This window comes from Allorhodopirellula solitaria (genome assembly GCF_007859855.1).
GTDB classification, from domain to species: Bacteria; Planctomycetota; Planctomycetia; order Pirellulales; family Pirellulaceae; genus Rhodopirellula; species Rhodopirellula solitaria.
Genome location: NZ_SJPK01000001.1, coordinates 173015 through 230685, shown reverse-complemented (window position 1 = coordinate 230685; position 57671 = coordinate 173015). Strand labels below are relative to the sequence as shown.

Below are 57671 nucleotides of genomic sequence, written 5' to 3'. Positions count from 1 at the left end.
GGGCTTGCTCGTGGCCATCGTCGCGGTGGTCTGGGACGGCAACCCCTACCTCGGGCTCGTCGTTGGCGTGTCGCTGTTCTTCAACACACTCATCGCGGTATCGATCGGCGGCACCGTGCCATTGGTGCTCAAACGATTCGGGTTCGATCCCGCCGTCGCCAGCGGACCGCTGCTGACTACGGTCACCGACATGTGCGGATTCTTCCTCGTCTTGGGGACTGCGACCGCGATGCTCGAGCATCTGATCTAATCACGAACCGGCGATAATCGCCGGTTCGTAGCCCCGTCGCTACGCGTCCTCACTCGAACGCGTGCGTCGCCGCTCGTACTGCCTCAGCTCCACTGGCTGGCAACGTCGTCAGCCAACAGTGCCATGAGGTCATCGTCGTCGGAATCATCCTCGTCGGAGGATGCCACTTCCACGGAGGGAGCGACTTCCGACGCACCGGACACATCCGCCTGACTCTCGTCCTTGGCTTCACCGGCCAGTTCCGTGATCACCTGATCGGTGAACCTGTCTGCCTCCTCCGTCTCCGGTGTGGCGGCATCGACAGCCTGCGGAACAACTGGCTCGTTCGCCGATTGAGTCGACTGATTCAGCTGGTTGATGACTTGCAAGGCGTCGACTGCGGTGATGAATCCATCGCCGTTGACGTCAGGGTAGAAGCTACCGTTATCGCTGGCAGCCTGCTCTCCCGCAGCCTCCAGGCGTGTCATGGCGTTGATGACAATCAGTGCGTCAATCGCCGTGACGAGATTGTCGTCGTTGACATCCGTCGGCAGCGACGCGTTATGTAGCGGTTCAGGCGATCCGGTGATCGTGATCGTTTCCGAATCGTACTGAATGTTCTCGATCGGGACAGGCGAATCGTTCTGATCGATCAACGTGCTCTGGAATGGGAACCGGTCTGCAGGAGAACCCGTCACGGTCGTCGTGCCAGCGCGTTGGCCGCGGAAGTAGATCGTTGCCAACGTCGTTCCCGAGCCGCCCAAGTCTTGTTGGTTGGATCCGAACTCGTCAATCAATCCGGCGCGATCGTTGATCCCAACGGCAGCATCGAGCAGGAACTGCGGATCGAATTCAACGTCGAAGTCAAACGTGTTCGGGTCACCACCGTTGTCGACGGGGATCGTCGAGAGGAAGTCTCGGTTGTAAAGCACATCCAAGAAACCAGCAAAGACGGCTTCGGTCGGGGGCCGGCCCGATCCGAGATCAACCGCATCGATCCGGAGACCGAAGCGTTGCCCGACGGGCACCGAGGAAATCGGATTGCCGGCTTCGTCGACGAAGGTGAAGTCGTAATTGACTTGAGGGTCATCGACGGCGCCCACGGTCATGGAGACTTCTGCGACGCTACTGACAGTGCCGAATTGTGGGCTCTCGACGGTCAGGATGTAAGTGAAACTATCAAAGCCGCTCGCTCCGATACCCGGTGTGTAGGCCAGGTAGTCATTGGATAGGTCTCCATCGCTGCCGACGTCCACGCGGACAACCGAGCCGTTGCCGGGAGCTTGTTTAATCGTCAATGCCGTGACTGTGTCACCGGGACTGATCAAATCATTGGCGAGAACATCCAATCGAGCGACGCTGCCCGGAGCAATCGTCTGTCCTTGCGAGTCGATGCCGACGGGGAAGGAATCATCCAGGGCGACGGGGAAGTTGTCCCCGGCGGGTGAGATTTCAATCTGCGTCGAATCAAACTTGATCTCGTCGTAGTTGAGGACCACCGGGCCAGCGTCCGTGATCAGCGTCGTTTCACTGACGTCGGCATCAGCCGGGTCGGTCTTGAACGTCGCCAATCCAGCGCCGGTTGCCTTCATGGTGATCGTAAAGAGCTCGGCAAAGCCCGTGAACGACGCGCGGTCGCTGGTGCTGCCAATCGTTGCCAGGTCACTCGGCGACTGAACCGAGCCGACTTCATCGACGATTCCCGGGGTGAGCGTGTTGCCGAGTTGGAAGGTAGGTGTTTCGAATTGGGGGCCAAACGTGATTTCGAATGGGAAGCTGCCCGTTTGGCTCGCCACTGGCGTCACCAGTTCCGAAGTGTACAGCAGGTCCGTGAAGGCCGACTGCAAACCTTGGATCGCGACCGAATCGGGTTGCGAAATATCATCGACGGAGACACGGAGGTGGAATTCCTGTCCGGCTTGCAAACTCAGCAGCGGCGTGTCGTTGTTCGCATCGAGCAACTCGATCTTGAACTCGGCCTTGTCGTTGTCAAAGGATTGGGGGGTGAGCACGACCGTGACACGGGCCATCTCGGAGACCTGGCCCGACGCATCGCTGATCGTGTAAGAGAACTGTTCGGTGCCCGTGAACCCATCGGCAGGCGTGTAACGCACGCCGCGGCCTGCCGAATCGATCGTCAGCTGGCCGCCTTGGGTTCCCTGGGAGACCTGCGTGATCGTCAATCCACCGCCCACTGAGGCGATGTCGTTGTCGAGCACATTCAGAGGAACGTTCTTCTCGCTGCTCGAAATCTCAAAGGTGTCGTCCACGGCGATCGGGTTCGCGGTGGCGAATTGAACAGTGACCTGCACTGTCGCGGTGCCCGTGTTCCCAAAGCTATCGGTGACTTCGTATTCGAACGAGTCCGAACCGGTGAAGTTCGACGGGGGCGAGTAGAGTACGACTTGTTCGCCAGGATCACCCGGCCGGATGGTGACGATTGCACCGGCGGCACTGCGGGCGTCTACATTCGAAATCGTCAACGGATTGCTGGCCAAGTTCGCGTCGTTGCGAAGCACATCAATCGCGAAGGCATTGGCATTTTGGGGGACGGTGACGATATCGTTCGTTGCCAAGCCGCCGTTGTTGCCAGCGCCGAGAATGCGGATCGCATGATCTTCGACTTCGCCCGTATCGGCGGGGCCGCCGACTCCGAGTCCCGCCGTGTGGCTGTATCGGAACCGGCTGAACGTGTCGAGCACGCCGTCATCCGTCCCGTCGGCATTGATGTCGAACGAGGTCGGCAGCGTGATGTCAATGTTGTGCGTTCCTGTTCCGAGGACCGCATCGCTGCGGATCTGTTCTCCAGAATCCAGGAAGTCACCATCGGCGTTGAAATCGATCCAAGCTTGCAGGTAGCCGGGGCTGCTGTTGGTATTGGTCACCGTCACTTCGATCGTGCCGGTGCCACCGACACGCAGTGCACTGGTCACGACCACGCCATCTTCATCGTCGATTTGGTCGAACGTCGGGTCGACGAGGTCGTCGCCGGTGGCGCTCGCATTGGGTTGGCCGTCAACCTCTCGGTCGACCTGGGTACCGAGCGTCAGGCCGTCGGTCACCCCATGGCTCGGCCCGCCCGCGTCGACGGTGGTCATGTAGGAGTCCGGTGCATCTCCGTAATCACGCGATGGCAGGCCGCCGAAGTCGAAGTGGCTGCCCAGCGGAGCTCCGGTAAAGTTGACGATATATTCGTGCTCAGCATTGTTGGGCACGGTCGGTTCGTAGCCGGGTTCGGCGACTTCGCGAATCGCAAAGGGGCGACCGAGAATGGGCAGGTCGAGTTTGTAGTATCCGTTTTCATCGGTGATGTCGAAAGGCTCGCCGAGGTCGGGGCGGTTGTCCCCGTCCAAGTCGGCATAGATATAGCCACCCGCGATTCCGGGCTCGCCCGCGTCCAGGACGCCGTCACCATTGAGATCCGCAAATTTCCTACCCGTGACGTCAGGGTTGACTTGCGCGAATCCGAATGTCGGTCCCACTCCGCCACCAGTACCAACGGTGACCGACTGGGAAACAGGCGTTGTCGCCGCATAGTTGCTCGGCGACTCGATCTGCAGCGTTTGCACGCCAGGCGTCGCACCGGTGATGACATAGTCACCATCGCTGTCGACACTGGTCGATGGCTCGTTGAAATCTTGCGCCCCGTCGCCGTCGTAGTCGAGAAAGACCGTCGATCCAGGCACCAGGGGCTGCTGCGTTCCGCTGTTAGTCAGCACGCCGTTGAGACCCACGGTGACCAATTCCGTGCTCGTCGCCTCAGCGGGCCCCATGGCGATCGCCGTGTACGTGCCCGGAGCAGCAAAAATGGAGTAAGTTCCATCGGCGTCGCTAACGCCACTGGGTTCGGAAGCGTCGAGCTGGCCGTTCTGGTTGACGTCCAAATAGACGCGGGCGCCCGCCAGTCCCGGATCTCCCGAGCCGCTCCCATCACCGTTGAGATCAAAGAAAACCTCGCCGGTCAACGTGCCCGCCGTGCCGCCATTGTCGCTGGTGTTGCCTTTCCCTGTCGCCAGGGTCAACGACATGCTTTCGGCACTGAACAGGGTTCCAAACGTGATCACGCCCGCTGGGTCGACCGAGTCGGTGCGGTAACGAACCAGGACGTCATCGGCGGTTCCCAGGATACCGTCGGGGCCGACGCCGAGACCATTTTGTGCGTTGAGCGTTCCGCCCCCGTCAATCAGCGAGGGAACGGCGTTGGTGCCATCGGTGTGATACAAACCAAAGGTGTGGGCGAGTTCGTGTGAAGTCGTCGAGCCGAGTTCCAAGCCCAAGATATCTGCTTGGCTGATCGAAGCTCCCGTCGGGACCGTGGCCACGAAGTCGACCTCGTTGTCGACCCAAATCAATGCGGTCTCGGAGGGATCGAAGTTGCCGACGTCAATCGACTGAGCAATCCCCAGGGGTGGCACGACAAATTCAGGGAAAGAAGCCACCGAACCGAAAACGACCCGCGTGACGAGAGGATTGTTACCGGGATCGGGATGGTCGATACTGTTGAGAATCGTGATGCCGTATTGGCCGGGGACTCCGGTGGCGCTGTAGTCACCATTGGCACCGTAGTTGCCGAGGTCGGCGAATTGGTTCTCGACCGTTTGCGTGATCTGCCGGGCAATTTGCGTGTATTCCGCTGGTGAGGCCACTTCAACCCCGGCCAACGTCAGCGTTTGGCTGATATCGGGAACGCGGAACCGGCCACCGACCGGAAGGCCTGGCTCGGCAAAGTTCTGGTTGAATTCATCACGAGCAAAACTGCCACCGTCGAAGTCCAAGAAGACAATTTGCTGTCCGCCGATTGGCAAACTCTCAGTGACCGGGCGATACGTCCGCAGCCCCAAGGTGTAATTGGTGAAACCCGTGGTAGCCGACACCGAAATGGTATAGCGACCGTCACGCGGTACGACCTGGGCCGCATAGGCATTGCCTAGCGTCTGCAGAGGGGAATCGATCGGGTAGAGATCCGGCAGCGGCTGGTCCGGCGGCGGGGCATCCTGGGCAAACCAAATATTGCTACTCGCCTGGCTCGGATCGCTCAGACTGGGCAAGGAGACGTCGAACGAGGTGGCGGCACCGATGGTGGCGATATCAAGAATGTCGCCCGCTTTTAAATCGACGCTGTAGTAATCGATGTCGGTGACGAATCGACCTCCAACCTGTTGGAAACTAACGGCGCCACTGATGTCGATCGTGTCGCGTTGACCGCTGAGGTTGCCCAAGGGAACAAATTCGGCGTCGAGATACGTGTCGTTGAGCCCCCGGATTTGAGCCGATTCCTGCTCGTTGTACTTGAACGACGAAACCTGCCCGACGTTGCGGGGCCCGTCGTAATCTTCGGCACCTGGAATGGGGCCGAGAGGGTTCGCGGCGAGCAACTGCCGACTTTCCAGACCTTCCATTGTCAAGCGGCGGGATGCTTTACGCCGATTTTTCAATTTTTCGCGGCGACGAGAACGCCGGCTGCGGGCGGAGTCGGTGGCGTCCGAAGACTGCGAGGAAGACGACCAATCCGACGACGGTTGGGAAGGCTGGCGATGAATCATCGAGGGTCTCTGGCGGAGGGGGTCCGTGGGACCAGAACAGGAAAAGTTGTGTTAGCAGCGACGACGCAAATCAATGCGAAATTCTTGCAAATATACACGCGCTGACGAGCGAGTCTAATTCGACACATCGGACTGTCAACGAAATGCAATCCTTACGACGCGATTGTGATCGACAAAGTTCCCAGCTTTGGTAACCGCGCCGGACTTAATCGCTACATCCGGAACCCAAAACACTGGTATTTCGCGTCTCGGGCCCGTTGAAGTTTTCGGTCGCTGCCAGCGCTCAAACTGAGCCGTGGTGAAAATTTACCGACTGTACCGGTTATCGGGATTGAACACGGTCGATGTGTCTGATTGTGCCGCATCGGACGATAAGTCTAGTCGGAGCCTCCTTTGGATGCCTGCTTTTCATTGAATCGCCCACGAGAGTCACGATGCCCAATCACACTGCCGTCTGCCCCTCTTCCTCATCGACCCGCGAGCAAATTGTGGGAATCTGGCGACTGGGCCAGCGTTTCGCACAGGGTTGTGGTTCCGAACTGTCGCTTGCGCAGCCCGCCGACAGCCGGGGCAATCCCCGGTTTGACTATGTGCTGAAGTCCGTCAGGCAGCCCGCCCCCGAGGCCAGTGTGGGTTTACCGGCCCCCCAAGATACTCGCGAGGCCCAGCGGCGAATCATGCAGTCGATCGAGGTGGCGGGCGTCACTCACCCGAATCTGATCGCAGTGCTCGATGCCTCGGATGCGTCTCATGCGCCATATCTCGTGATGCCCCGGCTCGACACGGTCACGATGGACGAGCGAATTCGTCAAATCGAACACTTTGCCCTCCCCGTGGCTCTCTGGTGGACCCGCCAGGTCGCTCAAGCACTCGAGAAACTTCATTCGGCTGGTTGGGTTCACGGCAATGTCACGCCCGGCAATGTACTCGTTGACGCCAAGGGGCATGCGACACTGATCGATCTCGGCTTCTCCGCTCGCATCCACACACCTCTGCACCGGACCTTTCGGGGCACACCCAATTACGCTTCCCCCGAGCTAGCGACTGGCGGCACGGCCGCCCTGCCCGCGATGGACACGTTCGCCCTCGGCCGCTTGCTCTGGGGCAACCTCGCCGCCACCGCACCGGTGGCCCCAGCAGTGATTGAACCGGTCGCCGAACTGATCGAGCGGATGGTAGCCGACGACCCTCAGCAGCGCCCCGCGATCGGGGAAGTCGTCCAGCGGCTGCTGGCCCTGGAAATCGATACGCTTGGCGAACACATCGGCCCGGTACTGCCCGCTCGCGCCATCGCGGCCTAAGCAGAAACACCGTCGGTGGGGCTGCGTTGGGCTGTCCAAAGTCTGGGATGGAATCGATGATTGCTTGCGCCAGTTTTCTTCCGCTCTGTGGATGCCCCGGGCTACTCGCGGTCACTGCGCCAAATCGAAAGGCATAACGCTGTCATCACCGACATGCTCGCCAGCGTGCCGAGGAGCCCCAGGATGCTCAGCCGGCGAAGTCCTGTCATCGATGCGTTGGCAAAGAGCACAGGGGGGACTTCGTAGGCCAACATCAGCGATGACCCCAGGAAGACCGCGCTAGCCATCAACCCGACGACCAAGCGATTGACTGCGGGCGTGATTCGCTTGGGGTCAAGACGCAATTGCAGCTGTCCCAACCGGGCTTGGTTGAGAACCGCGAGCACCTGTTCGGGCGCCTCTTCCAGGAACGCTTCATTCTCCAGGTAGATACGGCGTGCCTGTCGCAAGCGACGGCGGGGTGAGAGTCGTCGCCACATCACCCGCCGCATGTATTGCTGGACGATTTCGAGGGAATCGAAACCGACTCCGAGCTCGCGCATCGTGCCCTCGAGCGAAATCAGCATTTTGATCAGCAACGCCGACTGGTTCGGCAGGGTGATGCCGTGCCGGTGCAGTATCTCGGTCAGTTGATTCAAGGAACCGCCGAGATCGAAGCGATCGAGCGACTGGCGTCCGAACGTGTCGACAAAATCGGCAACATCGATCTCCAGCGATGCTTGGTCCAGGTCCACCCGCGGGTTACCCACCCGGCGAATCAATCGCGTCAACCGCCGGCAATCGCCCGCGTGGATCGCGAAGAGCATCTCCTCGATCGATTCTCGCAGCGTTTCATCAATCCGCCCCGTCATCCCGAAGTCAAGGATTCCCAGCCGCCCGTCGGCCAGCCAAAACAGATTCCCGGGGTGGGGATCGGCGTGGAAGAAGCCGTCGTCAAACACCATCTTCAAATAGATCTTTGCCAAGCGCTTGCCAAACCCTGGCGGCAGATTCGCCTTGCTGAGCTGGCGTGGCTGCGGCTCCAGTGGCCCCTGACCGGCGCCGCTGTTCCGTCCGCTGGCCGCGTCGGTCGCATCGCCCGCAAACAAGCTGGCGAGGGTGACGCCCTCGAGCTCTTCCATCACCAACACGCGGCGACTGCACAGCCAATCGACGACGCTCGGTACGACCACTTGCGAGCGGTTGTCGGCGAGCATCTCGGCGAACTGTTTTAAATTTCCACGCTCTCGGTTGAAGTCGAGTTCATGCAGAATCATGGGGCGCAGTTGGCGGACCATGTCCGTTGGTCCCCACACAGCAAGCGTGTCGACTCGCGTGGCGAGCTGAGCGAGCCCATCGAGGACCTCCAGGTCCTGTCGCATCAGCCGATCGATCCCAGCCCGCTGGACCTTGGCGACGACGCGGCGCCCATCGGGCAGCACGGCGCGGTGGACCTGGCCGATCGAAGCGGTGGCGAGCGGCTCGAAATCAAACGACGCGAACTGCTCTTCAAAGTCGTCGCCCAATTCGCTGCGGAGTGTCGCGCGAACCTGCTCCGCACTGTCCGGCTCGACCCGGCCGCGCAGCCCCTTGAGCTCCTCAGCCAATTCGATGCCGACCAGGTCCGCTCGTGAAGCGAGCACCTGGCCCACCTTGATGAACGTGGGGCCGAGCTCTGTGATTGCCATCCGGATTCGCTCCGGCCGGGTGTACTGCGTCAAGGGCACGCCCGAACCATCGGTGATCCAGTTGCGAAACGGCAACCGGGGCGAACGGCTGAGCCAATCGGCTAAGCCGTAGCGGCGCAGCACCGCGAGAATCTCACGTCCGCGACGCAGATTGCGATATAGGCTCGGTATCGACGTCAGCTTCATGACGAGAATCGAAAAGGCCTGCCCGGCGGCAGGGGCCGCAGCTCGGCAGGACATGGCGGGGGCGAGCGATCAACGTACGATCGTGATCTCAGAATCGTACGATTGTGATCTCAAAATCGACGTTCATCAACAGACGCCGTGACCCACGCTCGCATCCTCGACGCGAAACTGCACGCTGGATCACCGACGCAACTTCCCCAAACTAATCACCCGCTGCCCAGCGGGCGCGCGATCGAGCGTGAAAAGTTCAGCCGCGACGCCCTGGCCGCGGGATTCTCGTGGACTGTTGCGAAGATGCCGGTTCTAACGCATCAGCGGATAAGCCGATGATTGCCCGGTGCTGCCCGGCATGTAGCCAGCAGGCTGGATGCCACTCGCGTTCGGAGATGATTCCCCGGACGCTGCCGACTTCTCCGTCGCTGGGGCGCTCTTTGTCGCGGCGGCCGTCTTGTACTCAGGCGAATCCGCCGTACCGCCGGGGAAGCTCTCGGTGGGGGCGGCATCGTTCACCGGAGTGCTCTTTGCTGGAGGCAGTCCCAATGCTGCGACGGCCGTGGCGTTGGCCGCAGGCGCCGATTCCGGCGGGGCGGACATTCCTGCCTTGGATGCCGGTTCGGCCGGTGGGGCCGCAGGCGTCGCTGCCGCCACTGTCTCGGTTGCTGGAAGAGGCATATCGCTCGGCAAGGCGAATCCACCGGTCTTGGGGGGTGCTGCTTGCGCGGTGGCTGCTGCGTCGGGGGTGGCCGAACCATTCAGAGGCGGCATCGAGAAGCTCGATCCAGCGGAACTGGAAGTCGCTGGCACATTCGGCGATGAGCTGGCGAGGGCCGCCTGGGGATCGGCAACAGGCTCCTTGCCGAGCTGATAACCCGAGGGCAGCCCCTGTGCAGCTGGCGGCTTCGTCGGTGAGGCAGCGGGCACGCCGCTGTAGCCATTGGCGCTCGCCGCCAAGTCGCTTGCCGTTGGATTGGCAGACGACGGGCCGCTCGCGGCAGGCTTGCTCGTGCGTCCTGGCAACGCGTAGGCTGGCGGGGCGGCGTTTTCGTTGGCCGCGAGGCTGGTTGATACCGTCGGCGGTACCGAACCGGTTGGGAACCCAGTCGGCACGTCGCGTGGAGCAGCCGTCGACTTTTTGCCTGCCAAGGCGTAGGGGTTGGCGGCCCCGGTCTCTGGTGTTTCCGATCCGGTCGGTGGCTTGGCGGTGGACGTGCCCGCGGCAACCGATGCAATGGCCTCCGGCGTGGCGTGCGCTGACGGCGGCGACGGATACGTGGTCGTCGGGCCTGAGCCGGCGAGGACCTCAGCGGAAGGCTCACTGCGACTGAACAGGTTCCAGCTCGACTTGCCCGTGCGGCAGCCAGTCGCTGGCAGCGTCGCGATCACACAAGCTGCCAACGCAGCTCGGGCAGCGCGGCGGCACCGGAGAACAGAGTGAGAGACGGTGGTTTCGGCGATTTCCGTTCGCTTCATCGTCGCATCCTTAAGAAGGGAGCGGGGTACTACTGATATCTGGGACGTCCTATCCATTCCGATCGACCGTTCCAATCACAAATATCGAGCCAATTTCGCAAAGTTTGACCCGTGGTAGGTATTCGCGACTGCCGACGTCAATGCCAGCTTGTCGCCGCTCGCACGGAAATCCAAGGAAATGAGGGCGAAATCGATCCTCGGATCGAGCGTTCGATTCTTCCGAACCTGCTCCGTCTGAGCCGCTGCGACGGACTCGGTGACGAACGACTCCTGGGCCGCTGGCGGCTCCCATTTGTCCACTTCGATCGGTTGACCCACTCGCCAGGTGTCATCCACTCGCCAGGTGCTCGTCGCTTTGACTCGGTGATGCCAGACGCACCAACTCGATCTCGTCGAGCTGGAGGACAGCCGTCTCGAGGTAAACGCCGACATGCCCACGCTGAAAATGCTGGTCAGCCAACGACAGGACAACACGGCCATTGATGCTGAGTTCGATGTAGCTGCCGAACGTGATCAGTTTGAACTCCGCTTGTCCCGGCGTGTCGTCCTGCCAAAAGGCGGCCTGCAAGCTCTCGAATTCCATCATCTGATCACCGGTGGCATCGGGATTGGTTCCCCACGCCCGTAGCTGAGCGACTCCCTTGTGCAGGTCGAGCGAGAGGTAGTAGCCATCACGGGTGTCCGGATCAATCCGGAAAACGAGCCCGCACTTGCCCCGGCCCTGCATGTCTAATTTAGCTTGGAAGCAGAAATTCTCCAGTTCGCCATCGAACACGAAGGCCTGAAAGCCGCTTTGGCAGGCGAGTTCTAAGTGCCCCTGATCGAGTCGGCAAACCTGTTCGCTCCGGCCGACATCCTCGATCAGCGGATTGACGCAGCGTACATCGATCGACTCACGACGGTAATCGCTGATCCCCTCAAAGGTGACCGCACGGATCAAGCCTGATTCGTTTTGGACCAACCGTTTGGGCGGCGGCATTAGGTTTTCTTGGGTCCGGTCGATACTGTGCATGGAATAGAAGTTCCACAATAGCCAGCCCTTCTCATCATGGCAGACACGGCCGGCGTAGTTGCCCTGGGCGAGCAATACGTTGTCGTGATAGCTCTGCCAATGTTCCCGCAGGGCGTCGGCGTGCCAGTACCGGATTTTGGCGTCTTCACGAATGCTGCCGATCAGGTAATGATCCTCGCCCAAACGGATCAGGTTGGGGACTTCGATGTCGTCGTACATGCGTGGGTGGTGCAGCGGTTTTTGGGCGACGAAGCGGTGCGGTGCGACCTCTTTCATCAATGCCACGCATCCGCGGCGAACGACGGGCCCATGGTTGGCCCGCGCCGACGCCAGCAGCCAGCCGTCTTGGCCGTCGTGGAAATAGAAGGGATCGCGGAAACTGATCCAACGCCGTCCTTCCTCGAGCGAAGCTTCGTAGTAGGTCGGATCCGGTTCGAGCGGAAAACAGCTCTCGCGGTCGAATGCCGCGTCGGCTGCCGGCATGCTCTGTTGCTGGCTGATCTGCCGGGCCCGCTTGACGCCTTCGGGGTCGTGCGGCCCCCGGTTATCCTCCCAGTGGACGGGCACCTTTCTCCAGTGAAAAAGGTCGTCGCTGAGCGCCAACCCAATCCGCTGGTAGTCGCCTTGGTCGCGGCGCGACAGCCCCGTGTAGAACATCCGCCATCGTCCCTCTTGGTGTGGGTCTGGCGAAACGTGCATCGTCCACAGCATCAGATCGTCCCAGCTACCGGGATTTCCGATGAACAAGGCGTTGTTCACCCGCCGCCAGTTCAACGCGTCGGTGCTCACCGCGTGAGCGATGAAATCGTGATTGGGCAGCACCAAGTGAAACAGGTGATATAGCCCATCGTGATACAGCACATCGACGTCACCGATGGTTTTCCGGCTGCCAGTGATCTCGGAAAACATGCGTCATCCAATCCATTTGAGAGTGAAAATATCCGCCGCCAATGGCGGCCACGAAGAAACGCTCGACTCGACTGGACTTCGCCGCCACGAGAACGCTAGAGTGAGCAGGTTCCCATGATACACCGATTTTTTGTATATCCACTCAGGAAGGACACGCCGCGTGTTTGTTGCCGCTTCGACTTTATGTTGGCCCGATATGGAACTCCAGGCTGCAATTGAGTTGCTCCAGGACCTCGATTTCACCGCCGTTGAAATCGCCATCCAAGAATCCGTCGGGCCAGCCAAACCGGGTGACCTGCTGCACGACGAAACCCGCGCCGTCCAAGTCCTGCGGGCCAGCCACCGGATGGACATCAGCGGCTATCGCTTGGAACTGGCCACCACGGGTGAGGAACACTACGAGCAGTTTCACGCGATGTGCCGGATCGCCAAGGCAACGAAAGTCGTCAACATTTCCGTTCCATCGGCCGAAAAAGGCACGCCCTTTAATGAAGAGGTCGAGCACCTCAAGCGGCTTGTCGCGATCGCCGAAGGCGAAGGGGTGCGGTTGAGCGTGCGGTGCATGCTCGGTTGCCTCAGCGAAGATCCCGATACGCTGCTCGTCCTCTGCAACAATATCGATGGCCTGGGCGTTGCTCTGGACCCCAGCGTCGCGCTGGTCGCGTCGGCGGGTAACCCGGCCGTCGCCAAAGCCATGGCCGCCGGCAAGGGCTTCGACCAATTGCTGAAATTCGTCACCAACGTGCAGCTCCGTGACACCAGCAAGGACGAATTCCAAGTCAGCGTGGGACAAGGGGAGATCGACTATGGCAAGATCGTCACCCAGCTCGAACGGGAAAAGTACAACCGAGCGCTGACGGTCGACATGTCACCCATGCCAGAACACGACCATCGTGTGGAACTGCGCAAACTACGCCGCCTCCTGGAGTCCCTGATCTAAGGTATCCACCGTGACTGGCACCCCAAAAGTAGCCGGACCGCTCCGCCGGTCCGAGCTAAAAAACACAGCAAGACCGCCCCGCCGGTCCGAGCGAGAGAACCCAGCCAGACCACCCGGCCAATCTGAGCAGGCAATCCCTCCAATACCGCAACTTGCATCGCAGCGGGATAGCGTCGCCCACAGCTCCGAGGCGATGGCCCGTCGTCTATCGGCGCGTTTATCACAATTGCAGACCAGCCCATCGCAGCAGCCGTTGCAGTGGAACATGACGCCGCAACTGGCCTATGGCCGGCATCGGGGCCCCGCTCGCATGAAATCGCGGCAAGCCGCTGTGGCGGTCGGGATTTACGAAGATCCCGAACAGGGCTGGATTGTGCCGCTCACCCGGCGGCCCCACGCGCTGCGGCACCATGGCGGCCAAATCTGCTTTCCCGGCGGCCGTATCGAGCCCGGCGAAACGCCCGTTCAGGCCGCCCTGCGAGAGTTCGAGGAGGAACTGGGGATCCCCGCCGATGTGATCGAGATATGTGGCGAGTTGCCCCGCCAGTTCGTCTACGCCAGCGACAACTTGGTGACCCCCGTTGTCTGTGTGCTGCGCAAACCCACTGTGCCCTGGCGACCCGACCCGGGCGAAGTCGACGAAGTGATCCATCTGCCTTTTCAGGTCCCATGCCAACAAGCCCCTGTGAACTCGATTTGGCACCAGCGGGCCGTCCAAGCGGCGGCGGAACCGCAAACCGACGTGGCCCAGTTTCGCTTTCGAGCACCCGCGTTCATTTACCAATCGATGCGAATTTGGGGCGCCACGGCAGTGATCTTGGACCAGTTGGCCCAGTGTTTGCTGCCTGTTCCAGCTAGCTCCTCCGAGCGAACGAATCTGCCAAGTTGGCCGATTCGCTGTTTTGACACAGCCGAGGCCACTGGTATACGAACCCCTTCCCGGTAAATTGTGTCTATCCTACTCAACTCTCCTTTTTAGCAGGAATCACTCATGGCCTCCGATGCGGTAAAAGAATTCACTGACGACAACTTCGACGCGGAAGTCCTTAACAACGATGCCGCCGTGCTCGTCGACTTCTGGGCACCTTGGTGCGGCCCCTGCCGGCAAATCGCCCCCATGATCGAAGAACTCGCTAGCGAGAATCCGAGCGTCTCGATCGGCAAGATCAATATCGACGAGAACCCAGGCGTGGCGCAGAAGTTCGGTATCAACAGCATCCCGACTCTGCTGCTCTTCAAGGATGGCGAGATCTCCGAAAGCTTCGTCGGTGTTCGCCCCAAAGCAGCACTGCAGGAAGCCATCTCAGCGGTCTGAATTGATTTTTCTGCTGGGAGCCCTCAAGTTCCCCAGCGAAATAGTCGAAGGAACGGGTAGCAACGAAATTGACGCATCAGGAAGAAAAAAACAGGCTTGCCTGGCCTTCCTAACCGGAGCAATTTCTGCGAAGTTAATCAGGACCTCCAACGTTCTCCACGAGAACGTTTTACCGCAGAGAAATTTGCTGGTGGACAGAGGTGATTGACAGGGCGACGTGGCCAAGTGGCTAAGGCGAAGGATTGCAAATCCTTTATTCGTCGGTTCGAATCCGACCGTCGCCTCTTTTTTGCTGTTGTCTCGGATTGACCAAACAATCCAGTCGACACACAATGAAATCTCGCTGACCGCAAGAACCCTCCAGGCTCTTGCCCAGCAAAACGAGGCGACGATCCGTCGCCCGCCGCCCTTGTAGCTCAGTTGGTAGAGCAACGGACTCTTAATCCGTGGGTCCTAGGTTCGAGCCCTAGCGGGGGCACTCCACCAAAAGCCGTGCTTCGCTTGCGAAACACGGCTTTTTTTGTGGCTGAATCGCTCTGGATGCTCGGAATTGGCACCGATAACGCGGCGGGTATCTCGTTCGGGGCATCGCTCGATTGGTAACCCGCTGCGTCAGCGAGGAAGAAGCAGTGCTTTGCGTCGCGCGCGGATGATCCTCGCTCACGCGTCGGGTTACCAAGCCTACTCCGCAGGCTCGGGTATCGCTGTCCTTTTCTCATTGGGGTCGGCAGGGCTAACGCGACCGGTATCTCGTTCGCCGCATCGCTCGATTGGTAACCCGCTGCGTCAGCGAGGAAGAAGCAGCTTTTGCGTGGCGAGCGGATGGTCCTCGCTCACGCGTCGGGTTACCAAGCCTACTCCGCAGGCTCGGGTATCGCTGTCCTTTTCTCATTGGAGTCGGCAGGGCTAACGCGACCGGTATCTCGTTCGCCGCATCGCTCGATTGGTAACCCGCTGCGTCAGCGAGGAAGAAGCAGCTTTTGCGTGGCGAGCGGATGGTCCTCGCTCACGCGGCGGGTTGCCAAACCTGCTCCGCAGTCTCGAGTGCCGCTGCGTTCTTCTCTTATACATGCGCTTCGTTCTGACACGTATACTCTACGAGTCGTCCAGTTCGACCCGGGCCAATCTTCTTACCAACACCGAAACAAGATGTTTCATGACGAGCAATTTCTCTCAGACAGCGGCCTATATCTGGTCACTTGCCGATCTGCTTCGCGGTGATTTCAAGCAATCCCAGTACGGCCGCGTCATCCTCCCGTTCACGCTCCTGCGGCGACTGGAGTGCGTGCTGCAGAGAAGCAAACCCAAGGTGCTGGAGCAGGTCGAGAAGCTGGAGGCGATGACGGGCCTGGAATCCGAAGCCCGCGACAAGTTCCTACGAAAAGCGGCCAAGCAGTCGTTCTACAATACCTCCGCAATGGATCTGTCGAAAATGGGCAGTGCGGACATCAAGTCGAACCTGCTCTCGTACATCGACAGTTTCTCCCCTGACGCCCGCGAGATCTTCGAGCACTTCAAGTTCGCCGAGTTCGTCGGCCAACTCCAGGACGCCAATTTGCTGTACAAGGTCGTGCAGAAAGTCGCCCTGACCGACCTCAGCCCCGCTGCGATCAGCAACCACGACATGGGGCTAGTCTTCGAGGAACTCATCCGGCGATTTGCCGAATCCAGCAACGAAACCGCTGGGGAGCACTTTACGCCGCGTGACATCGTCCGCTTGACCACCTCGCTGGTCTTCATGGAAGACGACGACGCCCTGACCGACTCCGGCATCATTCGCACCATCTACGACCCCACAGCGGGAACGGGGGGGTTTCTGTCCAGCGGGATGGAATACGTCCACGAATTGAACCCGGCAGCCGTGATGCGTGCCTTTGGCCAGGAATTGAACCCCGAAAGCTACGCCATCTGCAAAGGCGACATGCTGATCAAGGGCCAGGACGTCAGCCGTATCAAGCTGGGCAATACGCTCAATGACGACCAGCTGTATGCGGAGAATTTTGATTACATGCTATCCAATCCGCCATTCGGCGTGGATTGGAAGAAGGTCGAGGGCACCGTCAAAGACGAGCACACGCTGAAGGGGTTTGACGGGCGATTCGGGCCGGGGCTGCCCCGAGTCAGCGATGGGTCGCTACTGTTCCTGATGCACCTGATCAGCAAGATGCGGGACTACGATGGGAACCCGACCCGTAAGCGAGGAACACAAAACAACGGCGGCCGGATCGGCATCATCCTCAACGGGTCGCCCTTGTTCACCGGCGGAGCAGGCAGCGGTGAAAGCGAGATCCGGCGGTATATCCTGGAGAGCGATCTGCTCGAAGCCATCGTCGCGCTCCCCACGGACATGTTTTACAACACCGGCATCGCAACCTACATCTGGATTCTGTCCAACAAGAAAGAGCAGCAACGCAGGGGCAAGGTCCAACTGATCAACGCTGTCCATCTCTATCAAAAGATGCGCAAGAGCCTCGGCAGTAAGCGGCAGGAAATCGGCGAGGATGACGTCCGGTTGATCACGCGAGCCTTTGGCGGCTTTGAAGCGATCGAGAGCTACCGTCTCGACAAGGAACCCGACGAGAATGGTAACCCGAAGCGTCAGCGAGGATCGAAAAAGAAAGCCGCGAAGAAAACCTTCGGCAGCAAGATCTTTGCCAGCCACGAGTTTGGCTATCGCCGGATCACGATCGAGCGACCACTGCGGCTATCGGTCCAGTTCTCCGACGAGCGAATCGAAACACTTCGTTTCCAGCCCGGCAAACTCAACGCGGCCATGCAGAAGGTCTACGAACAGTTCCCTGAATCCTTCTCCGATTCTGGCTCCCCTCGCCCCGTTTCGGGGAGAGGGGCTGGGGGTGAGGGGCTGTCCGGCAAGTCATACGGCAACCTGACGGAAGTCGAAACGGAGGTTCGAGCGATGGTCAAAGCTGACTTCGCCGACCTAAAAGAGAAGCAGATCAAAGACTTGCTAGCCGTCAAAACTTGGACCAACCAAAAACAGCTGCTCGACATCGCCACCCATCTGCAGGCGGCTATCGGAACCGAGCAGCACGACGACTTCAATGAGTTCGAGACCACGCTGAAAGAAGCGATCAAGACCGCCGAAGTCACGCTCGATGCGAAGCAGAAGAAACAAATCATCGCGGCCGTCAGCTGGACCAACCCCGACGCCGAGCCGGTCATCAAGAAGGTACTTGGAAACCCGACGCGTAAGCGAGGGTCTACACCCGAAACCAGCCTCGCTCACGCGTCGGGTTACCAAGCCAATCCAACCTACGGCACGTTCGAGTACGGAGGCCAAATCGTTCAGCTCCAGCCCGACAGCGATTTGCGAGACAGCGAAGACGTCCCCCTCACCGCTGAGACCGCTCGCGGAGCCAATGTCGACGCTGTCAATGAAACGTACTTTCTCGGGGAGGTTGCCCCGCACGTCCCCGACGCCTGGATCGACGCGGGCAAGTGCGACTCGAAGGACGGGCAAGTCGGCATCGTCGGGTACGAGATCCCCTTCAACCGTCACTTCTACGAGTACGAACCACCACGGCCATTGCAGGAGATCGACGCCGAGTTGGATGAACTGAGTGGAGAGATCATGCAGATGTTGCAAGAGGTACACTCGTGAACGCCGTTTTGCAGCAGCACTACGCCAACATGATTTCGTCGAGTGTCGAGTGGGCCGAGATGACGCCAGGCCACTGGGAGATTCAACATCTTGGACGACTCTTTCGCGAGAGTTCGCGAAGAGCCTCAACACGCACTGAGCTTGGCTATCCAATTCTCAGTGTATCCATCCATGATGGGATTTCCGACAAGGAGATGAATGAAGAAGAACTGGATCGCAAAATCACGCGAAGCGATGATCGTTCTCTCTACAAAGTCGTTGAGGAAAACGATCTCGCGTACAACATGATGCGTGCATGGCAAGGTGGTTTTGGAGCAGCACAGGTCAACGGCTTGATCAGCCCTGCATACGTTGTCTGCAAGCCGAGAACGTCGCTTCCATCTCGGTTTTTCGAGCTGCTATTGCGAACGCCGACTGCAGTCACTGAACTGAAACGCTTCTCGCGCGGAATCACAGACTTTCGATTGCGACTTTACTGGGATGACTTCAAGAAAATTGAAGTCGCCGTTCCACCGGAATGTGAACAAAAACAGATACTTGCGTTTCTGGACTACGAGACGGCGAAGATTGATGCGTTGATTGAGAAGCAGCAGCAGCTCATCGCGTTGCTCGGGGAGAAACGTCAGGCCGTCATCAGTCATGCGGTCACCAAAGGCTTGAACCCCGACGCCCCCATGCGAGATTCCGGGGTCGAGTGGCTGGGGGAAGTGCCGGAGCATTGGGAGGTGTGCCGACTAAAACACAATGTCCGTGATGGCGGAATACAGATGGGGCCGTTTGGAACATCGCTGGTTAATGTTTTGCGCGAACCCGCAGCTTACTGTGTGTATGGACAAGCGAACACGATATCGGGCAATTTCATAAATGTATCGCGTTGGTTGCCAGCGGCGATCTTCCGTGGGCTAGCACACTACAAGCTTGTGCCGGACGACATCGTTTTGACACGAAAAGGGAGCTTAGGAAATTGTCGAGTTGTTCCGAAGGATGTGCCGGAAGGAATCATAGACTCAGATACAATTCGCATCAGAACTCATTCCGGGAAGCTCGACCCGAAGTTTCTCGCGAAGCTCATGCACGATGCACACTACGTTTCGGTGCAGATCGACTTGAATCGGCGCGGCGCGATTCTGCCGGGACTAAATTCTGCTGTTGTTGGAAACTTGCTGCTGGCGGTTCCACCGTTGAAGGAACAGACAGCGATCTTGCTTGACCTGGCAAAAAGAACCACAGGGATCGATGACGTTATCAATAGCGTATGCGATCAATTGGCACTTCTGAATGAACGCCGTACCGCCCTCATCTCCGCAGCTGTCACCGGCAAGATCGACGTGCGAGATTGGCAGCCGCCTTCAACCGACCCGATACAAGCAACTAAACCGGAGGTCGCATGAACGCTAATGGTAACCCGACGCGTCAGCGAGGATCTACCGACATCGATCCCATGCCCGCCTCGCTCACGCGTCGGGTTACCATGAAGGCCGCCTCGCTCACGCGTCGGGTTACCATGAAGCCCGCCTCGCTTACGCGTCGAGGTACCAGGGGAAATGGTTGATGGATAGTCCGATTGCGTTCTTTATCACCGTAGCAACCTACGGGACTTGGCTTCCAGGGGATCAACGTGGTTGGGTCGAATATCACAAAGGTTGGCAATTGCCGGATCCTGTGCGGGAACTTGAAGCCGCAGCGAAAATGACGGAAGACGCAAAAATCCTCCATGATGACCAACGTCAAATTGTCGAGTCTCAGGTCCGCGAAACGTGCGTCCATCGCAAGTGGGTTTGTCACGCCGTCAATTGTCGGACAAACCACATGCATGCGGTCATCGGTGCGTTTGAGACTCCACCGAAGAAAGTGAGAGGCGATTTGAAAGCGTGGTGTACGCGTCGTCTGAAAGAGAACTCGATGCCACAAGCCACGGAGAATTGGTGGGCTGATCGTGGTAGCATTCGCTGGGTGTTTGACAACGAAGGGCTCAGCCAAGTCGTCTGCTACACACTCGATGGACAAGACTGGGAGCCCGACGCGTAAGCGAGGAACAGACTCGTCTGGGAATCCTTGCTCACGCTGCGGGTTAAGCAGGTATGGCCAATTTATTCTGCGGAACATCTGATGGTAACCCGACGCGTGAGCGAGGAACTCGGCGTGAATCCTCGCTGACGCGTCGGGTTACCAGAAAGCATTGCGATTCATTCTGCGGAAATAATTTTTGCCGTCCTGCTTACATGGGAATCCTTGCTCACGCTGCGGGTTACCATGGACGCGACATGACCCGGACGAAACCATGAGCACGATCGGCGCAGAAAAAAACCCCGTACTCACTATGCCTTGCGGCGTGCCCCAAGTGGAACTTGAGCCTTCGAGAGCGACAGGGTCAACCTGAGTATCGGTCATCGGACGATCAACGTCAAGTGAATTGCAAAACCCGGCGAAAGATTAGCCATTGGCTGTCAGCCGCCCCACGCACCACCCTAACCAACCGAAGAGCGGAATGAACGCTGACGCCAAAGAAGCCGCTTTCCAGCAGGACATCATTGACCAGATGGTGTCGGGCGGTTGGAAACTCGGAGACCCGGCAAAGTACGATCGCAAGCTGGCTCTCTACATCGAGGATTGCCTGGAGTACGTCAAGTCGACCCAGTCCAAGGCCTGGGAGAAGTACGAGCAATTGTACCCCAGCGGTGCCGAGCAGGCCTTCATCGACAAGCTCGCTGCTCAGCTCTCCAAAGCCGATCCGCATGCCAGCGATAAATCGCTTCGCACCTACGGCACCCTCGGTGTGCTGAGGCACGAACTGCGTGACAAATCGGCTTCGTTCAAGATGTGCCAGTTCAAACCGGAGCACGGACTGAACCCCGATACGCTCGCCATGTACGAGGGCAATATTCTGAGAGTCGTTCCCGAGCTGGTTTACAGCCCGTGGACAGCTAGCAATGGTAACCCGATGCGTAAGCGAGGGATAGAACCAGCCGACGGGGTATCCACCGACGAGCCCCTCGCTCACGCGTCGGGTTGCGATGATGACGGTCACGAGTCCCTCGCTCATGCGTCGGGTTACCATGATGACGGTCACAAGTCCCTCGCTCACGCGTCGGGTTACCATGATGACGCTAAACAAGCCAAAAAGTGGCGAATCGATTTGACGCTGTTCGTCAACGGCATTCCCGTGGCCACGATGGAGCTGAAGAGTGAGTTCAAGCAGGCGATCGAGAATGCCAAGAAACAGTACCGCAAAACCCGACTTCCCAAAGATCCGGAAACGAACAAGCCCGAACCGCTGCTGACATTCAAACGCGGTGCGTTGGTCCACTTTGCCGTCAGCCAGTACGAAGCCGCCATGACGACGCGGCTGCAGGGTGACGCAACCACGTTCCTGCCATTCAACAAGGGGACCAAGGAGGGTGGCTCAGGCAATGACACGCCCGAGGACGTTGACGCGTACGCCACCGGCTATTTGTGGAACGAAGTGCTGGCACCGGAAAACCTGCTACAGATCATTGGCAGGTTCATCCACCTGGAAATCGACACCGAGGAAGCATGGGACGGTCGGAAGTCGAAGAAAGAAAAGCTGATCTTCCCTCGCTATCACCAGTGGGATCTTGTCCGCCGCCTGATCCGCTCCAGCCACGACGAAGGTCCCGGTCACAAGTACTTGGTCCAGCACAGTGCCGGCAGCGGCAAGTCCAACAGCATCGCGTGGACGGCGCACCAGTTGTCGTCACTTTACGATGACGCTGGCGAGAAGGTTTTCCACAGCGTGATCGTCGTCACCGATCGCACGGTACTAGACGATCAGCTGCAGGATACGATCTATCAGTTTGAACATGCCGACGGCGTTGTCGGTCGGATCAACCGACAAGAGGGACAAGGCAGCAAGTCTGAGAAGCTGGCAGCTGCTCTGGAGAGTAGTCAGCCCATCGTGATCGTGACGATTCAGACATTCCCTCACGTGCTCAAGGCGATCGAGAACAGCGTCAGCCTGAAAGAGCGGAACTACGCCATCATCGCCGACGAAGCCCACAGCTCGCAGTCTGGCCGCACGGCGGGCAAGCTGAAGGAAGTGCTGATGACCGAGGCGTCGGATGAAGACGTCGAGATCACCTGCGAAGATGCCGTGATCGCCAGTGTGGAAGCTCGCAAGGGTTCGGCCAACCTCAGCTACTACGCATTCACGGCGACCCCCAAGAGCAAGACGCTGGAGTTATTCGGTCGCCTTCCCAAACCAGACGAACCGCCGTCGAAGCGAAACAAGCCCAAGGCGTTCCACGTCTACAGCATGCGACAGGCGATCGAGGAGGGCTATATCCTGGACGTGCTGAAGAACTACACCAGTTACAAGGTCGCCTATAACCTGGCGCAGAAAGTTGCCAAGCCCGACTACGAGGTCGACGCCAAGAAAGCCAAAGTTCGACTCGGCCAATGGGTCCGCCTGCACGATCATAACATCGCGCAGAAGGTCAAGGCGATCGTCGAGCACTACCGGCAAACCGTGATGGGGCTGCTCAACGGGCACGCCAAAGCGATGGTCGTCACGGGCTCACGAAAGGAAGCGGTGAGGTACAAGGTCGAGTTCGATAAGTACATCAAAAAGAAGAAGTACAGCCACTTGGCGGCACTGGTCGCGTTCTCAGGCGAAGTCGAGTTCCACACTGATGATCCCAACGCGGCAGGACTGCTCGGCGAGAAGTTCACCGAGGGCAGCATGAACCCGGACTTGAAGGGGCGCGATCTCCGCAAGGCATTCGATACTGGCGAGTACCACGTGATGATCGTCGCCAAGAAGTTCCAAACCGGTTTCGATCAACCCAAACTCTGTGCCATGTACGTCGACAAGAAACTCGGCGGACTGGAGTGCGTGCAAACCCTATCGCGTCTCAACCGCACCTTCCCCGGTAAACAAGACACGTACGTTCTCGACTTCTACAACGAACCCGCCGATGTCCTCGCAGCGTTTCAAGAGTACTACGAAACCGCCTCGCTGCTCGATGTCTCTGATCCCAATCTGATCTGGGATTTATACAACAAACTACGAGCAACGGGCATTTTCCTTTGGACCGAGGTCTGCCAATTCAGCGAGGTCTACTTCGTCAAGAGCAAGAGCAATGCCGCGATCAGTAACGTGTGCCGCCCGGCAGTGGATCGGTGGCAGTCGAGATCCCAGGCAGCGAGAGCCGATTTTGAGAAACACCGGAAACTGTTTGGGCACGCCAAGAAACTCGGCGACCCCACTTTCATCGCGAACGCTGAAACCGAAATGAAGGAGGCCAAGAAGAGGCTCGACGAGCTAGGGATCTTCCGCGCCGATCTCATCTCGTTCACTCGATACTACGAGTTCATGTCGCAAATCGTCGACTACGACAGCACCGACTTGGAAAAGCTGAACCTGTACGCCCGCCACCTCGCCCCCCTCCTTCGCGAAGAGGCCCCTAGCGACGAGCCCATCGACCTAACCTCCGTCGACATGACCCACTATCGCCTCTCAAAGATCAAGCAGCAGGACCTGCAACTGGTCAAAGAGGGTGCCGAGGGCCTGCAGGTTGGCACCGACATCGGGTCGGGCAAGTCGAAGTCGAAGGAAGAACTTTGGCTCTCTGAGATCATTGCTCGGCTGAACGAATTGTTCATCACCGACGGTCTCACGGATCAAGACATCATCAACTACGCATACACCATCCGCGACAAAGTCCGAGAGAACGACCGAGTCATGGATCAGATCGCCAACAACTCGCCCGAACAAGCATTGCTGGGCGATTTCGCCGAAGCACTCGACGACGCGGTGATGAGCAGCAGCGAGGCGCACCAGAACCAGATGACCCAGTACCTCAACAATCCGGAGCTAGCCGCGAAGTTCCAGCGAGTGATTTTCGATTTGTTGTTGGCCAAGGGAGCCTGAGCGAGCGGAGAGGCGTGGCAGGTTGCCCGCTGGATCTCCAAGTCGCGAAACTCCAAACATGTGCTAGCGCAAGGCAGAATCGATCTGTGGCTACTGGGCGGCAACGTAGCTGGGTGGCATTCGCTCCCAGATTGGCAATGAGTAAAACTGGCACACGCTTCGGTGGTCGTGAGGAGCGGTGAGAGCAACTGCTGCAATGACCGGACCGGTGACAACAGCCCCTCCACTGGGTGCTTGATATGACTCAGCAAAAGGCCAGCGATTCCCGGCGGCGTTAAAAACGCCGTGTTTTGCGGGGTCGGCATTTGCTAGCACTTCGCCATGATTGTGGCGAGTCGTGGACTGCCAAAATTTTGCTGGTTTTCTATCATGAGAGGGTCCACAATCCTTCGGCATTGAGCACCCTCATCATGACAGACCAAAGGGTGTGACCGGCGTTCCGCCGGTCAACACGCGAGTGCCGGCGGTCTGTAGGGTGCGACAAGAGATCGGTTGGTGTGTGTGCGGTCTATGATCTTTGCTTTGCGTTCGTCATGGAATTGGTTCCAGTAATCGCTTTGATATGCGGCTCGAACATGCAGCATGCTTCGAGCACCCTCAAGAGACCAACGCATCCCACTGCGTTCCATTCGATCTTTCACTAAGTGCCGACACGCGCCTTCAATCACGCCAGAGCAAATGGGGTAGCCCATTGCGAGGTACTCATCGTACTTCATTCTCGCAGCGTGCTTTTCAAGATACCCCGTGATTCGTGCGCAATCCTCTGCGGATTCTCCGGCGAGCGTGTGGAGCGAACCCATGCGACGCAAGCCTCGGATGACGCCCTTGACGTCGCCAGCAAGTAACCGTGCCAGACGATCGTAGGTGAAAGCCTCTTTCATCTCACTGCTCTGGTGAAACAACGCTGCGGCTGCCCAAACGTAAACCGCTACGTGCAAAAAATCGAGTATCTCGACGGTTTGTTCATCACAAAAGTGCATCGCTGAGGTGTCCCACAATGCCTCCTGCCCATCCATCAAGACAATCAACTTCTGATCTTTGGCTCGACGTGATTGCACTTCGCTGCTGAGCCAGCCCCTTGGACACTGTCCAAGAATCATCGAGGCCAAGAAGATCACGGTAATGTTCGTTGAGACTGTTCATCCCACCAGTTTACAAAAACCAGCTAAAATCGGCTATCTGCCACTAAATTCCGAGAAGAACCAAGGATACTGACGCCCGCTTCGCCAAGGTGAAGGCGTGGAAAGAAGAACTCGATGAGTTTATCGCCATGGTGAAGCAGTGCAGCGAACAAGGTCCGCCGCCTACCGACGAAGCATGCCCGAAGCGTGATGTTGACGCCCGCTACGATCCCGATCTGGACGACGGTGTGATGATCAACAGCGCCGCCCTGTGGCCGCTGCTCGATCCGCAATGGAAAGATCCCAAGAAGTGGTGGAAGCAACTCGCCCTGGCCAATCCCAAAGGCAACAAGGATTACGACTGGTCGCATTTGGCGATGCGATATTGGCCGACGCGCGTCGACGAGAAATGCCAAGAGGATCCATCCCTGGGCGTCGCACACGGTTGCTTCTGGAAATACCACCCGGCCCGAGCCTGGGCATGGGAACTGCGTCTGCAAGATGAAATCGCCCCCGACTTCCGCATCGAAGAGACTCCCTACCGTGGCGACGGAGGCGACACCGAACATCGCGCCGCCTACCTCCGGGACGAACCACTCGAAGCCATCGCGGCGATCGAGAAAGAAATTCACCGCCGCCGCAAAGACACCGAAGGAAAAATTCTCCGCGAACTGACGATCCTCGAACCCGGTCTCTGGTCCGTCGAGGCTGAAGCCTGCTGGGACATGGAAACCCGCATCATCAAGAAACAAGAATTCGGCTTCCGCCTGATCGCCCCCGACGAAGAAGCCGCCCGCGCTGCGCTGCTGAAAGGAACTCCTCAAAAAGCCACGGGCCGCAACAAGCTGCTCCAAAACCGCGGCGGCGACTCGGGCTACTTGGTCGGATGGCAGGAGGCGGTCGAGGAAGCATGACGGATACACTCACAACCGCGCGACGTCACGGCCCCGTCTCCAAAGCTCTGGAGTCGGAGTTGCGCGCATTGATAGTCCAACATGACATTGTTATTTGGTTGGACGCCGGCAGCATCTACACCGACTTTGTCGACTCGCTCACGCAGATGCAGGCCGATGGCAAGTTGCCGTATGTAGTGCATGCTTTCCGAGGCAGCCATTTGCAATTGCTGTTTGACCTGCGAATGGTCAGCAGCTCGCCCAGTCGCCATCCGATGGTCATTCACATGCCGGGATTCAACCAGGAATCGGTGAAGCAGACTCCGATCTTGGAACTGTGTCTGGCCGGCCGCCGTTTTGAAAAGCGCTATTCGACCTTGGTGACGGAAACTGCAACGGGAAAAGTAACGCCTGAACAAATCAAAGCGTTCTTGACTGAAGGCGAGAAATCGCTGGTCGCCGCCGACGAGTGGTTTTGTGACATGTTGCGATCGGGGGGCAATTCGGTCGCTGGCCAATTGCATGCTTTGTCGGCGGAAGCGTTGCTGGATGATCTGCTGAGCGCGAACCCGATGCCGGATTCCGTCGCCGACCGAGTGGATGACGGTGCGGATTTAAAACCGATCTGGAATCGCTTGGGAGCGACCTTAGGACTGCCCGGCGACTGGCGAACTGATCTGCTTCGCGAAAGCCAACGCGACGAGTCCCAGATCGGGCCTAAGGACATCGCTTTCGTTGCCGCTGCGTGGGCAATGGCAGTCGAGTACGTCGATGACTTGGATCGTGATCCCGTGGATCCAAGATTGAATGATGCGTCTACGTTAGCTACGCCACTGAAACAAGCGTGCCGTTCGCTAGCCTGCTACTTACGCACAAATCATGTGAAGTTCTATCTGCGAACGTCAAACGATGCGGAGAACTTCCTAGAAGTCGAGAAGATAGCTGCCCGCGCGGAGGACTTGGGTAAAGTCGATACGTTTGAGTTTGAAGAGCAAAAGATTTTTGAGGGCACGTTGGAAGCCATCAAGGAAGAGAAATGGGAGGTGGCTCGAACTTGGGCGGATCGTCGGCTGAGCGGCGAATCGTTTTGGTTGCAGGAAGACCCACAACGGGAAAGCTCGTGGCGATTGCTGCTGTCGGCAGCGGTTCTAGGGGAGTCGATCGAGAAGGCGGGAGCGACCCTTGGCGAGCTCCATAGCCTGACCGAGGCGATGGACATCTACATTGCCAAGGGTGCAGCCGTTGATCGCGCCCATCGTCAAATGGAACAACAGCGACGGAGCTTGCTATTCCCCAGCTTGCCGCGTTACTACGATGTTCGTCAACCGCTCGACGCGATGCGTTTGCTGTGGCGTGACTGGGCGGACGCGTGGGCGATTGAGTTCAATCAGTTCTGCCAATCCCACGGGTTCTTGCCGAAACCTGAGTTTCGTCAACGCGATTTCTTTGACGATGTGGTAGTGCCGTTGTGCAAGGACGGTGATGCCGTGGCGGTCTTTGCTGTTGATGCGTTTCGCTTTGAAATGGCGACGGAATTGATGGACGAGTTTGAGTCGGCCAAGGCAACGACGGTCCACTTGAATGGCCGGCTGGCGGAGCTACCTACGGTGACGTCGGTGGGCATGAATGCACTTGCCCCGGTGAATCAGAAGGGAAAGATGAAACCGGACGTGAAGAACGGTTCGGTGCGCAGTTTCCATTCCGGTCAGTTTCAAGTGAAGGATCCGGCCAGCCGAAAACGGGCGATGCACGAAAAGGTCGGCGGCCGGACGTGTCCGATGTTGACGTTGCAAGAGATCAGTGGATTGGATGGCAAGCAGCTTCGTCGAAAGATCGCAGGTGCGAAGCTGATCTATGTGCACAGCCAAGAGATTGACGATGCTGGTGAAAAGGATCTGGGGCCAGTTGTTTTCGACTACGCGATGCAAAGTATCCGTGCGGCTTGGCAATTGTTGCGTGAGGCGGGCGTCAAGCAGTTCGTGTTGACCGCCGATCATGGGTTCCTGCTTCGCGACGGATTGTCGGAAGTTCAATCGCACGGACGAAAAGTCGATCCGAGACGCCGACATGTGCTGCGTCCACCTTCGGCGGACCACGACGGCGAAGTTCGCGTGCCGCTTTCGGACCTTGGTTACGAAAGCTGTGACCAACATTTATTCTTTCCATTGGGGACGGCGGCGTTTGATATTGGCAATAAGTCGCTGAACTATTTGCATGGTGGGAACTCGTTGCAGGAGCGATTGATCCCGGTTGTCACGATCAGCCACCGCGCTGCCGTCGGTGGACAGAATGAACGATACGGGTTCACGGATGTAAAGCGGGAAGAAGCGGTGGCTGAAATGCACTGCGTCACGGCGACCCTGACTCACATGAGCGAGCAAGCTTCGTTGGGATTTTCGGAGGGTTTGAAATTGACCGCTGCACTACGACCACTGGAAGCCGATGATGTGTCGCTGGAATTGGTCCAAGTGCGAGGTGGAGGTGCGAAACTGAAGAGTGGCACGATCGAGGCCACGGTGGGGACGCCCTTCGAGGTGTTCTTTCGTTTGAAAGGTAAATCGGACGGTCGCGTGCGTGTCGAGCTTTACCACCCTGCCGCCGACGCCGATGTCTCGCCGCTGCCGCTCCCCGATCGGTTTACTGTGACGGTGGTTGGCGGTGCGGGGGCAAAGGCCGAACCAGAGAGCGAAAAAACGCCGCCTAAATCTGTTGTTGATGAAATCGAGGATGGATCCTGGCTTCACGAATTAGAGAACGACCAGGTTCGCCAGTTCTTCAATCATTTGGAAAAGCACGGTACTGTGACCGAAGAGGAAGCCGCGTCTTTGTTGGGCGGTGCGCGACAGGCACGCCGATTCTCATCGAAGTTTGAGGCTTTCGCTGCAAAAGCTCCTTTCGAGGCTCGCATTGACGTCGTCGGCGGGATCAAGCGATATGTCCGTGAACATGAGACGGAGTACAAGATTATCAAGGATACAGAAGCACCATGACGGCAATGACCAATCGAGATATTCAGCACATCTTCGAGTCCCTCCGGAAGGGATTGGTTCCCGAACGTGGCATCGACGCTTTTGCAGTTGGCATCGAGAAGCTTCGCGGCGAGATGGAACGCCAATTGGAATTGGCGGAAGGCGGCGAGGGCACAATCAAGTTTCTCCGTGGCGGCTACGGGTGTGGTAAGACGTTCATGGCCCGGCTGTCCCTGCTGGATGCCCAGACCCACGGGTTCGCGACTAGCTTTGTTGTCGTCTCCGATAACGATCTGCGTTTCCATCGCTTCGATGATGTGTACCGAAAGGTGATGATCGAACTTGGCACGAACGTTTGTCCGCGTGGTGCGATGGGTGACATTCTGGACCGCTGGATCGGAAAGGTGGAAGACGCATTGATCGCGTCCGGCGAAGACGAGAACGCGGACGATTTCGATGCCAAGGTCCGCAAGCGACTTGACGACGACCTGGCGTCGATGACAGGCGGACAGGCACCTCAAGATTTCATTCGCGTCATCCAAACAATCTTTGATCTCAAACAACAGGGCAATGCTGCCGAAGCCGGCTCATTGATCTCTTGGCTCTGTGGCAGCGGCAACGTGGCTGCGTCGGCCAAGAAGGCTGCCGGTATCAAGGGTGACATCACCAGTCGCGACGCGTTGGACTACCTTCGTGGTGTACTGGAGATCGTCAAGGCGGCCGGCTACAAAGGTTTGGTGATCGTGATTGATGAAGCGGAAACCATCCTTCGCATGCGGAAGGACTCGCGTCACAAGTCGCTCAATGGGATCCGACAGATTGCCGATGCCGCAGGCTCCTACCCGAAAATGTTATGGGTGTTCACTGGAACGCCGGACTTCTTTGATTCGCGTCAGGGCGTTGCCGGACTTGCTCCGCTACACGACCGAATTCAGTTCATGAAACAAGGACGGTTTGCCAGCCTTCGGCAAGCTCAATTGGAATTGACGCCGTTTGATGCTGAAAGACTGCGCAGCGTCGCCGTCAAGCTTCGCGAATTGTATCCAACCAACGATCAATCTCGTATCGACAGCAAGGTCAGCATCGAATTCATCGACCGATTGGTCGATGAGGTAACGAAGGGCTTCAAGGGAGACGTCGGCGTTGTTCCACGACAGTTCCTTCGCCAGTTTGTGACGCAGTTGGACTTGGTGGACGAGAACGAGGATTACGATCCGATGACGGAGTACGGGTTCGAGCCGCAAGATCTTTCATCAGAGGAACAGTTGGCGATCAGTGGTGCGGCGCTCACTCAGGGCGACGGAGACGACGATGGCGAACCGCCCGTTGCTGAGGATATTTGGTGAGCGTCTTTTCTCAGTTTGCCCCTCGATTGCAAGAGGCCATCGTTTCACGTCTCGGATTCACGAGCCTCCGTCCTGTTCAAGAACTGGCCGGCGAGGCAATCCTTGCTGGTAAGAACGCAGTCGTGCTTGCTCCCACGGCGGGCGGTAAAACGGAGGCCTCGATCTTTCCAACACTTTCGGGCCTTGTCAGTGATCCGATCGACGGCGTTGGCGCAATTTATATCGCTCCGATCAAGGCGCTACTGAACAACCAGTCTCATCGGTTGGACCAATACACTGAAATGGTCGGACTGCGCCGATTCGTATGGCACGGTGATACGCCAACTAACGAACGCAACAAGTTCAAGAAGGAGCCGGCCGAGTTGCTGATGACGACGCCCGAGTCGTTGGAGGTGATGTTGGTTTCGCAAAGCGTTGATGAACAGACGCTATTTCGCGAGCTGCGTTATGTCATCATCGATGAGGTCCACGCCATCGCGGGAAGCGATCGGGGTGCGCACTTGATGAGCGTGATGGAGCGAATCGCAAAGTATTCCAAGCACGATCTGCAACGCATCGGGCTTAGTGCGACGGTCGGAAACCCCGAAGCGATACTTACCTGGTTGAAGGGGAGTTCACAGCGAGAAGGCGTCGTCGTGGATCCGCCCAAGAAACCATCAAGACGCCAGTTGCAAGTATTCCACCGTGCTGGGTTGGCTTCGACCGCAAATGAAGCTTCTCGAAAAGCTCGCGGTTACAAGAGTTTGTTCTTTTGTCAATCGCGTGCGACGTCCGAAGCGGTCGCCGAACAGATGAGGCGTGAAGGCACCGAAGTATTCGTTCACCACAGCGCAGTTTCCAAGGAAGAACGTCAATTCGCGGAAGAACAGTTCCACAGTGGAAGTGATGCCTGCATCGTTTGTACCTCAACGCTTGAACTCGGGATCGACGTCGGAGACTTGGACTACGTTCTGCAATCCGAGGCTCCCGATACCGTCAGTTCCTTCATGCAACGGATGGGACGAACAGGCCGACGAGGCGACACACCGGCCAACACAACGTTCTATTGCGAAACAAGCGAAGGCGTTCTACAAGCGATCGCGATCATCGAGCTGGCGAAAACCGGCTGGGTCGAAAGCATCGAAGTCAACGATCGCTGCTGGCCAGTGCTGATCCATCAGTTGCTCGCGATGTCCCTGTCCACCGGCGGACTGCGTCCAGAGCAGGCATGGGAACACCTATCTCGGTTACCGGACTTCTGCGGCATTCAGCGTGACGAATTCGATCGACTGATCGCCTGGATGATCCAAGACGGCTCGATGGTGCTCTCTAGTGGCCTGCTTTCTCTTGGTCCAACGGCAGAGCGTCGTTTCGGCCGTCGCAACTTCATGGAACTTTTTGCGGTCTTCTCAACACCAAAGACCTACGCCGTGATGACGATTGCTGGCCAGCCGGTCGGTTCACTGACCCAAGATTACGTCGATCGACTCGTCGAAGATGTCAGCAGCTTCCTGCTCGGTGGCCGAGCCTGGGCAGTGCACCAAATCAACCATGACGATCGCCGAATCTTCGTCATCCCGACCTCAATGGGTCGCCAGCCATCTTGGGGCGGCTTCTTGCCGCAATTCCTCAGCTACGACCTATGCCAACAAGTCCTCCAGGTCCTCACCTCAGCGGAAGACTATCCGTATCTCGAAACCGAATCACGCGAAGTTCTGCAAGAAGAACGCCGAAACTTGGGCGGCTTCCTCGACTCGGAACGTGGCGGCATCGACGGCGACACCGTGGAACTCCGTTGGTGGACCTTCGCTGGCGGCCGGATCAATTCAACACTCCGCGACGCCTTGGCATTCCTAGAGCCAACCTGGACGTTCACCCCCGACAACTACGCCATCAAGATCCGCGGCGACAGCCCAACATCCGCATGGCTAGGCGAAGCCATCGCCCAAATCTCCATAGACGACTTCTGGTCCAACGAGGCACTCCACGCCTCCATCACCGCCGCCATCCCCAACTACCGCCTAACGAAGTTCCAGCCTCTCATGCCAGACTGGGTTGAGCGTGAAACAGTGAGTCGCTATCTCCTAGCTAACAAGAAAACAAGACAATGGTTGAACACCATCTGTCAGGCTTGAATGCCGCAACCCGTGATACATTTGTGGCAGTCCGTTTTAGTCTTAGAAACACATTTTTTAATAACCAGATGCAGAAACATTTAGGAAAGTAATCGAATGCATTCTCCAATCAAGAGTTTTCGGATCGAAAAGCTTTTTTCGGACAGAGATATTGGACTGGACTTTGATTCAAACGTAGCCATTTTGGTTGACCCAAACGGGTCAGGAAAAACCACGTTCATCAGGGCCTTAGTATTGATACTCACTCGTAGATGGGTACAGCTTTCGCAGATTCCATTTGAAGCAGCTGAAGTAGTGTTCCACAATGGAAAGGCTCTCCGGGTGGAACGCAGTGAGTGCGAAGAGTATCTCGAGAATGCATCCATGTCGGAGAAGATAGCCGCCCAGTTTTCTAAAGCTGAAATCAACTATTTGCGAAACACCTTATTGCGCGGCGAAGAGAGCAATCTTACTCGCCGAGCGCAGCGATACGTCGGGATGTCAAGGTCGCAATTCCGCAATTTCCTTGTCCACTCACCTCGGCAGCAGCAATTGTTGTTCGAGGAAACGGTACCAAGCAACTTTGCGCGGCATGAAGAGACCCTAGACGAAAGCTATCCGCTTGAGACGATCTACTTTCCGACCTATCGACGAGTAGAGGCTGCACTTTCTCTTGTCGAAGATGATGATGACGAGCGAGGCAGTGACGACATGTCGATCCACTTCGGGATGAACGATGTCTCCTCTCAAGTCCAAAGAGTCACATCAGACATTCGCTCATCTTTCGTGGAATCTTATGCCAGAATCAGCGGGCAGATGCTGACGCAGCTGATTGACGGAATTCATGTCGAGCCAGACGATATCGCGGAATTGGCAAGTTCAGAGTACATCGAGATTGTCTTGGAGCGTTTGGGCGAGAACATATCTAAAGAAGACAAATCAAAGCTTCTCGATCTTGTTAGGTCTGACAAAATCCAAGCGGCCCATTTCAAACCTCTGGTTTACTTCGTGGGGAATTTGATGGCCGTATATCGAGAGCAAAGAGAGAAGGATGAGGCGATCAAGAGATTCGCAACTGTGGTGAATCGATACCTGAATGAAAAGGAGGTGATCTACAACGAAAGCAAGGTATCGCTGCAAATAAGAAATACTCGGACTGGCAATCTCGTTGAATTTCAGCATTTGTCGTCAGGGGAGAAACAGGTAGTATCAATTTTCTCTCGGCTTCATCTAAATGAAGACCGAGATGTTGGAGTATTTTTCGATGAACCAGAGCTTTCGCTCTCCATAGAATGGCAGCGACAGTTGCTAGCGGATATCTACCAGTCCGATACATGTAAATTCGTACTTGCTGCGACACACTCTCCATTCATTTACGAGAACGACCTCGATCTTCACGCGACAACGCTTTCAGTAAGTTTTCATGGAGGGGATCAATGACACGTGCTGATGCACTTCGAGCCTCACGTGATTCCTACGCCGTGGCTTGGCGTTGCTTTCTCATAGAGCAGGGCTCCGATTCCAGTAAAGTATTCTGCTTCTTTGAAGGAGAAGACTCAAAATACTACGAAATCAGACTCAAGACGCTACTGGGTGACGACAGACGCATTCGCTCACTGAGTTGCGGCGGAAAGCGAGAAGTCAAAAGGGTAAATTCACTATGGTGCCAGAAGGGGTTTGAGCGAACGCACGCGGAACGGAGCATGTTCTTTATTGATCGAGACTTTGACGCTCGCGGACAAAATCGACTTGCTGGCTGGCACTACGTAACGCCATGCTACTCGATTGAGAACCTCTATATGAGGAAAGAGGTCTTGTCTGCGATTCTAGAAAACGAATTCAACACATCACTCGATGGTCCAGCTGGTGAGACTGTCGCTTTGCAGCATTTTCAAGTATTGCTGGAATCGTTTTTAGACGCAGCGACACTATTGAACGCGTGGATCTTCCTGCAGCGGAAACACGAGCAGATAAGTGGTCAAAGTTCTACGCTCAATCTCAAGAATGTCGCGTTTGCGAAGTTGTTCCTTGTCAGGCACGACACCGTCGTCCGACTCTACGATGAAACGACACTACCTGAGCTTTTCCCCGATGCCCATATATTACCTCGTGATGAGATACGAAGATACGAAGAATGGTTTCGATATAGCAATCGAATTGACGCGTTTCGAGGAAAGTACCTCGCAGAGTTCCTGCGAAAAGCGCTGGAAGTGCTAAAGACTGACCGCGTCTCAACAAGTCCACAATACTTTGCCGGGAAACGAAGAGTCAAGCTTGGGCTATCGAGAGAGAACATTGTTTCAGAACTAAGTCAGTACGCTTCGACGCCACGATGCCTCCGTATGTTTGTAGCAAACTTAACTTGACCATAAAAACGCCCGCGGGGGATTGCTCCTCCGCGGGCGTTTCGGTTTTGTTCGTCTTTCGACTTACAGTTCGACGGATTCGACTTCGCGGACGAAGCGGGATGCGTCGTTTTCTGGGAACGATGGATGAGACGACGCTGAACACGGCGCTACTGAAGTCGCCGATGTTCAAAACACCGTTGTCGTCTCGCCCCGTTGTCGGCCCAGTTGCTTGGCGGGTTCCGGGCGGTTGCCGGTCGATGCAAATCAGCTTGGGATCGGCGATGCAGTCCTTTTGCTGGATCGTCTTGAAAGGCTGCCAATGTGAAGGGTGAAAAGATGGTCGCGCGCTGGCGATCCAGCTTTCGATTACCCCAGTAATCGCCGCATGGCTGAGGCGACGCCGAGGGTGACTTCGGTCATTCTCGGGTAGTCAAGAGTTTCCGGCGTGTCGGTGGCTTGGTGGTAATGTGGATTGCGGAGGAAACTTGTGTCGGTCAGCATCAGGGCGGGATAGCCCTGGTCCCAGAACGAGCTGTTGTCGCTGAGGCGGATTTCGTTGATCTTTTCGGGCAAGCAGATTGAGAACAGGGACATCCGCTGGGTGCCGCGTTTGAAACCTCGGCGGAATTGCCAGTTGAGTTTCCAGGATGGCATGTTGCCGACGGCGGCCAGGAAATTGCCGCGTTGCGGGAAGAAGCGATGCAGGAACTTGGGGATCGCGGGTGGGACGGTTTGCGAGCCTTTGTGCAACGCGTAGTAGCCGACCATTTCCAAGCACAACATGCCGACGATCTTGTCGCCGCGGCGGCGGGACTCGCGAGCGTGGTGCTGGCTGCCCATCGAATCGAGGTTGAAGTACGGTGGTTCTTCACAGGCAAAGGCGACGTAGCGCGCGGATCGGCGACCGGTGTGCTCGCGAAGCAGGCGACTGACTTCGAGCAACACGGCGACGGCGGATGAGTTGTCGTCCGCTCCGGGTGTGGCCGAAACGGTGTCGTAGTGGGCGCCGAGCAGCACGATTTCGTCGGCTCGTTTTGATCCCGGCTGCTCGACGATGAGGTTCATCGCTTCGTCGCCGAGTGCATCGTAACACTCGCGATCGTTGGAATAGCCCATCTCAGACCACTGGCCTTCGAGGTAACCGATTGTCGCTTCGATTGTTCTCGGTTTTTTCAACGTGCGTGGGCCGATCAACCCGGCAAGTCGGTCGACATGCAGGCGAAGGTTCGCTTCGATCGTGTCGCGGTCGACGGTGTTTGGTTCCGTGGGCATCAGAATGGCGGGCGGGAAGATTGCAAATGGCAAATTGAACATTTCAAATTGATCAATGTTATTCAGGGTTGCTTTTGCCTACACGCGACAATGACACTTTTGTAGGTTGAACGGTGCAAATTGGCAATTAGACGATATTCATTTCGGGGACGGTTTGCGAGCGATTGCTTTGGCGTGATCTTCGTTTCGACGTGCGGTGACCAAGGATTGACCGAGGATCTTGCACAGTTCGTCGGTCTCGTTTGCGATCTCGGTCATGCGTGCTTCGGGAAGCAGATCCGAACGCATGATAAGCCTGACCCAACATCGCGTCTCGCGAAGTTCTTTCAGTGCGATTCGAACCTTGTGGATGAAGTCACGGCGACTTTCTGCCGCACACGCCTCTTCGTAATTTGGCGCTGGAGAGGTTCCGCTGCGAACCAATTGTCCCGCAATGTGCTTTCCAAGCCTCGTTTCAGGCAACGCATCGACCACTTTCCCAATACGCACCGCAAGCACGAGTAGTCGTTCGGACAGATCGTCAGGCTTCATTGGATCACTCCAAATTGAATGACTCGTTTCGATTCCATCCCTCAATATACAATTTGCAATGAATAATTTGCAATTTGCAATCAATCCCTCACTTCAATTCCCTCGTCACCGATCGCATCGACAATGTGATCGCGCCAAAGGTTCGCATCCAGGATCTCGCGAATGCTTTGCCGACAACGCGACATCGACTGCTTTGCACTCGGCTTTCGGGTCCGTGTGCGTGAGTCGCGGTGACGCTCGGACGAAGTCCAGTCCAGCATTCTCGGCACATCGTCGATCGCGGCTCCAAGGACGGCGGTGCCCGTAGCGGCGAGACGCCTTCGTACGGCAATCCCAACGCATCGCCAACGGCGGTTCCTAAAATGCATCCAGTGATGACCTTGCCGCTCATTGGTGACTCACTCGATCTTCTCGGCTGGGAACGTCAAGAACGCCGTCGGCACAGCATCGACCAGCCAGACTCCATTAGCCGAAACAAAGAAACGGTGGCCTTGTTGGTGCATCGTCGCCGCGTCGACTCGGAGGACAACTGGGGTGCCTCGTCGTGAACCGACTTTGGTTGCAGTTGTTTCGTCAGGGGATAGGTGGACGTGGTTGCGCGATCGCTTCCGAAGTCCGTCGGCGCGAATACTCTCGATGAATGAGGCGACGGTTCCGTGGTAGAGCGTGTCGGGCGGCGTTTGCTCATCAAGTTTCAAGTCGACACCGGATACCGAGTGACCTTGGCTGGCTCGAATCCGTAGGCCGTCGTCGCTGAGTGCGAAACGTTTCTTGTCGTTTGTGGCGACGACTTCGTGCAGCAGTTCGAGCGATAGCTGGTTGCCTCGCTCGTTCGCATTGTGGCTGCGTTAGCCCCCCATGCACATGACGAATCACCTGGCTTTCCTTGTCGTCTCTAACAACGCTTGAATGATATCAGTCAGGCCCATTGATCGGTCGGCGGGTGGCTTGCGAAGCGTGGCAATCAGGATTTTGCGAAATGCTGGGAGAATAGCGTCGAAGGTTGACACTCGAGGATGCTGAGGCGAGAGCGTTTGCGTAAGCGTATCCTCGAAGCTTTGACCTGCGTTGGGTGGTTGTCTAAATAGAACCCAATGAAGAAGCCCGCCGATGGCGTAGATGTCGGTTTTGAAACTGATGGATCCGAAAGCTGGGGTAATTTGCTCGGGTGCCGCGAATCCAAGCGTTCCGCCGAGTACTGGCAAAGCCGATTTAGCGGACGCTTGGGAAAACCCAAAGTCGGTGATTGTGATTCGATCTTGAGCATCGACGAGAATGTTGTTCGGCGTCAGGTCGCCGTGGATCAGGCCTACTTGATGTACTGCTTGGATCGCCTCGCAGATTTGCACGAGCCAACTGATCCACTGTTGCTCTTCCGCGTCAGAGGCATTTTGAAGTGATTGCCCATCAATCCACTTGCTAATGACGTACGGACCGCCGTGTGGGGACTCACCGTATCCGAGATAGCGAATGATACCGGGATGACTGATCTGCGACGCGATATTGATCTCGCGCAGGAACGACTGGCGAGCTTCTTCGATTTGCCAGAACGCTTTGCGAAGGAATTTGACAGCTACCGTTCGGCCGTCGGATTGCATTCTGGCAAGATAGACTTTGCCAAATCCGCCGCTACCGATCAATTTGCCAAGTACAAACTCGTTGTAGTTGACGCGAGGCAACGCCGGCAGGCTTTCCGCCGCGAGTGCGGTCACTTCGGCGATTGCGGATTTTGGAGCGAGCAGTCTGCGTATTCGCGACAGGCGGCGACGAACGGTTCGTTCGGCGATCCCCAGCGATTCGGCTAGCTCCCGCTGCGTCTGGCCCAATAGCAACCCCTCGACGATCGCAAACAGATCGTCGGTCAGTTCTGTCCTCAACGTCGTGAGAAATGCGTCCGCCTCATCTTGTGTGGTAGTGGACGAGGCGACGAGTCCCTGGGTATCGAGACTGTGTGGACTCGTGGCCTCGTCCAGTACGGAAAGTGAGTATGGACTCGTCGCCTCGTCCACAACGGAAAGTGAGTGCTGGATCTGATCGCCGCCCCGTTTGATCGCAGATTGACGTTCAATCGAGCGAGCCATCTTTCGGCGAGCGAATGTCGCGAGCAGTCGCCACAGCGAAACACTGCCACTGACCTGAATGCGACTGTGCCGGGCGGCATCGAAGAAGCTACCCATCGCCGACTGAACGACTTCGCTCGGATCAATCGAGGCCTGGTAGCGACGGTTCAGGCGACTGGCGACCAAGGCCACCAAGCGGATCGCGTAGCGGTCGAGGAGGACTTCGGCAGCCCGTTCGTTGCCTGATTTCCACTCGCGCAGCAACCAGCCATCCGGCCGATCCGTGATCGAATCGGAAACTTTCGCCTTTTCTTCGTGGCTGGTGTCCGGTTCCAAACTCGCTTTCTCACTTGCTAAGTGGCATGGGCATCCTGCCTGTGATGGAAATTACCGACAGGCTAGAAGCCTATCCTACTTCTGGAGACACGAAAATGACGATGGTCGTTACGCAGCCCTGCATCGGGTGCAAAGACAAAGCCTGCCTACCGGTTTGCCCGGTCGAGTGCTTTTCCACGAGCGAAGACGAGCCCATGGTTTACATTGACCCCGATGAGTGCATCGACTGCGGAGCTTGCGTGCCTGAATGCCCGACCGAAGCAATTTTCTATGAAGACGATGTGCCGGACCAATGGAAAGGATTCATCAAAACCAACGCTAAGATATCACAGGAATGCCCGTCTGCACACGAGTAGCTGGTTCTATCCGAACGAGAGCCGTGTTGTAGATCTAGATTGAAGCCGGCAACGTTGACGTAAGTCTTTGCCAGATAAGCGGTAGGGCACGAAAAAAGCCGGCGTCGGTCCGTGGGACCAACGTCGGCTTATTCTGGAAGACGCTGCTTTCGCGAAGCGAAAGGCGACTAAAAAATTGAGTGGTCAAGACGGCTTGCGGAAGGCATCGGATGGTCTCGGCGGCTGGGTTATGAGCGAATGACCAGTTTAGCGAATAACCCAGCGGGAGTGTGCGTGTTTTCGGCTCTGGGTTATTCGCTGTTCGAGCTTTTCGATGAATTTCGGGGCGGGTGCGACCAAACGTGTCACGGGCAATGGATAGCATTCGGGCGTTGCTGACGCGGTAGGATTGGCCGTCCGCGTTGTTCGAGATTGCGTGATCCAATGAGGGAATTGCAGTGTTTGAAAAACATGGGTTTGGAGGCCGTCTCCGAAAAGAGCGACTGAATCATGGGTATTCGTTGCGGAAGTTTGCGGAGTTAATTGGCGTCAGCTCGACGTATCTTTCGCAGGTTGAGCAGCAGAGGTACGCCCCGGTGACGGCGAGTCGGGCGGCCAGAATCGCTGAGATTCTTGGCGACGATCCTGATTACTGGATCGGTTTGGCAGACCGAATTCCTGAAGATCTGGAGCCAATCATTCGCCGGCACCCAACCACCATGCCTGCGCTGATTCGTATCGCGGGTCAGCTCTCGGATGATGAGCTGATGGACGCAATCAGTGAGGTGCAAGTACGCTGCAACGAATCACGCACCCTTGTCGGGAGTCAATCGAGATGAGCATCGTCGACGGGATGCTGACTACGGTTTGACGATTGCGAGAGATTCGCAAATGAATTGCAAATTCAAGGATTGATAGCGTCTTCGGTTTGCATCGTGAAGCAGAACAAGGGATTTGCGTGTCCATCGTTCGGCACATCTGACACGATCACGACCGTCAACGATCACTAGGTTTGGCGAGATATCATCCGCGGCTGCGACGTAGGATTCAAACTGTCCAGGCTCCGCCGGGCCAAATCTTTTCTTCAGAGGCCATTCGGGCGGAACCAATCGCAGGTCCACGTTTGATGCGACTTGATGGATATCCCCTCCCCAGTTTTGATCGTGTTCGATAGAGGTAACTCGATCGACCCTCGCGGAGAGCCATGTTGTCGAACCGCCTGAACCGTATTCCAAAACGTGCCAGTCCGAGTGGAGCAGCCTTTCAATCGCCTCAATTTCTAAGCAGGTCATCCACGGAGTCAACTCGACCGCAGGCTCTGGCGTAGGAATGATGCGAAGATGTTTCATTGAATCAATTCTCTCTCTCGACTTTTATTCGCGGCGATTGCTCGGCAAACACTGCGATTTGAAATTGATCGCCAGCCAGATTACCCAACGCTGGCCAAGCTGCCGTCGGCGATACACCTGCCTCATCGACTTTTTATCGGCTTGGGATGCGAAATACGAACCTTTCGCTGTGACTGGTTGCCGCGTCCGCGATCATTCCACTCGCGAGGAAGCCAAAACGTGGGAACCGCCGCGGTCAGCAGTGCCCTTGTCAGAAAAACCTCTTCACTTCCTTTTCCTGGATAATATTGCCTCCAGAGCTTCATTGCCTTTCTCACACGCGGGGACCGTCGCAGAAATAGCACACCGGAATTGCAACTCGGCGTGCAGGACAGAACCCGGACCTCATCGGTGCGTCCATTGAGCGATTGAACGGCAGCCGCATGATAGCCATATTGATCAGTGATCAGCCGCATGGGTGCTGCGGCGTCGGAACGCAGGATGATCGTGTCCGTATCGAGAACCATCGTTCGCGCGTAGGGAAGCTGCGGAATGAATGCCGGCTTAACTGCATACCCTGGCGTTCGATTCCACTTCACTTTTTTGACAACATCGACGTGATGGATTCCATCGAGGTCGGTGATGACGGTAATCGGCAGGTTCAAAAATTTGCGAACCGACGCGATTGATCGCTCGAGCGGCCGTCGCATTCGCCATCCGATTGCAACGTACAGAATGCCTTCGTCTGGTTGATCGAATGAACCTTCGTGGATTGGATTCATCAGTTTGTTCGATCCTCAATTTGCCGGGGCTGATGGCGATGTCTCGCCACTGTTTACTGACCATTCGTTGATGCCGCCCGCCATTGAGCAACGGCTACGAAGGCGATCTCGATTGGCTGCTTGTTCGTTACTCTCTATGCGTCGAGTCTCCCGATCGTGGCACGCAATCCTGAGGGTTTTCAAGATTCGACGCGACGTACCGGGCGACAAGCAAATCTGCTGGGAAATGTGGAGTATCCGGCGTTTAAAACTCCGCAGTCAAAGATCAATCCACCCAACCGCGTGGCAGCGAATTGTTGTTTCGAGATGCCGATGAGCGACGTCTTTAAATTTGCATTTCGATTCAAAACTCAAAAAGCGTCGTCCCAGGATGCCGCCAATCCGCAAACGAAGAAAACAATTTGCTCTTGCGGCGAATCTTTCCCATTGGCTACGGGACCAGAGCATAGGACTGGTTCGGCGGCCAAAGCAATCTTTTCGCTCCTCGTCCGTCGCTGACCCAGGAATCCTTCAGCGGGGCCGATTGATGAGTGGTTGGGAAACAGACGAGCTTTGGGAGGACCTTCGATCCGAGTTCGTCGACGCGTTGCAACACGCGCACTCATGGCTCGAGGTTTGGCAACTTTTTGCCGGCAACGAATTCTATAGATCGCAACTGTGGGGATGTGCCGAAATTTCGGTCATCGAAACCGGCGCGCCCTTCGGCTGGGCAGACGATGTGGCTCACGACGCGATGTTGCTGCTGGCTCGCCAACTGCAAAGGCGATCCGACCTGGGCTATCAGTTCGATCGTCCGCCAGAGCAATTCGGGAACTGGTTGAGAACAATCCCGTTTCGTCAGTGCCATGAGGCAATCCGTTCTCAACGCCGACGCCATGGTCGCGACCTTCCCCTTGAACTTGATCCTCCAGGGGAGCGCATTGAGATAATCGAGCAGCGTATCGACGTCCGCACGGCGATCGACGGCCTTGATGAGCCCTTTCGAACAATTCTGTTTCTCGACTGCGGCGGATTATCGCTGCGTGAAATCGCAGATCGCCTCGAATTGACGTACGACCAAGTTCGATACGCTCGCACACAGGGTCACGCGACGTTGGAGCAAAAATTGGGATCTGGCTATCGGATCGATTGACCGACGCGCAACACTTGCTGGCTTGAGGTACCTTCGTCTCACTTGGCACCCCTCCGTTGCTGTCCGCTTTTGTGAAGCGTCTTTCCAACCGCAGCGGTCAACTGGTGCGCCGGACCGCAAACGCGGCTTGGGACCACCGAGTTCTCGGAAAACTTCTGCCGGTTGCCGGCTGGCGTCGTGTTCCACGATTGATTGAGGCTCGCATCGGCGCGATTTCAACCGATTGCCCGTTCTTCGGCCTCTCTCCTCGCTGGGAACCTTCGCCCGGTTCTTGTCAAATTGCCGTTCTTCGGGGGTTCGTGCGAGCACTTCAGAGACTTCTGCGGTTTTGTCAAACATCGGGTCCGGCAACCAAAAAGCACGTTTTTTCGGGTGGGTGGAGATGAAACAAGCGTGCATGACGACCACACCGACACTGCCCTTCATTCCTGGTTCTAGCCGGAGCCAGCAAAGCAACTCAAGATCGGCTATTATCGAGTCTTGACAGGGGATACTCCCGACGCATGGCTGCTTATTTCCGAAATTTGTGATGACCGACCCCTCTCCGCATTCGGACCCTGAACACATTGGCGATCGGGAAACGGCTGACGAAAACCAAGCGGTCGGTGGTGAGTCAGGTTTTTCAATCGCTGGCGAAGGTTCTTCGCAGTTGTCCTCAGTGTCCGCTGAACTTGCCACTCATCCGCGTTACGAAGTGCTTCAGGCAATCGGACAAGGCGGTATGGGCAGTGTCTACAAAGCTCGACATCGCCTGATGGATCGCTCGGTAGCGATCAAAGTGATCAAACCCGAGTTGATCCGAAACGCGAAAACGGTGCAACGCTTCCAACGAGAAGTCAAGGCTGCGGCTCGGTTGGCCCATCCGAACATCGTGACGGCCTTCGACGCCGAACAGGTCGGTGAACTGCATTTGTTGGTCATGGAGTATGTCGATGGAATCAACCTGGGTGAACTGGTGAAGCAGCGAGGGCCTTTGTCAGTTCCGGTTGCCTGCGGGTGCATATCGCAAGTTGCTGCCGGCTTGCAGCATGCGTTTGAAAACGGCATGGTCCACCGCGACATTAAACCCCAAAATTTGATGTTGATGTTAGACTCGAAGAACCGCCCACTCGAAAGTTCAGTGGAGTTATCTGGCGTCACGGTCAAGATTCTCGATTTTGGTTTGGCTTCATTTGCCATGCAAGGCGATTCGGATGAGAACGAGCAGACCGCGGACCATAGCATCACCGCGATTGGAACGTTCATGGGAACGCCAGATTACGTGGCACCGGAACAGGCACAGGATGCACGCCAAGCCGACATTCGCAGCGATATTTATTCACTCGGATCGACACTGAAGTTTCTGTTGCATGGTCGACCGCCTCGGGAGCTAAAAGAAACGACAGACGTTCAAAGTAGACAAGACAAGAATGATTCACCCCAAAATGGGGTCGATCAAGACAAGGTACCGAACGCCCTGCGAGACGTCATCAAGCGGATGATGTCTCCAGACCCCGCGGATCGCTTTCAAACGCCCAGTGAAGTGATCGGAGTATTGACTCCATTCATCGCCATCGATCAGAACATCAAAACGGCGAGCAAGAATTCCGATATCTCCGAGAACCGGCAACGCCCATTTTGGCTCGGGCGTTTGCTGACAGCGACCTTGTTGGCAAGCAGCTTCATCGTACTGCTGTTGCTTATCGATGCTTGGTTTTTCCAGTCAACGAAACTTGGATCTTTGCTATTTCAGTCGACACAATTTGGCGATCCTGCCTCGCCAATGCTACGATTAACGCTACCGGAATCAGGGCAAGAGAACCAACACGTCGATGCGATCGAGAAGATTGATGCAGTCCGGGACAGCATCGTTGGTCAGTGGCGAGTTGAAGCGGGACAACTATTAACGCCCGACTTCAAACGCGGGCTCCGCGCGGTGTTGGAACTGCCGCACGACGTGCCCGCTGAGTACGATTTGCAACTTGTCGTCGCCCGCCGCAGTGACGCCAACGAGCGCTTTGGTGGATTCAACATCGCCTTTCCATTCGGGGATTCGCAAGGCATGCTCGCGATGGGAACCCACCGCGATGTTGGCGGCTGCTTCATCGAGCGAATCGACGGAATCTCAACGCATCAGTCGTTACCCACATGGACGGAAGGATTCTTCTTTGAGATTGACGAGTTACATGTCGTCGATCTAAGGGTACGCGAGAACGAAATTGCGGTTCTGATCGATGGGGTCGAAGCAATTCGATGGGATGGACTTCCGAATCAGATTGAACTACCACCGGGTTGGGAAATTCCCAACAGACGGTCCGTTTTTCTAGGTACAACTGGTGAATTCGTCATCGAAAAAATTCACCTAACGGAGGGAATCATCGTTAATGAGAGAACTCTTGATTGATTTGACGAATCATCAGCGTGGTCCCAACCGAACGATCGGGTTTTGCTTTCTAGCTGGTGTTTCCGGTGACGCGCATCGGGTTTGTCAGCCGCGTGCGGGATTGACGGTCACGGATCTCTAGTTGTTCAAAACTGTTTTCGTCAGGAATCACGTTCAGACGCAGCGACTTAGTCGAGTGCAGATTCTATTGATTCCCGTAGGATTTTCCCGGCAAATGAATGAGCATCTTCATAGTGAAACCCGATTGTCATCACCTCCGGTTCGTTCTTCGGAAGACCGGTCGTCAGTTCTGCTTGCAAATCTACCAAGACCCTCCTTGCCGGTTGTTCTTCGAAGATTCGGTACAGATATGCTGCGGCATGGGCTCGCAATCGTTTCGTTGCTGACTCAGAACTGAGAGCATCATTCGCAATGTCATAAAGAACCTTACTTTTTTCTTCGCGCGCAATGTCGAAAAGCGCACAGTGAAAGTTTAGTTCTGTTTGCTGCATCGCCACACCGTACGACGACTCGTCAAGGTGCTCGATCCCACCAGTCAACATGTCGATTCGAACTAGTCGATCGTACTCGTCGGGCAGATCGCTCGCTTTCATCCAAAGAGCAGCGTAAAGGAAACTCCCGGACTCGGAAAAGCAAGCATCTTTCAGCCAAGAAATTGTCGATCTTGAAACAAAAACGCAATCGTCAATGTTTTCAATGACATCCTTGAGATTTACTGATCGACGCTCGCTGTCTTTCAGTGTCCTTATCTCAATCGCAGGATGTGATGCGAGCCAGGATCGGTTTGCACCCCAGTAACTCAAAACTGCAACATGCGAATCGCTAACCTTTACAACTGCTGGTCTAAACGGCAAATCTTCATCTATCAAGAATCGAACTGCTCCATCTCGAAATGATGAATTTAATGTATTCACCGGACGACCAGTTTGCGCTGGTTCGCGAAGTCTTGTAAACACTTGCAGATTTGATTCTGTACGGCCCAACTCGGAGCGAATGAGTGGTTTGACCACAACGTTGGTCGCGGCCGATCGACTTGACTCGGTGATGCCTGAAAAAATCTCGTAGGTGTCTGCGTTTGCTTTGAATGAACAGGCTGCGAGCAGCGTCAGGACAAAAACCGGCCAGAAAACAGATCTCTTAGCTACGGTCGCCAGACGGTGGGCTAGGCCCTGGCGACCGTAGCCGTGTGCGCCGAAAACCCTCCAGTCGTTCGTTAGCGAATAACTGATTAGTCTAGACATGATTTTATCTACAGTTCTTGAATGTGTCTTCAACGCTTCCAGCATCAGGACGCTTGCATTCATCTTGCTTGCCACCAGGCGATTGGATATCTGTAGTGTCGTGACCCCCAACACAGTTGTGCGAAACTTCATGCACGAGCAGTTGAGTAAGTGCTTCAACGTCGCTTTCAATCGTGTTTCCGCGGCCACTTCTGCAAATCCAGGTCTCGAGTGTTCCATAGCCACCATCTGCTGGACAAAGCTTGCAATTATTTGCAAAATCCTCAGGGTGTTCGCACGGTTCGCATTTTTTCGGATCGCCACCTCGGTCTGGTTCGGGATAAACGTCACCATTTGCAGCGTCACTTTTCAGCTTCGCACAGGGAGTTGCTGTGACGCCTTTGGGCAGAGGGCGTTCTTCATGACATTCACCTTGTCCAATATGTCCGCACCGGAAGACGGAACGATCTAAACCTTGCGTGACACAGTCGTGAAGCTGAGAGCTGCATTCTTGACTTGCGTTTCGCATCCGCTTGAAGCAATCGGGGTTCCTCGCTAACCGATTCTTCGCTTCTCGTTTCGCGCGGTCAATTAACTGGCGTTCGGTGTTTGTACAACCATCGTCTTGAGGGGTTGTTTCCGGATCTTCTGGAGTTTTGCCACTCGAATCGACATATCGTGTCGGAGCCGAGAGATTGAACAAGTAGTAAGAGGTCAGCTTTCGCATGAACCTAGGATCCCTTCCGATAAACCCTCCGGCTTTCGGATCATACATTCTTGCCCGGAAGTGGTAGAGGTCGAGCGTCCCGTCCCATTCCCGACCGGTGTAGGTGTAGCGGTTGTCGTCGGCTGACGCGGTGCGGACAGTGCCCGAGGCGTCGGTGATGATCAGATCGCCATAGGCCTCGTAGGCGTAGCGTTCGGTGATCGTGCCCGAGGCGCTGGTCAGCGCGATGATGCTGTACTGCTGGTTCCTGTGGTAGAACCGAAGGCCACCGGTGCCGTCGCGGACGACGAGTTCGTCGATGTAGTCGCCCCAGACGTAGGTGTACTATGGCGAACCGGGCGATGCACCCGAGGCGTAGTCGGCCAGGGTTTGTTGGCCGTTCTGCACGAAGACCGTGGTCGTACTATCGTCACGGGCGACTCGCCGGCCCAGCGCGTCGAACTGGTACTCGACGTCGATGGTGCCGTTGTTGCCGATGTCGGCCGACTTCAAGCGGTTGTCGAAGTCCCAGCTCAGCGATAGCGGCTGAGGGCGGAGGGATGAAGGCAGCAGCGTGATGTTGCCTTTGGCGTCGTGCTGGACACTCTGCCCGCCGGCGGCGGTCAGTTCGTGGGCCGGCCCGTGGGTCCGGTTCTGGACCACCGAGTTCTTGGTGAACTTTTGCCAGTCACCGACCGGTGTCAGGTTCCACGATTGATCCAGGTTTGCATCAGCGCGATCCCAACCGGTAAGCCGGTCTTCGGCGTCGTAACTCGCTGTGAACCCGTAGTCGCTCATCGTGCCGCCAATCGTCTCCGATGTCTTGTTGTGGTTGTCGTCCCAGCCGTAACTCAGGTTGCCGATGCCCGCGCCGGTGAAGTTGATCGCCGAGGGCGTGTTGTCAACGTTGTAGGTACGGCTTTTGATGAACCTGTCGTCATAAGCACTCGATCGCAGTCTGTAACTTTGGTCGTAGCCGCCGGGCAGCGAATCCGCCTGCGGGCAAGCCGGCTCGAGGCCTACCCTAAGCCGGCGCGATTTCAGGCATCAAGCGTTTTCTGCAACACGTTAGCACTCACGATTTCGCGAAGCTACGTGCCACTGTGCGATACAGAGTAGTAAACACCGCAAACGGTATTTTCGGTGTCAAGCACAAAGCGGACGACTTCGCTAGTCGAAACCAATCCGCTTCTTGATACTCGCCGGCCTCCGATGTATCGAACATCATCCTGACGACCACCGCCAAGAGAATTCGGTATGTTCGATAGATCATAGGAAAACGATCCATTCCGAACCTCAATGATGTCGAATCGAGCACTGCGCAAATACTCTCTCGCATCTTGCACACTCGTTCCAATTGGCACATTTACGCTCGCGTCCAAGATGATTGCTCTCGCTGATCGCATCGCGGGCTGACGTCGAGTATCGCTAGTTATGCATCCTGAAACCAACGATACAATTACAACAACAGACAGCCCTAGATGCTTTGGAAACTTCATTCGGATGCCTTCGTAAGGGAGTCGCTGACACATTTGGGCACTGATTGGCCAATTCCGGGAATCAACCTTTTCGGACCTCCCGGCAACGGAACTACGGTGAAGGGGCGGTCGCCGAGTGCGCACGATTTCAGCATCCATACCACGGTACTGTTGCTGTTGCCATCGACTGCATCCGGTTTTGGCAGGGCCTTATATGGAACACAACAACTGTCGTTAATTGCATCTGCGACTTTTTGGAAGCAACCACAAACTTCATCACAAGATTTGCCTCGGACGGTATAGTCCTTGCACTCCATCTGACCGGCTGGGTAGGGGCTTTCTTCGTTCTCAGGGTGGTCGATTGGCTTGTCGTCCCAGGGATCGACATCTGTAACCAATTGCCCTCTCCCCTTATCGAAACAGTCGCAATCGCTGTTGCCTCGCGGTGGGGCATCTGGTTGTTCGGGACTCCGCCCTGGGCCGCCGCGATACCGTTTGCCTCCGCAACGTAGGAACAAGTGGCCGGCAGGAACACCAGGGATCGGACTCGAGCATATTTGAATCTGACAACCTTCGCCGGCCTCCTGATCTTCCTCGTCGGGTGACTGTCCTAGAGAGTCCGTCGCAATTAGTACAAACAAGGGGACGTATGTGTTAATCCCTCCTCGCTGTCCAATTGGATCTCTACCGATGAACCTACCCGCCTTCGGGTCATACATCCGCGCTCGAAAGTGATAGAGATCGAGCGTCTCGTCCCATTCGCGTCCGGTGTAGGTGTAGCGGTTGCTGTCGGCCGATGTGGTGCGCACGGTTCCCGAGGCGTCGGTGATGGTCAGGTCGCCGTAAGCGTCGTAGGCGTAGCGTTCGGTGATCGTGCCTGAGGCGTTGGTTAGGGCGATGATGCTGTACTGCTGGTTCCTGTGGTAGAACCGCCGGCCGCCGGTGCCGTCTCGGACGACCAGTTCGTCGATGTAGTCGCCCCAGACGTAGGTGTACTGTGGCGAACTGGGCGATGCACCCGAAGCATAGTCGGCCAGGGTTTGCGGGCCATTCTGCACGAACACCGTCGTCGTGCCATCGTCACGGGAGACTCGCCGGCCCAGCGCGTCGAACTGGTACTCGACATCGATGGTGCCGTTGTTGCTGATGTTGGCCGACTCCAAGCGGTTGTCGAAGTCCCAGCTAAAGGATGAAGGCTGAGGGCGGAGGGATGAAGGCAGCAGAGTGACGTTACCCTTCGCGTCGTGTTGCACGCTTTGGCCGCCGGCGGCGGTCAGTTCGTGGGCCGGGCCGTGGGTTCGGTTCTGAATGACCGAGTTCTCGGTGAACTTCTGCCAGTCACCGACCGGTGTCAGGTTCCACGATTGATCGATCGCTGCATCGGCGCGGTCCCAGCCGGTTAGCCGGTCTTCGGCGTCGTAAGTTGCTGTGAACCCGTAATCGCTCATCGTGCCGCTGATTGTCTCCGCTGTCTTGTTGTGGTTGTCGTCCCAGCCGTAACTCAGGTTGCCTACGCCCGCGCCGGTGAAGTTGATCGCTGATGGCGTGTTGTCGACGTTGTAAGTTCGCGACTCGCTGACTCCGTTGTCGTAAACGCTCGAAGTCATTCTACCACCGTCGTCGTAGCCGCGGGTCATCAAGTTCACACCGCCGGTGATGATTTTCTTGAGCTGACCACGCGCAGTGTACGTCCGTGTCACTTCACTGGCGTCCGGGTAGATCAGCCGTCCGACACGCCCGGCCGCGTCGTAAACCGTGCTGGTCGTGTAGGTTTGACCGCCGATCGAGAGCGATTCGCTGAGTTTGCGGCCGGCGATGTCGTAAACGTACGTCACCGTGTTGCCGTAACGGCCACTGACAGCGGTGAGCATCCGTGACGCATCGTCCAGCGTGAACGTGTCGGTGTCGGCGATCGTGCCCGAGGGTGAGTTGGCCCGCGTTCGGTAGTCCCGTTTGAGCAGGCGACCGGCCGAATCGTAGGTCATTGATACCGTATCGCCGAGTTGATCGGTCGTGCGCGTGACCCGGTCCAGGTCATCATGCTCGGTCGTCGTGATGCCGTAACCCAGATCGCCGGGACTGCTGCCGGGAACGTGGTCGGGCCAGGTCACACGGGTTTGACGTCCGTAGCCGTCGTAATCGTAGCTGGTCGTTTGGCTTTCGGCGTCGGTCAGGCTCTCAAGTTGCCCAAGTACGGTGTAGGCGAACGTGGTCGTGTGGTTCAGACGATCGGTCACGCTGGATTGACGGCCGAGTGCATCGTAACCGTGATTAGTATCGTTGCCCTTGGCGTCGGTTTGCTTGACCATTTCGCCGGCGCGGTTGTACGCCATCTCGGTTTCGTGACCAGCCGGGTCGGTGACCTTCACGCGGCGATCGAGGTAATCGTACGCCGTCGTGGTCGTGTTGCCGTTGGCATCGGTCACCGAAGTTTGATTGCTGTTGGCATCGTAAACGTAGCTGGTCACCTTGCTCAGCGGATCGGTCACGCTGGCCGTGCGTCCGGCATGATCGAACGATGTCGTCGACGTTTCACCGGCACCGTTGGTGACGGTGGTTTGATAACCGGCATCGTTGTAGCCGTAGGTCATCACGTCGCCGAGCGGAGTGATCGCTTCGACTTGTCGGCCGATCGCATCGTACGCCTTGGTCCACGTGCTGCCGACTTGGTCGGTCGTGGTCACCGCGTTGCCGGCGTCGTCGAAGGTGTAGCTGCGGGAGTGATTCAGCGGATCGGTCTCTTTGATACGGCGACTCAATGAGTCGAAGTTGAAGGTTTGATAGTCCATCGCGCCGGCCGGTTCCAGTCGCACGACGTTACCGCCGGCGTCATAGAACTGGTCGCGAGTCTGGTTGCCCGACACGCTGCCGGTGGCCGGGTCGACGGCGAAGCGGATGCGGCGATAGACGCGACCTCGAACGTCGAACTTGATCTTCTCGCGGCTGACCAGGTTGCCGGCGGAATTCGTATCGAACCGTTCGGTCTTAATCACGCGGCCCAGGTTGTCGTGCGTGTCGACTTGGTAGAAGTCCAGTTCACCTTCGACCCCTGTTTGACGATTTCGCCAGTCGTAACCGTAATCGGTCACGCGGATGGTCGATGGGTCGACGTGCTGGGTAATCCGTGTCAGCAGTCCATCACCACCGTCGCTACCGGAGTCATACTGCTGCTCGGTCATCAACGTCATGTCGTTGCCAGGGGTGCCGCCACCGCTGGGATCGCTTTGGCTCGCGCCGGTGTCGTCGGTTCCTGCGTACATCGCGACTTGCTGACCGCGGACATCGAAGACAGCGAAGCGGATCGTGCCGCCGGGGGTGACGGTGCGGTTGCGACGTTTCAGCGTGTCGTATCCGAACTGCGTTTCGTCATAGTTCGATCCCACTGCGCCATCGCCGCTGACGGGAATCGTGTGATAGACACGCTGGGAGATCAGCGTGCAGCAGTCGCTGTACTGGTAGGTCGTCCAGCGAACGTAGTCGCCTTGCGTGAACGAATCGGCGACAGTCAGCTTGCCCGAGGATGAACTTCGCACGGCCGCGATCTGCTCCAGCGGATGCCCCTTACGGGTTCGCTTGACGATCGAGACCGGGCCGACCAACGTGTCGGTATTGGCCAACTCGTCATGGAAACCCTGGCCGGTCCACTGTTGATGATCGACATCGAGGTAAACGTTCCAACGCGCCCGGCGAACCTGCCGTGTCACGCCATTGACTTCGGCCGAGTGAACCGGACCGAGCGACTGCGTGATTCGACCGCGGTCGTCGTGCTGGTAGTCGGTGATCAGGTGCAGACCGCCACCGACCGGCGTGGTCCAACCGGCCGGAACGCCGGCGACTTGCGCAGTATCTACGTCGACGATCTGCCGCGTCGCCACACTGGTGACGACATCGTAGGTCGTGTGGGTGATCGTGCCACGTTCGTCTCGAACCCAGGTTCGGTTGCCATGGATGTCGAAGCGTTCGGTACGGGTGTCGGTCGAACCGTCACCGTTCTGGCCGGTCGGCACGACCGGCAGCGTGGTGATTCGCTGCGAAGGTTGAAAGCTATCGGCATGATATTGATAGTCGTACCGAGTGGTCGACTTGCCGGTGCCATCGTCGTTGCGGTAAACGATCTCGTCTGACACCGGGCGAATCGTCGTGCCGCCAGCGGTGTGCGAACCGTACTTCATCGATCGAAGCAGGATGGCGTCACCGCCGCTGCCTCGCTTAATCTTCTCAGCTTTGACATATCCCTTGGCTGCGCCGCTGCCGTTGGATGCTGAATAGTATTCGGTGCGATGGATCACGCCGTCGTCGCTGTGGAGCGTGACGGCCAGATCGTTTTGAGACTCGTCGTAGCCGACCACGGCCGAAGGTTGGGCGCGTTGCACCAAGCGTCCGTCGTTGTTGTAACGCATCGACTGGATCCAGCGATCGGCATTCTCGCCCGCACCGCTGCGGAACTCTTTCACCAGAACTTGGCCGATGTAGTTGGTGAAGACGATGTTCTGCGAACCATCGGGCCGTGTTTCAACCGTCTTGCGACGCCACTGGTTGTAGTTGTCGTCGCTGTCGTTGTTGGCCGAGTACGCGAACTTGAACGTCATCGCGCCGGCCTGGACGGTCTCCTTGATCACCCGACGGGCGGCGTTGTACTGGAAGTGGTAGTCGGCGTACTGGGCAAGCTGTGCATCGGACGCGGTCAACGGATCGGTGACTTCCGAAAGTCGTGCATAGCTCTCCGGCTCGAGCACATACTTCAAGCCGTGCTCAAAACCCTTGGCTTCACCTGCGGTGTAGTACCGATAGTAATGTGTGTTCTTGTCTTGCCACGTTCCGCCGTCGGCGGGTTCCTGTTGCCGCGCTCGGCGCAGATCACCAACGCTGCCGCCGGTGTCGCCGCTGCCGTAGTAATCGTACTTGGCGCGTTGGATGTCTTGCCAAGCTCCCGCATCGATCTTGCGTTGCAGCGTGACGTGACGCAGTCGACCACGCTGCTCTCCGCTGCCGAAGTAGTCGTAGGCCAGTGATTCGGTGATCGTCTGGCCATCTTGGTCAACACTTCGCTGGACCGTGGCGATGCGATCATCGTCGGTGTACGCGGTCACTTCGGTAAGCTGTCCGCCGGCGTCCTTGTGCCAAGCAAGCAGTCCCGGTGGATGCTCGAACTGGTCGAAATCACGAAACGCATACTGCTCGCCGGTCGGTGACGTCAGCACCAACAAGCCAGCGGCCGTGTCATGCTTGAGTGTCGAGAGCGCGCCGAAACGTCCGGCGTAACCGCCGACGCCATCGAGTTCAAACCACAGGTTTCGACCCGGCCCACGAACGACCGTGATCGTGCCGTCGCCACCTTCGTTGAGGTAACCCCACTGGCTGACGAGCCAGTTGAACCCGTTGCCGTAGTCATGACTACGCGACATCTGGTTACTGTAAGAGCGACGATGTCCAAACGAGCCGCCCAAACGACCGGCCGACAGATCGCTCGCCGACAAACGCAATTCCCCGTTGAAGTAGCGGATCGGCTGCTCGCTGAAAGTCTCCGGCATTGGACACTGCCCATCGGTGCAATCGCCGCCGCCATCGTCTCCCCCGCCACCGTCAGTGCTGCATGTGTCTCCGTCGCATCCCCCACTGGCCTCGCAACAAGATTTTGGGGAGTCAGATTCTTCGCAAGGCGGTTCATCATCTGGACACGGTCCATCACCGCAGGACGACGAACTGCTGCCGTCATCGGAGCCGGAACCGCCATCATCGCCAAAGCCATTTCCGTCGGTTGCGAAACCGGCGGCCATCATTCGGTTGGCCAGTTCTTCAAAGTCCGGAAGGTTGCCTCCGCCTGACGTGCCACCGCCTGAGGACTGTTCGGTCGTTGGCGGTTCGGACATTGACTGACCTGCGGGATCTTTCTGGGGATCTGCCTGGCAGGCCTGGAAAGTTTCACTTTCACTGCTTTGTGATTCAGACTTCTCGGCTTGCGATGACTTCTTCTCCAGGCGTCCGGCATCGCCGACCTGCGTCTCCTTAGTTTCGCTGCGACTGTTTCGCACCGCCGACTCCAACCGGCGACGAACGTGAGAACGTACTGAACCGAGCGAGTCCGAAGAGGAAAGAGCGTCGGCTTGAGATTGAACGTGTTTTCGAGTTGACATGTGTTTCTGGGACCGTAGATGGGGCATGAGTTTGCTTGCGTCGGCCAAGACAATCTTCGAGACCGGAACGCGAGCAAACGAGACGGGGTGTTTTCCATCTGACCTATGCACGCCGGCCGGTGAGCGAAGCACGAAAACACTCATCGTTTTTTGATTTGGTGGAAATTGCTCCGTCGAAACCCATGGCAATGGACAGCGTCCCTGGCTGCATTCACCGCACAACACCCGCAAGCGAGTTCGTCCCCCGAGGTCGATTGCGGATTCCAGCTAGTAACTTCTACAAAGCCGAAAATCTTCCTTCGATGAATCTGAGAATTTTCCTGTGGATTTACTCCCGCGCAGAGCAGGAGAACGGCATAGGTAAGAAATGTGCGAAGGATGATTCGGTTGGTTCAGCCAATCCGATTCCTGCGAGGACATTCCGTTCTCGCAAGGCCACTTCTTATTGCGACCGAGGATGTGTGAATGAATGATCGTCGAGATACAGGTCACCATGGTGACGATCCAAGGGCTGCGGCACGCCATCGCTGCAACGAACTCGTGAATGGTCGGGTCCAAGTTGCTGAGGATCGTCGCAATCAGATCCGCTCTCCAAGCGAAACACTAACTGACCGTGCAATATCACAGGATGATTTTGATCGAGTTCCCAGCAACGGTGCGGCGGACGAAACGCATGCGATGGGGCCGGGCAGCGAATTGAAACGGATGCTGCCGTGGCTATCGAAGACAGCGAAATCAGGCCTGGCTAAACATCGCATCATCACGATGAATAAGTGGGGATCCAAGGGTTGCCGACTCAACTTGGAAACGATTGCTGCTTGGCTTGTAAGCGAGGCGATCCAACACGGGATGGAGGCGGATGACTTGCCGCTAGCGACTGCGAGGGCGTTGGTTCAAACCGCCATCGGTCGTTTTGAACGCAAGTTTCCCGACGGATCGTTGGAAGGCGATTAGTCCGGCGGACGCAGACTCGCAAACAACTGAATTTCCAATTCCCTTTCTTCACGGATTCAAAATGAACGCCACCACGATGAGTACACGACAACAGGTTCCGCGCGGTGATAAAGCATCGCACACGTCCGGCGACAAGATAGTCCAGCGTTGTTTCTTGATGAACCTGGATCAACGTCCCGATCGACTTCGCGAGTGGATGGAGCAGTTGCCCCAGCCATGGCCTTTGCCTGAACCAGAGCGGTTCGCCGCGATCGACGGACGGCGTGTTCCGCCGCCGGCGCACTGGCGGGCGGGCAACGGTGCTTGGGGATGTTACCGATCCCATTTCTTAATTCTCGAAAAATGTCTTTCCGAAGGCATCGACTCCTACGTCGTCTTTGAAGACGACGCAGGGTTCGGGGACCAATTTGGGAATCGCCTGCATCAGTTCGTCGAAGAATTGCCGGACGACTGGGGGATGGCGTATTTGGGGGGGCAGCATCTGTATTCCGTTTCGCATCCACCGGTGAAGATCTCCGAGCACGTCTATCTTCCCTACAACGTCAATCGCACGCACGCGTTCATGGTCCGGGGACGCACCGCCATGTCGGCCCTCTACCGACACTTGCACACCCGTGATTGGAAGAAAGCGAACCACATCGACCATCATTTGGGTCGAATGATCCAGCGTCGCTACTTTGGAATCGCTCGCCGTAACTTGGGCAAAGGTGCCGTTGCTGTCTACGCCCCCGATCGATGGATGGTGGGCCAACTTCCCACACGCAGCAACATCTCGGGGCGCCGTTGGAGCGAGACCCGCTTCTTCAACGATGCGGTCAACGTTGATCACAACGACGAACCCTTTTTCGCGGTCCTCGGCCCGCATCGCAGCGGTACATCGTGCGTCGCGATGATTATGCACCACCTCGGTGTCCACATGGGCAATCAACTCGGTGGATTCGAGGCTACCGGCGGAGGCGAAGCGGTTGGGCTGATCGAATTGTGCGAAAAGGCGATGAAGTTCCCGGCCACCGATCCAACGATCGGTGATGCGGAACTGACTCAGCTTCTGAAGAAATTCATCGTCGGAAAGAAGAGCGAAGCGGTGCGTGACGAGAGTGTCGCGGGCGGCAAGTATCCGCACCTGTGCCGGTTCGCCGATCAGGTCTACGCGGCCATTGGTGATTCATTGCGAATCATTGCGGTGGACCGTCCGATCGAAGCGTCCATTCGCAGCTTGCAAACTCGCAGTCACAAGAATCGCGGGCAATGGTACGCCGCAGGCGATCGTGCGTGCGAACGATTGCAACGAAGCCTGTTGCATCATCGCGAGAAATTTATTGCCTCGCATCCGAACGTATTGGTCCACCGAATCAATTTTGCGTCGCTCACGTCCGATCCGCGCGCCGAAATTGTTCGTTTGGTGAAGTTCTTGGGCATTGAACCGGAACAGGATGAGTTGGAAGCAGCCATCGCGCACGTGAACCCAAAGTTGAGGAAGCACGGATGATGATCGTTTGTGTTCATGTCGGAAAGACCGGCGGGGTTCATGTTCACCGTGTTCTACGCGAAGGTGGTGTGGATCATGTTTGGCTTGGTCACTGCACGCCACTGATATTGGCCGCCGAGACCCATCCGGCGGACCGGTTGTTGATCGGAATACGCGAACCGGTGCAGCATGCCTTGTCGGCTTTTGATGCCAGGCTCCGCAAGCAAGCCGATTGGAGCCCCGATGAAAATAAGTTTTTCGCGAGGTTTCCCAATGCTCAAGAGTGGTGTGATGCCCTGGGTTCACCCGAAGCGGACGCCGCTTTTGAATTCTTGGGACATGTTTCTCTTGGCCTCGCCCACTATTTCGCGGGCGACTATCGGAGCGTTCTTAATCGCACATGGATCTACGACACTCACACGCTGTCCTCGTGCATGCGAGTGATGTTTGACCGAATTGGGCTCGATGTCCCCATCGATAACGAACGGCAACACAACGCGGCCCCTTCGCGACCATCGGTCTCGAACGAAGCTCGACGCCGTCTGTGCAAGCAACTTGTCAACGACATTGAAATTTATCACGAGTTGCAGCCTCTGACCCTTACCAACCAAGGTGCCCAATGAAACGCGTGATTGTAGTTCCCGATTTCCCGCCCAAACAAGCCCCGCAAAACGTTCGTGCATCGTATCAGGCAGCGG

Annotated in this window: 39 protein-coding genes, 2 tRNA genes and 2 pseudogenes (2 of these 43 running past the window's edge); 27 read left to right on the top strand and 16 right to left on the bottom strand. The window is 56.9% G+C overall.

Annotated features, from left to right (window positions below; all coding sequences use genetic code 11):
* Positions 1-250, top strand: partial view of a magnesium transporter gene (gene mgtE / locus CA85_RS00935; RefSeq protein ID WP_146389312.1) — the 3' portion only. The gene continues 1160 nt to the left of window position 1, outside the view; 250 of the gene's 1410 nt are visible here — the last part of the coding sequence; its start codon lies off the left edge, out of view; it ends in the stop codon at positions 248-250.
* Between the two features lie 83 nt (positions 251-333).
* On the opposite strand, the gene CA85_RS00930 is transcribed toward mgtE, so the two are convergent.
* Positions 334-5772, bottom strand: coding sequence for an Ig-like domain-containing protein (locus CA85_RS00930; RefSeq protein WP_246112381.1), 5439 nt, complete (start codon positions 5770-5772; stop codon positions 334-336).
* A gap of 434 nt (positions 5773-6206) precedes the next feature.
* On the opposite strand from CA85_RS00930, the gene CA85_RS00925 reads away from it, so the two are divergent.
* Positions 6207-7073: a protein kinase family protein gene (locus CA85_RS00925; RefSeq protein WP_146389310.1), complete on the top strand. Its 867-nt coding sequence runs from the start codon at positions 6207-6209 to the stop codon at positions 7071-7073.
* Between the two features lie 101 nt (positions 7074-7174).
* Here the strand turns inward: CA85_RS00925 and CA85_RS00920 are convergent, their stop codons facing one another.
* Entirely contained in the window at positions 7175-8926 is a 1752-nt protein-coding gene (locus tag CA85_RS00920) for an ABC1 kinase family protein (RefSeq protein ID WP_146389308.1), read from the bottom strand.
* Between CA85_RS00920 and CA85_RS24665 the strand changes: the two genes are divergently transcribed.
* Positions 8925-9068: a hypothetical protein gene (locus CA85_RS24665; protein WP_186774672.1), complete on the top strand. Its 144-nt coding sequence runs from the start codon at positions 8925-8927 to the stop codon at positions 9066-9068. The two genes, CA85_RS00920 and CA85_RS24665, sit on opposite strands and share 2 nt — an antisense overlap.
* A 161-nt stretch (positions 9069-9229) precedes the next feature.
* Here CA85_RS24665 and CA85_RS00915 read toward each other — a convergent pair whose 3' ends face one another.
* The 3 genes from CA85_RS00915 to CA85_RS00905 form a co-directional block, all read right to left on the bottom strand.
* Positions 9230-10396 carry a hypothetical protein gene (locus CA85_RS00915; protein WP_246112380.1) on the bottom strand — a complete coding sequence of 389 codons (1167 nt, stop codon included), beginning with the start codon at positions 10394-10396 and terminating at the stop codon, positions 9230-9232.
* Between the two features lie 75 nt (positions 10397-10471).
* Entirely contained in the window at positions 10472-10732 is a 261-nt protein-coding gene (locus tag CA85_RS00910) for a hypothetical protein (protein ID WP_146389304.1), read from the bottom strand.
* A complete protein-coding gene (locus CA85_RS00905; protein WP_146389302.1) occupies positions 10725-12317 on the bottom strand; it encodes a glycoside hydrolase family protein in 1593 nt (530 codons plus the stop codon). Before CA85_RS00905 ends, CA85_RS00910 begins: the two co-directional genes overlap by 8 nt.
* Before the next feature lie 160 nt (positions 12318-12477).
* Between CA85_RS00905 and CA85_RS00900 the strand changes: the two genes are divergently transcribed.
* The 9 genes from CA85_RS00900 (at position 12478) to CA85_RS00855 (ending at position 24084) form a co-directional block, all read left to right on the top strand.
* On the top strand, positions 12478-13257 hold the full coding sequence (locus CA85_RS00900) for a sugar phosphate isomerase/epimerase family protein (protein ID WP_146389300.1): 780 nt from the start codon (positions 12478-12480) through the stop codon (positions 13255-13257).
* A gap of 193 nt (positions 13258-13450) precedes the next feature.
* Entirely contained in the window at positions 13451-14203 is a 753-nt protein-coding gene (locus CA85_RS00895) for an NUDIX hydrolase (RefSeq protein WP_246112379.1), read from the top strand.
* Positions 14204-14248: 45 nt separating this feature from the next.
* Positions 14249-14572: a thioredoxin gene (gene trxA / locus CA85_RS00890; RefSeq protein ID WP_146389298.1), complete on the top strand. Its 324-nt coding sequence runs from the start codon at positions 14249-14251 to the stop codon at positions 14570-14572.
* 211 nt (positions 14573-14783) lie between these two features.
* Positions 14784-14856, top strand: a tRNA-Cys gene (locus tag CA85_RS00885).
* 121 nt (positions 14857-14977) lie between these two features.
* Positions 14978-15050 (top strand) — tRNA-Lys (locus CA85_RS00880).
* A 678-nt stretch (positions 15051-15728) separates the two neighbouring features.
* Complete coding sequence (locus CA85_RS00875) at positions 15729-18194, top strand: type I restriction-modification system subunit M (RefSeq protein ID WP_146389296.1); 2466 nt, start codon at positions 15729-15731, stop codon at positions 18192-18194.
* Positions 18191-19585, top strand: a complete 1395-nt coding sequence (locus CA85_RS00870) for a restriction endonuclease subunit S domain-containing protein (RefSeq protein ID WP_146389294.1) — start codon at positions 18191-18193, stop codon at positions 19583-19585. Before CA85_RS00875 ends, CA85_RS00870 begins: the two co-directional genes overlap by 4 nt.
* Positions 19586-19745: 160 nt before the next feature.
* Positions 19746-20222: a hypothetical protein gene (locus CA85_RS00865; RefSeq protein WP_246112378.1), complete on the top strand. Its 477-nt coding sequence runs from the start codon at positions 19746-19748 to the stop codon at positions 20220-20222.
* Positions 20223-20682: 460 nt separating this feature from the next.
* Complete coding sequence (locus CA85_RS00855; protein WP_246112377.1) at positions 20683-24084, top strand: type I restriction endonuclease subunit R; 3402 nt, start codon at positions 20683-20685, stop codon at positions 24082-24084.
* A 446-nt stretch (positions 24085-24530) separates the two neighbouring features.
* On the opposite strand, the pseudogene CA85_RS00850 reads toward CA85_RS00855, so the two are convergent.
* Positions 24531-25157, bottom strand: a pseudogene (locus CA85_RS00850) (ISKra4-like element ISRma1 family transposase); the annotation flags it as partial.
* Between the two features lie 158 nt (positions 25158-25315).
* On the opposite strand from CA85_RS00850, the gene CA85_RS00845 reads away from it, so the two are divergent.
* The 7 genes from CA85_RS00845 (at position 25316) to CA85_RS25330 (ending at position 35186) form a co-directional block, all read left to right on the top strand.
* A complete protein-coding gene (locus tag CA85_RS00845; protein ID WP_222435382.1) occupies positions 25316-26119 on the top strand; it encodes a hypothetical protein in 804 nt (267 codons plus the stop codon).
* Positions 26116-29088 carry a BREX-6 system phosphatase PglZ gene (pglZ, locus tag CA85_RS00840; protein WP_186774671.1) on the top strand — a complete coding sequence of 991 codons (2973 nt, stop codon included), beginning with the start codon at positions 26116-26118 and terminating at the stop codon, positions 29086-29088. Before CA85_RS00845 ends, pglZ begins: the two co-directional genes overlap by 4 nt.
* Positions 29085-30413, top strand: a complete 1329-nt coding sequence (brxD, locus tag CA85_RS00835) for a BREX system ATP-binding protein BrxD (RefSeq protein ID WP_146389290.1) — start codon at positions 29085-29087, stop codon at positions 30411-30413. The genes pglZ and brxD overlap by 4 nt, the downstream gene beginning before the upstream one ends.
* Positions 30410-32527: a DEAD/DEAH box helicase gene (locus CA85_RS00830; RefSeq protein WP_146389288.1), complete on the top strand. Its 2118-nt coding sequence runs from the start codon at positions 30410-30412 to the stop codon at positions 32525-32527. The genes brxD and CA85_RS00830 overlap by 4 nt, the downstream gene beginning before the upstream one ends.
* A 96-nt stretch (positions 32528-32623) precedes the next feature.
* Entirely contained in the window at positions 32624-33946 is a 1323-nt protein-coding gene (locus CA85_RS00825; protein ID WP_146389286.1) for an AAA family ATPase, read from the top strand.
* The gene (locus CA85_RS00820; protein WP_146389284.1) at positions 33943-34872 is read left to right on the top strand and encodes a DUF4435 domain-containing protein; all 930 of its coding nucleotides are present in this window, start codon (positions 33943-33945) and stop codon (positions 34870-34872) included. The genes CA85_RS00825 and CA85_RS00820 overlap by 4 nt, the downstream gene beginning before the upstream one ends.
* Before the next feature lie 101 nt (positions 34873-34973).
* Positions 34974-35186, top strand: a complete 213-nt coding sequence (locus CA85_RS25330) for a hypothetical protein (protein WP_222435381.1) — start codon at positions 34974-34976, stop codon at positions 35184-35186.
* A 34-nt stretch (positions 35187-35220) separates the two neighbouring features.
* Here the strand turns inward: CA85_RS25330 and CA85_RS00815 are convergent, their stop codons facing one another.
* The 4 genes from CA85_RS00815 to CA85_RS00795 all read right to left on the bottom strand — a co-directional run bounded on the left by CA85_RS00815 (position 35221) and on the right by CA85_RS00795 (position 39053).
* Positions 35221-36126, bottom strand: a complete 906-nt coding sequence (locus tag CA85_RS00815) for a M28 family peptidase (RefSeq protein ID WP_146389876.1) — start codon at positions 36124-36126, stop codon at positions 35221-35223.
* 138 nt (positions 36127-36264) lie between these two features.
* Positions 36265-36657 carry a four helix bundle protein gene (locus CA85_RS00810; protein WP_146389282.1) on the bottom strand — a complete coding sequence of 131 codons (393 nt, stop codon included), beginning with the start codon at positions 36655-36657 and terminating at the stop codon, positions 36265-36267.
* Positions 36658-37055: 398 nt separating this feature from the next.
* On the bottom strand, positions 37056-37457 hold the full coding sequence (locus CA85_RS00800) for an RNA 2'-phosphotransferase (protein ID WP_246112460.1): 402 nt from the start codon (positions 37455-37457) through the stop codon (positions 37056-37058).
* A gap of 72 nt (positions 37458-37529) precedes the next feature.
* Positions 37530-39053: a protein kinase domain-containing protein gene (locus tag CA85_RS00795; RefSeq protein WP_146389278.1), complete on the bottom strand. Its 1524-nt coding sequence runs from the start codon at positions 39051-39053 to the stop codon at positions 37530-37532.
* A 95-nt stretch (positions 39054-39148) separates the two neighbouring features.
* On the opposite strand from CA85_RS00795, the gene CA85_RS00790 reads away from it, so the two are divergent.
* Positions 39149-39409, top strand: a complete 261-nt coding sequence (locus CA85_RS00790; protein ID WP_146389277.1) for a 4Fe-4S dicluster domain-containing protein — start codon at positions 39149-39151, stop codon at positions 39407-39409.
* A gap of 437 nt (positions 39410-39846) precedes the next feature.
* Entirely contained in the window at positions 39847-40227 is a 381-nt protein-coding gene (locus tag CA85_RS00785; RefSeq protein WP_146389275.1) for a helix-turn-helix domain-containing protein, read from the top strand.
* 632 nt (positions 40228-40859) lie between these two features.
* Here CA85_RS00785 and CA85_RS00780 read toward each other — a convergent pair.
* Positions 40860-41498 (bottom strand): hypothetical protein, encoded by a 639-nt coding sequence (locus CA85_RS00780; RefSeq protein ID WP_146389273.1) that lies wholly within the window; start codon positions 41496-41498, stop codon positions 40860-40862.
* Between the two features lie 526 nt (positions 41499-42024).
* Here CA85_RS00780 and CA85_RS00775 point away from each other — a divergent pair.
* Positions 42025-42630 (top strand): sigma-70 family RNA polymerase sigma factor, encoded by a 606-nt coding sequence (locus CA85_RS00775; protein WP_186774670.1) that lies wholly within the window; start codon positions 42025-42027, stop codon positions 42628-42630.
* Positions 42631-43159: 529 nt separating this feature from the next.
* Positions 43160-45013, top strand: a complete 1854-nt coding sequence (locus tag CA85_RS00770) for a serine/threonine-protein kinase (RefSeq protein ID WP_246112376.1) — start codon at positions 43160-43162, stop codon at positions 45011-45013.
* Between the two features lie 167 nt (positions 45014-45180).
* Here the strand turns inward: CA85_RS00770 and CA85_RS25525 are convergent, their stop codons facing one another.
* From CA85_RS25525 to CA85_RS00750, 5 genes and pseudogenes are all read right to left on the bottom strand, one after another.
* Positions 45181-46599, bottom strand: coding sequence for a hypothetical protein (locus CA85_RS25525; protein WP_246112375.1), 1419 nt, complete (start codon positions 46597-46599; stop codon positions 45181-45183).
* Between the two features lie 304 nt (positions 46600-46903).
* Positions 46904-47161: pseudogene (locus CA85_RS26060) on the bottom strand (RHS repeat-associated core domain-containing protein); the annotation flags it as partial.
* A 123-nt stretch (positions 47162-47284) separates the two neighbouring features.
* Complete coding sequence (locus CA85_RS00760; RefSeq protein WP_146389267.1) at positions 47285-47737, bottom strand: hypothetical protein; 453 nt, start codon at positions 47735-47737, stop codon at positions 47285-47287.
* 277 nt (positions 47738-48014) lie between these two features.
* Positions 48015-48212 (bottom strand): hypothetical protein, encoded by a 198-nt coding sequence (locus CA85_RS00755; protein ID WP_146389265.1) that lies wholly within the window; start codon positions 48210-48212, stop codon positions 48015-48017.
* 222 nt (positions 48213-48434) lie between these two features.
* Positions 48435-54551 carry an RHS repeat protein gene (locus CA85_RS00750; RefSeq protein WP_186774669.1) on the bottom strand — a complete coding sequence of 2039 codons (6117 nt, stop codon included), beginning with the start codon at positions 54549-54551 and terminating at the stop codon, positions 48435-48437.
* A 465-nt stretch (positions 54552-55016) separates the two neighbouring features.
* On the opposite strand from CA85_RS00750, the gene CA85_RS00745 reads away from it, so the two are divergent.
* The 4 genes from CA85_RS00745 to CA85_RS00730 all read left to right on the top strand — a co-directional run.
* The gene (locus tag CA85_RS00745; RefSeq protein WP_146389261.1) at positions 55017-55505 is read left to right on the top strand and encodes a hypothetical protein; all 489 of its coding nucleotides are present in this window, start codon (positions 55017-55019) and stop codon (positions 55503-55505) included.
* Positions 55506-55581: 76 nt separating this feature from the next.
* Complete coding sequence (locus CA85_RS00740) at positions 55582-56994, top strand: glycosyltransferase family 25 protein (RefSeq protein WP_246112374.1); 1413 nt, start codon at positions 55582-55584, stop codon at positions 56992-56994.
* Positions 56991-57596 (top strand): hypothetical protein, encoded by a 606-nt coding sequence (locus tag CA85_RS00735; RefSeq protein ID WP_146389259.1) that lies wholly within the window; start codon positions 56991-56993, stop codon positions 57594-57596. Before CA85_RS00740 ends, CA85_RS00735 begins: the two co-directional genes overlap by 4 nt.
* A 5-nt stretch (positions 57597-57601) precedes the next feature.
* Positions 57602-57671 carry the start of a hypothetical protein gene (locus tag CA85_RS00730; RefSeq protein WP_186774668.1) on the top strand. 989 nt of this gene lie beyond the right edge of the window, so 70 of the gene's 1059 nt are visible here — the first part of the coding sequence; the start codon lies at positions 57602-57604; its stop codon lies off the right edge, out of view.

Coding starts and splice junctions, on each gene's coding strand:
- CA85_RS00760 (WP_146389267.1), bottom strand. CDS start 47,737: ATGAGCGACTACGGGTTCACAGCGAGTTACGACGCCGAAGACCGGCTT.
- trxA (WP_146389298.1), top strand. CDS start 14,249: ATGGCCTCCGATGCGGTAAAAGAATTCACTGACGACAACTTCGACGCG.
- CA85_RS00790 (WP_146389277.1), top strand. CDS start 39,149: ATGACGATGGTCGTTACGCAGCCCTGCATCGGGTGCAAAGACAAAGCC.
- CA85_RS00745 (WP_146389261.1), top strand. CDS start 55,017: ATGAATGATCGTCGAGATACAGGTCACCATGGTGACGATCCAAGGGCT.
- CA85_RS00855 (WP_246112377.1), top strand. CDS start 20,683: ATGAACGCTGACGCCAAAGAAGCCGCTTTCCAGCAGGACATCATTGAC.
- CA85_RS00780 (WP_146389273.1), bottom strand. CDS start 41,498: ATGAATCCAATCCACGAAGGTTCATTCGATCAACCAGACGAAGGCATT.
- pglZ (WP_186774671.1), top strand. CDS start 26,116: ATGACGGATACACTCACAACCGCGCGACGTCACGGCCCCGTCTCCAAA.
- CA85_RS00740 (WP_246112374.1), top strand. CDS start 55,582: ATGAGTACACGACAACAGGTTCCGCGCGGTGATAAAGCATCGCACACG.
- CA85_RS00820 (WP_146389284.1), top strand. CDS start 33,943: ATGACACGTGCTGATGCACTTCGAGCCTCACGTGATTCCTACGCCGTG.
- CA85_RS00915 (WP_246112380.1), bottom strand. CDS start 10,396: ATGAAGCGAACGGAAATCGCCGAAACCACCGTCTCTCACTCTGTTCTC.
- CA85_RS00750 (WP_186774669.1), bottom strand. CDS start 54,551: ATGTCAACTCGAAAACACGTTCAATCTCAAGCCGACGCTCTTTCCTCT.
- CA85_RS00755 (WP_146389265.1), bottom strand. CDS start 48,212: ATGATCTATCGAACATACCGAATTCTCTTGGCGGTGGTCGTCAGGATG.
- CA85_RS00815 (WP_146389876.1), bottom strand. CDS start 36,126: ATGCCCACGGAACCAAACACCGTCGACCGCGACACGATCGAAGCGAAC.
- CA85_RS00875 (WP_146389296.1), top strand. CDS start 15,729: ATGACGAGCAATTTCTCTCAGACAGCGGCCTATATCTGGTCACTTGCC.
- CA85_RS00905 (WP_146389302.1), bottom strand. CDS start 12,317: ATGTTTTCCGAGATCACTGGCAGCCGGAAAACCATCGGTGACGTCGAT.
- CA85_RS00810 (WP_146389282.1), bottom strand. CDS start 36,657: ATGAAGCCTGACGATCTGTCCGAACGACTACTCGTGCTTGCGGTGCGT.
- CA85_RS00735 (WP_146389259.1), top strand. CDS start 56,991: ATGATGATCGTTTGTGTTCATGTCGGAAAGACCGGCGGGGTTCATGTT.
- CA85_RS00925 (WP_146389310.1), top strand. CDS start 6,207: ATGCCCAATCACACTGCCGTCTGCCCCTCTTCCTCATCGACCCGCGAG.
- CA85_RS24665 (WP_186774672.1), top strand. CDS start 8,925: ATGACGAGAATCGAAAAGGCCTGCCCGGCGGCAGGGGCCGCAGCTCGG.
- CA85_RS25330 (WP_222435381.1), top strand. CDS start 34,974: ATGCGTCGTTTTCTGGGAACGATGGATGAGACGACGCTGAACACGGCG.
- CA85_RS00770 (WP_246112376.1), top strand. CDS start 43,160: ATGACCGACCCCTCTCCGCATTCGGACCCTGAACACATTGGCGATCGG.
- CA85_RS00775 (WP_186774670.1), top strand. CDS start 42,025: ATGAGTGGTTGGGAAACAGACGAGCTTTGGGAGGACCTTCGATCCGAG.
- CA85_RS00825 (WP_146389286.1), top strand. CDS start 32,624: ATGCATTCTCCAATCAAGAGTTTTCGGATCGAAAAGCTTTTTTCGGAC.
- CA85_RS00930 (WP_246112381.1), bottom strand. CDS start 5,772: ATGATTCATCGCCAGCCTTCCCAACCGTCGTCGGATTGGTCGTCTTCC.
- CA85_RS00920 (WP_146389308.1), bottom strand. CDS start 8,926: ATGAAGCTGACGTCGATACCGAGCCTATATCGCAATCTGCGTCGCGGA.
- brxD (WP_146389290.1), top strand. CDS start 29,085: ATGACGGCAATGACCAATCGAGATATTCAGCACATCTTCGAGTCCCTC.
- CA85_RS00895 (WP_246112379.1), top strand. CDS start 13,451: ATGGCCCGTCGTCTATCGGCGCGTTTATCACAATTGCAGACCAGCCCA.
- CA85_RS00865 (WP_246112378.1), top strand. CDS start 19,746: ATGGATAGTCCGATTGCGTTCTTTATCACCGTAGCAACCTACGGGACT.